The sequence below is a fragment of the Pseudomonas sp. NPDC086112 genome (assembly GCF_044746425.1).
In the GTDB taxonomy this organism is placed as follows: Bacteria; Pseudomonadota; Gammaproteobacteria; order Pseudomonadales; family Pseudomonadaceae; genus Aquipseudomonas.
Genome location: NZ_JBIVCD010000003.1, coordinates 1 through 57,671, shown reverse-complemented (window position 1 = coordinate 57,671; position 57,671 = coordinate 1). Strand labels below are relative to the sequence as shown.

49 protein-coding genes and 2 pseudogenes (1 of these 51 running past the window's edge) are annotated in these 57,671 nt (G+C 58.7%); 28 read left to right on the top strand and 23 right to left on the bottom strand.

From position 1 onward, the window contains the following. Positions 1 to 261, bottom strand: the beginning of a protein-coding gene (locus ACIPLA_RS03410) for a LuxR C-terminal-related transcriptional regulator (protein WP_401171464.1). 513 nt of this gene lie to the left of the window's left edge; the window shows 261 of its 774 coding nt (coding positions 1-261); its start codon is at positions 259 to 261; the stop codon falls past the left edge of the window. Positions 262 to 372: 111 nt separating this feature from the next. Between ACIPLA_RS03410 and ACIPLA_RS03405 the strand changes: the two genes are divergently transcribed. From ACIPLA_RS03405 to ACIPLA_RS03355, 11 genes are all read left to right on the top strand, one after another. Beyond that, positions 373 to 1,476, top strand: coding sequence for a polyamine ABC transporter substrate-binding protein (locus ACIPLA_RS03405; RefSeq protein ID WP_218394599.1), 1,104 nt, complete (start codon positions 373 to 375; stop codon positions 1,474 to 1,476). 166 nt (positions 1,477 to 1,642) lie between these two features. Continuing rightward, positions 1,643 to 2,764: a P1 family peptidase gene (locus tag ACIPLA_RS03400; protein WP_401171461.1), complete on the top strand. Its 1,122-nt coding sequence runs from the start codon at positions 1,643 to 1,645 to the stop codon at positions 2,762 to 2,764. Between the two features lie 479 nt (positions 2,765 to 3,243). Then, positions 3,244 to 5,001 carry an L-lactate permease gene (locus ACIPLA_RS03395; RefSeq protein WP_218394597.1) on the top strand — a complete coding sequence of 586 codons (1,758 nt, stop codon included), beginning with the start codon at positions 3,244 to 3,246 and terminating at the stop codon, positions 4,999 to 5,001. Positions 5,002 to 5,226: 225 nt separating this feature from the next. Beyond that, on the top strand, positions 5,227 to 6,600 hold the full coding sequence (locus ACIPLA_RS03390; protein ID WP_401171458.1) for a glutamine synthetase family protein: 1,374 nt from the start codon (positions 5,227 to 5,229) through the stop codon (positions 6,598 to 6,600). 9 nt (positions 6,601 to 6,609) lie between these two features. Continuing rightward, positions 6,610 to 8,001 (top strand): aldehyde dehydrogenase family protein, encoded by a 1,392-nt coding sequence (locus tag ACIPLA_RS03385; protein ID WP_401171455.1) that lies wholly within the window; start codon positions 6,610 to 6,612, stop codon positions 7,999 to 8,001. Between the two features lie 3 nt (positions 8,002 to 8,004). Then, entirely contained in the window at positions 8,005 to 9,165 is a 1,161-nt protein-coding gene (locus ACIPLA_RS03380; RefSeq protein WP_192342752.1) for an iron-containing alcohol dehydrogenase, read from the top strand. A gap of 157 nt (positions 9,166 to 9,322) precedes the next feature. Further along, on the top strand, positions 9,323 to 10,888 hold the full coding sequence (locus ACIPLA_RS03375; protein ID WP_218394593.1) for an amino acid permease: 1,566 nt from the start codon (positions 9,323 to 9,325) through the stop codon (positions 10,886 to 10,888). Positions 10,889 to 11,243: 355 nt separating this feature from the next. Next, positions 11,244 to 11,432 carry a DUF1843 domain-containing protein gene (locus ACIPLA_RS03370; RefSeq protein ID WP_218394592.1) on the top strand — a complete coding sequence of 63 codons (189 nt, stop codon included), beginning with the start codon at positions 11,244 to 11,246 and terminating at the stop codon, positions 11,430 to 11,432. Positions 11,433 to 11,473: 41 nt separating this feature from the next. Continuing rightward, positions 11,474 to 12,118 carry a DUF1842 domain-containing protein gene (locus ACIPLA_RS03365; RefSeq protein WP_218394591.1) on the top strand — a complete coding sequence of 215 codons (645 nt, stop codon included), beginning with the start codon at positions 11,474 to 11,476 and terminating at the stop codon, positions 12,116 to 12,118. Between the two features lie 54 nt (positions 12,119 to 12,172). Beyond that, positions 12,173 to 12,754 carry a DUF1842 domain-containing protein gene (locus tag ACIPLA_RS03360; protein ID WP_192342749.1) on the top strand — a complete coding sequence of 194 codons (582 nt, stop codon included), beginning with the start codon at positions 12,173 to 12,175 and terminating at the stop codon, positions 12,752 to 12,754. Positions 12,755 to 13,013: 259 nt separating this feature from the next. After that, positions 13,014 to 14,477 (top strand): GDL motif peptide-associated radical SAM/SPASM maturase, encoded by a 1,464-nt coding sequence (locus ACIPLA_RS03355; protein ID WP_218394590.1) that lies wholly within the window; start codon positions 13,014 to 13,016, stop codon positions 14,475 to 14,477. Between the two features lie 134 nt (positions 14,478 to 14,611). On the opposite strand, the gene ACIPLA_RS03350 is transcribed toward ACIPLA_RS03355, so the two are convergent. The 3 genes from ACIPLA_RS03350 to ACIPLA_RS03340 all read right to left on the bottom strand — a co-directional run bounded on the left by ACIPLA_RS03350 (position 14,612) and on the right by ACIPLA_RS03340 (position 18,051). Continuing rightward, positions 14,612 to 15,541 carry a LysR family transcriptional regulator gene (locus ACIPLA_RS03350; RefSeq protein WP_218394589.1) on the bottom strand — a complete coding sequence of 310 codons (930 nt, stop codon included), beginning with the start codon at positions 15,539 to 15,541 and terminating at the stop codon, positions 14,612 to 14,614. 29 nt (positions 15,542 to 15,570) lie between these two features. After that, on the bottom strand, positions 15,571 to 16,545 hold the full coding sequence (locus tag ACIPLA_RS03345) for a quinone oxidoreductase (RefSeq protein WP_218394588.1): 975 nt from the start codon (positions 16,543 to 16,545) through the stop codon (positions 15,571 to 15,573). 84 nt (positions 16,546 to 16,629) lie between these two features. Further along, positions 16,630 to 18,051 (bottom strand): MFS transporter, encoded by a 1,422-nt coding sequence (locus ACIPLA_RS03340; RefSeq protein WP_401171448.1) that lies wholly within the window; start codon positions 18,049 to 18,051, stop codon positions 16,630 to 16,632. Between the two features lie 128 nt (positions 18,052 to 18,179). Between ACIPLA_RS03340 and ACIPLA_RS03335 the strand changes: the two genes are divergently transcribed. Further along, positions 18,180 to 19,115, top strand: a complete 936-nt coding sequence (locus tag ACIPLA_RS03335; protein ID WP_401171445.1) for a LysR family transcriptional regulator — start codon at positions 18,180 to 18,182, stop codon at positions 19,113 to 19,115. A 166-nt stretch (positions 19,116 to 19,281) separates the two neighbouring features. On the opposite strand, the gene ACIPLA_RS03330 is transcribed toward ACIPLA_RS03335, so the two are convergent. The 3 genes from ACIPLA_RS03330 to ACIPLA_RS03320 all read right to left on the bottom strand — a co-directional run bounded on the left by ACIPLA_RS03330 (position 19,282) and on the right by ACIPLA_RS03320 (position 20,533). Continuing rightward, positions 19,282 to 19,464, bottom strand: coding sequence for a DUF1289 domain-containing protein (locus tag ACIPLA_RS03330; protein WP_123494088.1), 183 nt, complete (start codon positions 19,462 to 19,464; stop codon positions 19,282 to 19,284). A 3-nt stretch (positions 19,465 to 19,467) separates the two neighbouring features. After that, positions 19,468 to 19,839 carry a hypothetical protein gene (locus ACIPLA_RS03325; protein WP_401171442.1) on the bottom strand — a complete coding sequence of 124 codons (372 nt, stop codon included), beginning with the start codon at positions 19,837 to 19,839 and terminating at the stop codon, positions 19,468 to 19,470. Between the two features lie 202 nt (positions 19,840 to 20,041). Further along, on the bottom strand, positions 20,042 to 20,533 hold the full coding sequence (locus ACIPLA_RS03320) for a GNAT family N-acetyltransferase (RefSeq protein ID WP_401171439.1): 492 nt from the start codon (positions 20,531 to 20,533) through the stop codon (positions 20,042 to 20,044). Positions 20,534 to 20,915: 382 nt separating this feature from the next. On the opposite strand from ACIPLA_RS03320, the gene katG reads away from it, so the two are divergent. Beyond that, complete coding sequence (gene katG, locus ACIPLA_RS03315) at positions 20,916 to 23,204, top strand: catalase/peroxidase HPI (RefSeq protein WP_218394582.1); 2,289 nt, start codon at positions 20,916 to 20,918, stop codon at positions 23,202 to 23,204. Positions 23,205 to 23,310: 106 nt separating this feature from the next. Here the strand turns inward: katG and ACIPLA_RS03310 are convergent, their stop codons facing one another. Next, complete coding sequence (locus tag ACIPLA_RS03310; RefSeq protein WP_401171436.1) at positions 23,311 to 26,346, bottom strand: FAD-binding and (Fe-S)-binding domain-containing protein; 3,036 nt, start codon at positions 26,344 to 26,346, stop codon at positions 23,311 to 23,313. Between the two features lie 158 nt (positions 26,347 to 26,504). Between ACIPLA_RS03310 and ACIPLA_RS03305 the strand changes: the two genes are divergently transcribed. Next, complete coding sequence (locus ACIPLA_RS03305; RefSeq protein WP_401171433.1) at positions 26,505 to 27,389, top strand: LysR substrate-binding domain-containing protein; 885 nt, start codon at positions 26,505 to 26,507, stop codon at positions 27,387 to 27,389. A 258-nt stretch (positions 27,390 to 27,647) separates the two neighbouring features. Here the strand turns inward: ACIPLA_RS03305 and ACIPLA_RS03300 are convergent, their stop codons facing one another. Then, positions 27,648 to 28,502, bottom strand: a complete 855-nt coding sequence (locus ACIPLA_RS03300; protein WP_401171430.1) for a sterol desaturase family protein — start codon at positions 28,500 to 28,502, stop codon at positions 27,648 to 27,650. Positions 28,503 to 28,569: 67 nt separating this feature from the next. Between ACIPLA_RS03300 and ACIPLA_RS03295 the strand changes: the two genes are divergently transcribed. Beyond that, positions 28,570 to 29,532 carry an AraC family transcriptional regulator ligand-binding domain-containing protein gene (locus ACIPLA_RS03295; protein ID WP_401171427.1) on the top strand — a complete coding sequence of 321 codons (963 nt, stop codon included), beginning with the start codon at positions 28,570 to 28,572 and terminating at the stop codon, positions 29,530 to 29,532. Positions 29,533 to 29,595: 63 nt separating this feature from the next. Here ACIPLA_RS03295 and ACIPLA_RS03290 read toward each other — a convergent pair whose 3' ends face one another. Then, complete coding sequence (locus ACIPLA_RS03290; protein ID WP_192342735.1) at positions 29,596 to 30,003, bottom strand: tautomerase family protein; 408 nt, start codon at positions 30,001 to 30,003, stop codon at positions 29,596 to 29,598. Positions 30,004 to 30,111: 108 nt separating this feature from the next. Between ACIPLA_RS03290 and ACIPLA_RS03285 the strand changes: the two genes are divergently transcribed. After that, complete coding sequence (locus tag ACIPLA_RS03285) at positions 30,112 to 31,005, top strand: LysR substrate-binding domain-containing protein (RefSeq protein WP_192342734.1); 894 nt, start codon at positions 30,112 to 30,114, stop codon at positions 31,003 to 31,005. Positions 31,006 to 31,011: 6 nt separating this feature from the next. On the opposite strand, the gene ACIPLA_RS03280 is transcribed toward ACIPLA_RS03285, so the two are convergent. The 3 genes from ACIPLA_RS03280 to ACIPLA_RS03270 form a co-directional block, all read right to left on the bottom strand. Next, positions 31,012 to 31,905, bottom strand: a complete 894-nt coding sequence (locus ACIPLA_RS03280; protein WP_401171423.1) for a tyrosinase family protein — start codon at positions 31,903 to 31,905, stop codon at positions 31,012 to 31,014. After that, entirely contained in the window at positions 31,892 to 32,347 is a 456-nt protein-coding gene (locus tag ACIPLA_RS03275; protein WP_218394575.1) for a hypothetical protein, read from the bottom strand. The genes ACIPLA_RS03280 and ACIPLA_RS03275 overlap by 14 nt, the downstream gene beginning before the upstream one ends. 210 nt (positions 32,348 to 32,557) lie before the next feature. Further along, positions 32,558 to 33,460: a LysR family transcriptional regulator gene (locus tag ACIPLA_RS03270; RefSeq protein ID WP_218394574.1), complete on the bottom strand. Its 903-nt coding sequence runs from the start codon at positions 33,458 to 33,460 to the stop codon at positions 32,558 to 32,560. 92 nt (positions 33,461 to 33,552) lie between these two features. On the opposite strand from ACIPLA_RS03270, the gene ACIPLA_RS03265 reads away from it, so the two are divergent. After that, positions 33,553 to 34,560, top strand: coding sequence for an aldo/keto reductase (locus ACIPLA_RS03265; RefSeq protein WP_218394573.1), 1,008 nt, complete (start codon positions 33,553 to 33,555; stop codon positions 34,558 to 34,560). Positions 34,561 to 34,616: 56 nt separating this feature from the next. On the opposite strand, the gene ACIPLA_RS03260 is transcribed toward ACIPLA_RS03265, so the two are convergent. The 4 genes from ACIPLA_RS03260 to ACIPLA_RS03245 form a co-directional block, all read right to left on the bottom strand. Then, positions 34,617 to 36,212 (bottom strand): DHA2 family efflux MFS transporter permease subunit, encoded by a 1,596-nt coding sequence (locus tag ACIPLA_RS03260; protein WP_401171420.1) that lies wholly within the window; start codon positions 36,210 to 36,212, stop codon positions 34,617 to 34,619. Continuing rightward, positions 36,209 to 37,306, bottom strand: coding sequence for an HlyD family secretion protein (locus ACIPLA_RS03255; RefSeq protein WP_401171417.1), 1,098 nt, complete (start codon positions 37,304 to 37,306; stop codon positions 36,209 to 36,211). Before ACIPLA_RS03255 ends, ACIPLA_RS03260 begins: the two co-directional genes overlap by 4 nt. A 97-nt stretch (positions 37,307 to 37,403) precedes the next feature. Further along, positions 37,404 to 37,817, bottom strand: coding sequence for a cupin domain-containing protein (locus tag ACIPLA_RS03250; RefSeq protein ID WP_401171415.1), 414 nt, complete (start codon positions 37,815 to 37,817; stop codon positions 37,404 to 37,406). 82 nt (positions 37,818 to 37,899) lie between these two features. After that, positions 37,900 to 38,661, bottom strand: coding sequence for an SDR family oxidoreductase (locus ACIPLA_RS03245; protein ID WP_401171412.1), 762 nt, complete (start codon positions 38,659 to 38,661; stop codon positions 37,900 to 37,902). 258 nt (positions 38,662 to 38,919) lie between these two features. Between ACIPLA_RS03245 and ACIPLA_RS03240 the strand changes: the two genes are divergently transcribed. Then, complete coding sequence (locus ACIPLA_RS03240) at positions 38,920 to 40,509, top strand: winged helix-turn-helix domain-containing tetratricopeptide repeat protein (RefSeq protein WP_401171745.1); 1,590 nt, start codon at positions 38,920 to 38,922, stop codon at positions 40,507 to 40,509. A gap of 436 nt (positions 40,510 to 40,945) precedes the next feature. Next, positions 40,946 to 42,373 carry an arginine-ornithine antiporter gene (gene arcD / locus ACIPLA_RS03235; protein ID WP_192343196.1) on the top strand — a complete coding sequence of 476 codons (1,428 nt, stop codon included), beginning with the start codon at positions 40,946 to 40,948 and terminating at the stop codon, positions 42,371 to 42,373. A 106-nt stretch (positions 42,374 to 42,479) separates the two neighbouring features. Here the strand turns inward: arcD and ACIPLA_RS03230 are convergent, their stop codons facing one another. Next, positions 42,480 to 43,178 carry an ion channel gene (locus tag ACIPLA_RS03230; protein ID WP_401171409.1) on the bottom strand — a complete coding sequence of 233 codons (699 nt, stop codon included), beginning with the start codon at positions 43,176 to 43,178 and terminating at the stop codon, positions 42,480 to 42,482. A 1,945-nt stretch (positions 43,179 to 45,123) separates the two neighbouring features. After that, positions 45,124 to 45,699: a TetR/AcrR family transcriptional regulator gene (locus ACIPLA_RS03225; protein WP_038984235.1), complete on the bottom strand. Its 576-nt coding sequence runs from the start codon at positions 45,697 to 45,699 to the stop codon at positions 45,124 to 45,126. A 146-nt stretch (positions 45,700 to 45,845) separates the two neighbouring features. On the opposite strand from ACIPLA_RS03225, the gene ACIPLA_RS03220 reads away from it, so the two are divergent. The 5 genes from ACIPLA_RS03220 (at position 45,846) to ACIPLA_RS03200 (ending at position 51,251) form a co-directional block, all read left to right on the top strand. Further along, a complete protein-coding gene (locus ACIPLA_RS03220; RefSeq protein ID WP_401171406.1) occupies positions 45,846 to 46,967 on the top strand; it encodes an alkene reductase in 1,122 nt (373 codons plus the stop codon). A gap of 51 nt (positions 46,968 to 47,018) precedes the next feature. Beyond that, positions 47,019 to 47,807 (top strand): SDR family oxidoreductase, encoded by a 789-nt coding sequence (locus ACIPLA_RS03215; RefSeq protein ID WP_123494049.1) that lies wholly within the window; start codon positions 47,019 to 47,021, stop codon positions 47,805 to 47,807. 48 nt (positions 47,808 to 47,855) lie between these two features. Further along, on the top strand, positions 47,856 to 48,725 hold the full coding sequence (locus ACIPLA_RS03210) for an alpha/beta fold hydrolase (RefSeq protein WP_401171403.1): 870 nt from the start codon (positions 47,856 to 47,858) through the stop codon (positions 48,723 to 48,725). A 77-nt stretch (positions 48,726 to 48,802) separates the two neighbouring features. Next, the gene (locus ACIPLA_RS03205) at positions 48,803 to 49,801 is read left to right on the top strand and encodes an NADP-dependent oxidoreductase (RefSeq protein WP_401171400.1); all 999 of its coding nucleotides are present in this window, start codon (positions 48,803 to 48,805) and stop codon (positions 49,799 to 49,801) included. A gap of 418 nt (positions 49,802 to 50,219) precedes the next feature. Further along, positions 50,220 to 51,251 carry an IS110 family transposase gene (locus ACIPLA_RS03200; RefSeq protein ID WP_401171397.1) on the top strand — a complete coding sequence of 344 codons (1,032 nt, stop codon included), beginning with the start codon at positions 50,220 to 50,222 and terminating at the stop codon, positions 51,249 to 51,251. A gap of 437 nt (positions 51,252 to 51,688) precedes the next feature. On the opposite strand, the gene ACIPLA_RS03195 is transcribed toward ACIPLA_RS03200, so the two are convergent. Together ACIPLA_RS03195 and ACIPLA_RS03190 are read right to left on the bottom strand one after the other, a co-directional pair. Further along, positions 51,689 to 52,375 carry a glutathione S-transferase family protein gene (locus tag ACIPLA_RS03195; RefSeq protein ID WP_371317100.1) on the bottom strand — a complete coding sequence of 229 codons (687 nt, stop codon included), beginning with the start codon at positions 52,373 to 52,375 and terminating at the stop codon, positions 51,689 to 51,691. Between the two features lie 69 nt (positions 52,376 to 52,444). After that, complete coding sequence (locus ACIPLA_RS03190) at positions 52,445 to 53,191, bottom strand: SDR family oxidoreductase (protein ID WP_401171394.1); 747 nt, start codon at positions 53,189 to 53,191, stop codon at positions 52,445 to 52,447. Between the two features lie 133 nt (positions 53,192 to 53,324). Here ACIPLA_RS03190 and ACIPLA_RS03185 point away from each other — a divergent pair, with 133 nt between their 5' ends. After that, entirely contained in the window at positions 53,325 to 54,212 is an 888-nt protein-coding gene (locus tag ACIPLA_RS03185; protein WP_218394559.1) for a LysR family transcriptional regulator, read from the top strand. Positions 54,213 to 54,710: 498 nt separating this feature from the next. Here the strand turns inward: ACIPLA_RS03185 and ACIPLA_RS03180 are convergent. Further along, positions 54,711 to 55,214: pseudogene (locus ACIPLA_RS03180) on the bottom strand (SDR family NAD(P)-dependent oxidoreductase); the annotation flags it as partial. Here ACIPLA_RS03180 and ACIPLA_RS03175 point away from each other — a divergent pair. From ACIPLA_RS03175 to ACIPLA_RS03165, 3 genes and pseudogenes are all read left to right on the top strand, one after another. Continuing rightward, positions 55,213 to 55,721 (top strand): annotated as a pseudogene (locus tag ACIPLA_RS03175) (helix-turn-helix domain-containing protein); the annotation flags it as partial. The pseudogenes ACIPLA_RS03180 and ACIPLA_RS03175 sit on opposite strands and share 2 nt — an antisense overlap. Before the next feature lie 285 nt (positions 55,722 to 56,006). Continuing rightward, entirely contained in the window at positions 56,007 to 56,525 is a 519-nt protein-coding gene (locus tag ACIPLA_RS03170; protein ID WP_218394558.1) for an isochorismatase family protein, read from the top strand. 152 nt (positions 56,526 to 56,677) lie between these two features. Beyond that, the gene (locus ACIPLA_RS03165) at positions 56,678 to 57,247 is read left to right on the top strand and encodes a DJ-1/PfpI family protein (RefSeq protein ID WP_123494039.1); all 570 of its coding nucleotides are present in this window, start codon (positions 56,678 to 56,680) and stop codon (positions 57,245 to 57,247) included. 169 nt (positions 57,248 to 57,416) lie between these two features. On the opposite strand, the gene ACIPLA_RS03160 is transcribed toward ACIPLA_RS03165, so the two are convergent. After that, positions 57,417 to 57,671: malate:quinone oxidoreductase (locus ACIPLA_RS03160; RefSeq protein WP_401171389.1), on the bottom strand; the 255-nt coding region annotated here is incomplete at its 5' end.

The window sequence follows — 57,671 nt, the reverse complement described above, 5'->3', positions numbered from 1 at the left end:
CTGGTAGAACGGATCGAGCAGGTACATGCCGGCGCTGTAGTCCGCCAGTTCTTCATGCTCGTCGGCGCCACCCTTGGAGTCGAAATCAATCAGCAGCCGGGGCACCCGCCCCGATCGCATTACCGCGACCAACGCGTTATCCAGTGGCACCAATAGCCGTAGCGTGTCCACCAGCGCACGCCAGAACCCGTCCTGAGCCAACGCCGCAAAGACCCGCGCCAACCCCTGGTGCACCGGCAATTCTTTGAGCAACGCGTCCACGCCCTACCCCTTTCGAGTAACCCATGATGGGAATGGGTGAGTCCCCCGCCTGCCGATACGCTGCAAGCACCTGATCATCACCGGCCTGCAGCAGGCCAGGAGTGCCGCATCATGAGTTGTCATCGCTCGCATATCAACCTGGGACTGGGCGCCTGTTTGTGCGCTTCGCTCTCGGCGGTCGCCGCTGACGCCCCCACCGTGAACGTCTACAACTGGTACGACTACATCGGCCCCAACACCTTGCAGGATTTCAAGCGCGACACCGGGATCCAGCCGGTTTACGACACCTTCGACAGCGCCGAAGTCCTGGAAGGCAAACTGCTGACCAGCCGCAGCGGCTACGACGTGGTGGTGGCCAGCAACTTCAGCCTGCCGACGCTGATCAAGGCCGGGGCGCTTGCACCACTGCCTCGCGCGCAAATGCCTGATTACAAAAACATGGATACCGCGCTGCTGGCGAAACTGGCCAACAACGATCCGGGTAACCAGTACGCTGTGCCGTATCTATGGGGCACCAACGGCATCGGCTACAACGTCGACAAAGTCCGCGCCGCCTTGGGTAACAAGGCGCCGGTGGACTCCTGGGAGCTGGTGTTCAACGAAGCGAACCTGGCCAAGCTCGGCGAGTGCGGCGTGGCGATGCTCGACTCGCCTTCGGAGATGCTGCCGGTCGCGCTGCATTACCTGGGCCTGCCGCCCAACAGCACCAACCCCGAGGACTACAAGAAAGTCCAGGCGCTACTGCTCAAGCTGCGCCCGCACATTGCCTACTTCAATTCTTCAAAATTCATCAGCGACCTGGCCAACGGCAACATCTGCGTGGCGGTGGGTTGGTCCGGCGCGATGCTGGAAGCCAAGACCAACGCCGAACAAGCAGGCAATGGTGTGAAGATCGCCTACAGCTTGCCGAAGGAAGGGGCGCCGGTGTGGTTCGACACCTTGGTGCTGCTCAAGGACGCGCCGCATCCGCAGCAAGGCCTGGCGTTCATCGACTACTTGATGCGCCCCGAAGTCATCGCCCCGGTCACGGACCACCTGTCCTACCCCAACGGCAATCGCAGCGCGACCCGCCTGGTGGCCGAGGCGACTCGCAACAACCCTGCCATTTACCCGCCGACCGAGGCCTTGGCCAAGCTGTTTACCCTTGAACCTCTGCCCAAGGCGACCGAGCGCGTACGCACGCGCGTCTGGAGCGCCGTGAAAAACGGTCAGTGATCCTACGCAATCCCTGTGGGAGCGGGCTTGCTCGCGAAAGCGGTGTGTCAGACGACATCAATATTGACTGTGCCGCCGCCTTCGCGAGCAAGCCCGCTCCCACAGGTTCCTTACCTTCGGGTCAATAAGCCCCCTTTTTTCAGACCAATCGAACATGAGAACCACCATGAAACCACGTGCCCGCGACCTGAACATTCAGTTCGGCCAACTGCAACCCGGCCCCCTCAACGCCATCACCGATGTGCCCGGCGTACGGGTCGGCCACAGCAATGTGCGAGGACGAACTGCCAGCGGCCGCAACATCCATACCGGTGTCACGCTGATCGAGCCGCGTGACGGTTCCGCCAATCAACAGCCATGCTTCGCCGGCGTCCATGTGCTCAACGGTAATGGCGACGCCACGGGGCTTGAGTGGATTCGCGAGGCCGGTCTGCTGACCAGCCCGATTGCCTTCACCAACACCCATAGCCTGGGCATCGTGCGCGATGCGCTGATCGTTTTGGATCGTCAGGAGCAATCCGACGATGGGCGCCTTTACTGGAACATGCCCGTGGTGCTGGAAACGTTCGACGGCTTGCTCAACGACATCAATGGTTTTCATGTACGTCCGGAACATGTGGCCGAAGCTCTGCACGCAGCCGTCGGCGGCCCGGTCATCGAAGGCGCAGTGGGCGGTGGCAGCGGGATGATCTGTCATGAATTCAAGGGCGGGATCGGCACCGCCTCGCGACGGCTGAATGGTGCTCAAGGAGGCTGGACCGTCGGCGCAATCGTCCAGGCCAACCACGGCATTCGTCACGAATTACGCGTCGACGGTTACCCCGTGGGGCGTTATATGGAGCAGGTCGACTCGCCCTTCCTCAAAGCCTCCCTGCCCCATCCGGGCATGGGCTCCATCGTCGTCTGCCTGGCCACCGACGCGCCTCTTTTACCACACCAATGCACGCGCCTCGCGCAACGTGCCAGCCTCGGACTGGCCCGCACCGGTGGCGGCAATGAAGACCACAGCGGCGACATTTTCGTGGCCTTCGCCACCGGCAATCAGCACGTGCCGCCAGCCGCTTATGAAGGCAAAGGCGCCCCCACCTGCGACCACCTGAGGATGGTCAACAACGACCACATCAGTGAGCTGTTCCTGGCCGCCACCGAAGCCGTGGAAGAAGCCATCATCAACGCCCTGTTGGCCTCGAACACCACCGAAGGCAACGGCCATACGGTGCCGGGCCTGGATGCCAACACCTTGCTCAAAGCGCTGCGCCAGGCCGGTTGGCCGGGAGGATTAGACTAATGGTACTTGAGTGCCAGCCCCCGGCTTCTTACGATGTTGATACGTAGCGGTTGGAGGTTTAAAGCCGTTGCGTAGGTGGTGAGTGAACTGAACCCCAATAAGCTCACCACTTGTTTCATGCGCATCTTGAGCCTCTGGGCTCTACTTCCTCCCCATCAAAGAGCTTTGAGGCTCTTTTTTTGTCTGTAAAAACTCCAGCGACCCTAAAGCCCGGCATCTGACCGCAACGCGAGTCAGGACTTTGTAGGAGCCAGGCTTGCCGGCGAAGGCGTCCATAAGAGTGCCTTCGCCGGCAAGTCGGATCGCCCACCGCTGGCTCCTACGAAAAGCGGTTTACTCGCTTACTGACGCCGACTGCAAAACAGCCCCTTCAGACTGAGACCACCCCCGCCAGGACAGCAGCGTAATGCCACCTATACTCCAAACCACCTTCCCCCACGGGGGGCTGCGCTACCAACAATAAAAAGCAGAGGTGGAACATGGTCTGGCAGCAAATCTACGACCCTTTCGATAACCCCATGCTATCAACCATCATGGCGGCGGTGCCGGTGGTGGTGATGCTGGCCTCCCTGGCGTTTTTCCACATCAAGGCGCATCTGGCGGCGTTGTTGGCCCTGGGCTCGGCCTTGTTGATTGCGATTTTTGCCTTCGGCATGCCGGCGAACATGGCGGGCTCGGCCGCGCTTTACGGCGCCGCCAACGGTCTGCTGCCGATTGGCTGGATCGTGCTCAACATCATCTTCCTGCACCGGCTGACGACCGAGAACGGCTCGTTCAAAGTGCTGCAAGACTCCCTGGCGCGCATCACTGACGATCGACGTCTGCAACTGCTGCTGATTGCCTTCTGCTTCGGCGCTTTCTTCGAAGGAGCCGCCGGTTTCGGCACCCCCGTGGCGGTGACCGGGGCCATTCTGATCGGGCTGGGCTTTTCGCCCCTGGCCGCGTCTGGCCTGGCGTTGATTGCGAATACCGCCCCCGTGGCATTCGGCGCCTTGGGCACGCCCATCATCACCCTGGCCAAAGTGACCGGGCTGGATGAAATGGAGCTGTCGATGATGGTCGGCCGGCAACTGCCATTTTTCTCGGTGATGGTGCCGTTCTGGCTGATCTGGGCCTTCGCCGGCTGGCGCAAGATGCTGGAAATCTGGCCGGCGATCCTGGTCGCCGGGGTCAGCTTCGCCATACCGCAGTTTCTCGTGTCCAACTACCACGGGCCGATGCTGGTGGATGTAATCGCCGCGCTGATTTCCATGGCCTGCCTGACCGGTTTCTTGAAGGTCTGGAAGCCGGCCACTGTGCATACCTCCGCCGCGTTGTCAGGCCGGGCCGACGACTCCAGAGTAGAGCCTGACCCGGATGAGAAACCCAGCGCAACCTTTGCCAGCGACGCCAAACCTGCCGTGATGCGGGCGTGGATGCCATGGATCATCCTCACGGTCTTCGTGTTTGCCTGGGGCACCCAGAGCTTCAAAAACCTGTTCGATACCCGCCCGGTCATGGATCCCCAAACCCACTCGGCCAAGCTCGATCCCCAAGGCAAGCCGATGCGCGAGGCCAACCCGATCTTTGCCCCGACCTTGACCTTCGCCACTATTCACCAACAGATCGAAAAGGTGCCGCCCGTGGTACCCACACCTAAAAAAGAGGACGCGGTTTACAAGTTCACCTGGCTCACCAGTACCGGCAGCGGCATCTTGCTGGCGGCGATCCTCGGCGGGCTGCTGATGGGTTATTCCATCCCGCAGCTGCTGCACCAATACGTGCGAACGCTGTGGGTGGTGCGTTACTCGCTCATCACGATTGTGGCCATGCTTGCCCTGGGCTTCCTGACCCGCTACTCGGGCCTGGACGCCACCATGGGCCTGGCCTTCGCCGCCACGGGCATTTTCTACCCCATGTTCGGCACGTTGCTCGGCTGGCTCGGCGTTGCCCTGACCGGTTCGGACACGGCCTCCAACGTGCTGTTCGGCGGCTTGCAACGGGTGACCGCCGAGCAGTTGGGCCTGAGCCCGGTCTTGATGGCGGCGGCCAACAGTTCCGGCGGGGTCATGGGCAAGATGGTCGACGCCCAGTCGATCGTGGTCGCGTCCACCGCCACCCGCTGGTACGGCCATGAAGGGGAAATCCTGCGCTACGTGTTTTTCCACTCCGTGGTGCTGGCGATTCTGGTCGGCGGGCTGGTGACGTTGCAGGCCTATGTGGCGCCGTTCAGTCATATGGTGGTGGGCGGGAATTAACCGAGGCGAGCGCTGTTAACCATGGCCCGGCATCGCAAACCGGGCCATGGCTCACGCCCGAACCGCCGTTCACATCAGGCCGAAACTTGCGCATGGCAACAGTAGGCTAAGCTTTCATCAGCTCATTGCACACGATGCTCGATTCTGCAGGTTTTGGTTTTTTCTGGAGAGCGTCAGCAACAGCTACTTCAGACAGGCCCAAACTTTTCACGCAGGACTGACGTGATGACCGAGCCCCTCCTCAGCTTTGATGCACTCAAGCGCGCCGCTGCCTCCGGCGAAATCGATACCGTGTTGGTCTGCATGGTCGACATGCAAGGACGACTGGTCGGCAAACGATTCCAGGTCGAGTTTTTTATCGACAGCGGCCATGAAGAAACCCACTGCTGCAATTACTTGCTCGCTGACGACATCGACATGGAACCGGTGCCGGGTTACGCCGCGGCCAGCTGGAGCAAAGGCTATGGCGATTTTGTCCTGAAACCCGATATGGCCACCTTGCGTCGCGTGCCTTGGCTGGAATGCACGGCGCTGGTGCTCTGCGACGTGCTCGATCATCACCACCGGCGCGACCTGCCGCACAGCCCGCGGGCGATTCTGAAAAAGCAGGTCGAGCGCCTGCGCGAACGTGGCTATACCGGCATGTTCGCCTCGGAGCTGGAGTTCTATCTGTTCGACGAGAGCTATGAGGCGATCCACGAGCGCAACTACCACAAGCCGAAGACCGCCGGCCATTACATCGAGGATTACAACATCCTGCAGACCACCCGCGAGGAGCCGGTATTGCGGGCGATTCGCAAGCATCTGCAGGCCTCCGGCATTCCGGTGGAAAACTCCAAGGGTGAATGGGGGCCGGGGCAGGAAGAGATCAACATCCGTTATGCCGATGCCCTGACCATGGCCGACCACCATGTGATCATCAAACACGCCTGCAAGGAGATTGCGCAACTGCAGGGCAAGGCGATCACGTTCATGGCCAAGTGGCGCTATGACGCCGCCGGTTCCAGCAGCCATGTGCACAATTCGCTATGGGACAAGAATGCCAAGAAGCCGCTGTTCTTTGATCCCAAGGCCGAGTTTGGCATGTCGAAGCTGATGCGCTCCTGGGTGGCCGGACAGCTCAAATACGCCAACGACATCACCTGTTTTCTTGCGCCCTATATCAATTCGTACAAGCGCTTCCAGGCCGGCACCTTCGCGCCGACGCGGGCCGTATGGAGCCGGGATAATCGCACCGCAGGCTTTCGTTTGTGCGCGGAAGGCAGCAAGGCCATCCGTATCGAATGCCGCATCGGTGGCGCCGACCTCAATCCTTATCTGGCCTTCGCCGCCTTGATCGCCGCGGGGCTGGCCGGTATCGACGAGAAACTCAGCCTCACGCCGCCCTTCGAGGGCGATGCCTACGTCGACGAGCACTTGCCTGAAGTGTCGAAAACCCTGCGCGAAGCCTGCGCCGCGCTCAAGGCCTCGAGCATGTTGCGCGAGGCGTTCGGTGATGAAGTGATCGACCACTACGTGCACACCGCCGAGTGGGAACAGAAAGAGTACGACCGGCGCATCACCGACTGGGAACTGCAGCGCGGCTTCGAGCGCTATTGAGCACACACCATGACTGAGATCGTTCAACTCATCTCCCCGGTCGATGGCCGGGTCTACGCCGAACGCCGCCGTGCCGATGCGGCGCAGCTCGACCAGGCTCTGACGGCGGCCGCAGCCGCCCAGGCGCAATGGCAGCGCCGACCACTGAGCGAACGCGCCGCGTTTTGCAGCGCCGCCGTGGACGCGATGCTGGCGATGAAGGCCGAGATCGTGCCGGAACTGGCCTGGCAGATGGGCCGCCCGATACGCTTCGGCGCCGGCGAGCTGCGCGGTTTCGAAGAACGTGCGCGACACATGATCGCCATTGCGCCTGAAGCGTTGGCAGCGATTGAACCTGCGCCTGTCGCCGGTTTTCGGCGCTGTATCAAACGTGAACCGTTGGGTACGGTGCTGGTCGTCGCACCGTGGAATTACCCCTATCTGACGGCAGTCAATACGATCATCCCGGCGCTGATGGCGGGCAACAGCGTGGTCCTCAAACACGCTTCGCAAACGTTGCTGGTGGGCGAGCGTTTCGCCGAGGCCTTTCGCCGCGCCCATCTACCCGAAGGCCTGTTCCACAACGTGCTGCTCGATCATCAGCAGACTGCCGCGGTCATCGCTTCAGGACGCGTGCAGCAGGTGAACTTCACCGGCTCGGTTGACGCCGGCAAAGTCATGGAAAGCGCCGCCACTGGATGCTTCCTCAGCGTGGGCCTGGAGCTTGGCGGCAAAGACCCCGCCTACGTCCGGGCAGACGCCAACCTTGAGCATGCGGTGGAAAACCTGGTGGACGGCAGTTTCTTCAACTCCGGACAGAGTTGCTGCGCCGTCGAACGTATCTATGTCGATGAAAAAATTTACCCGGCCTTTGTCGAGCGCTTCGTCGCCTTGACCCGTCAATACGTACTCGGCAATCCGCTGGACGAAGCCACCACCCTCGGCCCCCTGATCACACCGAGCGCCGCTGAATTCGTTCGCGGGCAGATCGCCGATGCGCTGGCACAAGGGGCCAGGGCGTTGATCGATCCAAAGGGCTTTCCCGCCGACGTGCCGGGCAGCGCCTACCTCGCGCCGCAGGTACTGGTGGACGTCACCCATCAAATGTCGGTGATGCGCGAGGAAAGTTTTGGCCCGGTGGTCGGCATCATGCCGGTGGCCAGCGACGACGAAGCCATCGCCTTGATGAACGACAGCGAGTTCGGGCTCAGCGCTTCTATCTGGACCCAGGATCTCGCCGCCGCCGAACGCATCGGCGACGAGATCGCCACCGGCACCGTGTTCATGAACCGCTGCGATTATCTGGACCCTGCCCTGGCCTGGACCGGGGTGAAAAACAGCGGGCGCGGCGTCACGCTGTCGCGCCTTGGCTATGAACACCTGACCCGCGCGAAATCCTTCCATCTGCGCCACGAGATCTGAGCCATGAGCCTGACCGCGAACTGGAACTACCCCACGAGCATCCGCTTCGGCGTTGGCCGCATCGCCGAACTGGCCGAGGTCTGCCGCAGCCAAGGGATCCAGCGACCGTTGCTGGTCACCGACAGCGGCCTGGCGCGTGCCCCGATCACCACCGCGGCGCTGGAATCCTTGCGCGCTGCCGGCCTTGGTGTAGCGCTGTTTAGCGACCTCAAGCCGAATCCGATCGAAGCCAATCTGGCAGGTGGACTCGACGCCTGGCGCGCCGGCAAACACGACGGCGTGGTCGCCTTCGGCGGTGGCAGTGGCCTGGACATGGGCAAGCTCATCGCGTTCATGAGCGGCCAGACCCGACCGGTTTGGGATTTCGAAGACATCGGCGACTACTGGACACGCGCCGACGAAAGCAGCATCGCCCCGGTCATTGCGGTGCCGACCACCGCCGGCACCGGTTCCGAGGTGGGCCGTGCGGCGGTGATCATCGACGAGCGTACGCACACCAAACGCATCATTTTTCACCCGAAAATGATGCCGCGGGTGGTCATCAGCGACCCGGCCCTCACCGTCGGCATGCCGGCAAAAGTCACCGCCGGCACCGGCATGGATGCGTTTGCCCATTGCCTGGAATCGTACTGCGCTCCCGGCTTTCATCCGATGGCCGAAGGCATTGCGGTGGAAGGCATGCGCCTGGTGGCCAATGCCCTGGTACGCGCCGTACACACCCCCTCCGACCTCGACGCGCGCGCGCAAATGCTGGCAGCTGCGGCGATGGGCGCCACCGCTTTCCAGAAAGGCCTGGGTGGCATGCACGCACTCGCCCATCCAGTGGGCGCCCTGTACGACACCCACCACGGCATGACCAATGCCACGTTCATGCCCTATGTGCTGAAGTTCAACCGCCCAGCCATCGAGGAACGCATCACCCGCCTGGCGGCTTATTTGCGTCTGCCCTCCCCGGGATTCGACAGCTTTCTGGCCTTCGTCCTCAAGCTGCGCAAAGACATCGGCGTGCCGCATACGCTGTTTGAACTGGGGGTGGATGACAAGCAGGCCGATCTGATCGCGGACATGGCGATTGTCGACCCCTGCGCCGGCGGCAACCCGCTGCCGTTGACACGAACTGGCGCGGCAGAAATTTTCGACGCGGCGTTCCACGGCCGCCTCTAGAGCAATCGTCTGTCCATGGCCAACGTGTGAGCACGCAACCTGGATGGATTTCAACCGTTAGAGGCAGGAGCAGTACAACAGGGGGTTGAAGACAAACCCATTCGGCAACGCACCACGCGGATGGATGTGGATCAAAACCTGAACAAGAGCACACGTTATGAGTCCAGTAAGCCAACCTGGCGCCACCGCGCCACAAGACGACGACATCAAGGTGTTGCACAGCATGGGCTATGCCCAGCAGCTTTCGCGACGCATGGGCGTTTTCTCCAACTTTGCCATTTCCTTTTCGATCATTTGCATCCTCTCGGGTGGCATCAACTCGCTGGCACAGGGCACCTCGGGTGCAGGCGGTGCAGCCATCGGTATCGGCTGGCCACTGGGCTGCCTGATCTCCGGGGTTTTCGCCATGGCCATGGCACAGATTTCCTCGGCCTTCCCCACCGCTGGCGGCCTTTATCACTGGGGCTCGATTCTCGGTAACCGCTTTACCGGCTGGCTGACGGCCTGGTTCAACCTGTTGGGGCTGATCACGGTGCTCGGCGCGATCAACGTCGGTACCTATTACTTCTTTTTCGGTGCCTTCGGACCGGCCCTGGGAATGGAAGACACCATCACCACACGGATTACTTTCCTGGCGATCCTGACCGGCCTCCAGGCCTTGTGTAACCACTTCGGCATCGGCCTGACGGCAAAGCTCACCGACTTCTCGGGCTACCTGATCTTCGCCACGGCGCTCGCGCTGACCATCGTCTGCCTGATCGCCGCACCCAGCTATGAGTTCGCCCGACTGGTGACCTTCGGCAACTACTCCGGCGAGGCTGGCGGCAACGTCTGGCCACAGGTGTCGAACAGCTGGATTTTCATGCTCGGCCTGCTCTTGCCGATCTACACCATCACCGGCTACGACGCCTCGGCGCATACCTCCGAAGAAACCCATCAGGCATCCGTGTCGGTACCGGTCGGGATGGTCAGCTCGGTGGCCTGGTCGCTGCTGTTCGGCTGGGTGATGCTCTGCTCGTTTGTACTGATGCTGCCGAGCATGGACGAAGCGGCGAAGCAGGGTTGGAATGTGTTCTTCTGGGCGATGGACACTCAGGTGAACCCGGCGATCAAGATGGCGCTTTACCTGGCCATTTTCATCTCGCAGGTTCTCTGCGGGCTGGCGACCGTGACCTCGGTTTCGCGCATGATCTTCGCGTTTTCCCGTGACGGCGGCCTGCCCTTCTCCAAAGCATTGGCCTCGGTCTCACCGACCCATCGCAGCCCCGTGCCAGCGATCTGGACCGGTGCCACGCTCGCGGTGTTGTTCGTGTGGGGATCGTCCCTGGTATCGATCGGCGAAACGCCGGTTTACACGATCGTGGTCTCCTGCACGGTGATCTTCCTGTTCTTCTCTTTCATCATTCCCATCGTGCTGGGCCTGTTTACCTACGGGACTGCGAAGTGGCCGACCATGGGGCCGTGGAACATGGGGCGCGGGTTTTACTCATTGTTCGCCATCCTCTCGATCCTTTCGATGGTGCTGATCTTTGTCATCGGCATTCAGCCACCGAACGAATGGGCGCTGTACATCACGCTCGGTTTTCTGATTCTGACGGCGATTGTCTGGTTCGCCTTTGAAGCCCGGCGCTTCCAGGGCCCACCCGTAGGCGACATGATCATCAAGCGTCAGGCAGAAATTGCAGCGGTTGAAGAAGCGTTGAACAAACAGGCTGGGAGCTGACATGTAGGAGCCAGGCTTGCCGGCGAAGGCGTCCTCAAGAGCGACTTCGCCGGCAAGTCTGGCTCCTACGAAAAGCGTATCAACCAACAGGAAGCACAAGGTGCGTTACTTGTCTTGATTAATCAAATACGAATAATGGCGATAAGGAACTTAACGTTTATGAAGAAATCACTGAACAGGTCTTTCTTCATTACCATTCTTAATATTGAACCTACCGCCGCATAACCCATCGCGATTAATAAAATAATATAAAAAATTACTCTTCAGTTGCCCATTGCATATTTATCCGCGCCTGCTTAACTGCAAAAACTGCTGATGACAGCAGTGCCCGCAAAACACCACGGAAGGAATCGTTATGAGTAGTTCAACTCGTCATAGCATGCCCCCCTATGGGGTGGCCATCCAAAGCGCGATCAAGGCAGGTGACCTGCCGCAAATGAAGACGCTATTGAAACAACGCGATGCATCCACACCAGAAAACAAAGAGCTAAATACCGCTTACGAGCAGTTGGCCAAGGAAGTCGCACGCTTGGAAAAGCACTAACAGCTATTTCCGCTCCCCTTATTGCAATGGAGGCAATAACCATGTCTGGTTCTAATCAGCAACTTGTCGGTTTGTTCCCGCTCGGCTACCGAATTGGTACTTCGATGCCGGGTGCACAAAGTCTGGCACTCAATCTCCTGGTCTTTACCCCTGATGAGACTGTAATCGGCACCGCTGCAATCACTCAGGCGACCAACCCGCCGCTGGATGTGCATTCCGATGTCTGGGGCGAATACACCTACCTGACGGTCATGTCACCCGGCGTCAGCAAAATCCTGATCACCGCCCAAGGCAATCACGGCGGCTCGGGCTCCAATTCCATCGTGAATTTCAAGTTGCGACTGGTGGTGGGCACCGACTGGAAAGAAGGGGTCGCCAACTACTCGTACTTGAATGGTCAGCAGTGGGTCGAGGTCAACAATGCTCCCGCCCACCTCATTGAGGCGGTGCCGTCCCACGTTTCCCCGCTGCCGTTGGAACCCGGCCCGGTGATTCCGCCGGAATCATCGTATCCGCCAATCATGCCGCTGTACGCCGCACCGATTCAAAGTGCAATGGCCAGTGGTGACCTGGCCCAGATGAAGAACCTGTCGCGCCTGGCCCAGAAGCAACTGGATCAGCAACCCCAACTGCAGACGGCGCTTGAAACGGCCAAGGAAGAAATCAGCCGGCAGGAACGCCGCTGACTCGAACACGAAATATGCCCGACTTGTCTTGAACACAAATAAGGGAGTAGCACCATGTCAATCGGACTTTTTCATACCCGCCTCAACATCAGCAGTCACCTGCTGGGCGCACCGGTTTTAACCCTCGATTTGCTAGTGGATACCGCAAAGAAAAAAGTCAGCGGGATTGCCAGTATTTTCCAAAGCACCTACCCACCCCTCAACTTCCGAGCCCGTGTATGGGGTGAGTACTCCGAGGCCAAACTGGTGCCGACGGCGGAGAACCACATCATCCTCACCCTGGCCGGCAGCCCGAGCGGCCCTCTCAGCCAGATCGCCCAGACCTTCGGTTTGAAGGGCATTTTAGGCGGCGATTGGGCGAGCGGTTATGCCGACTACAAGTACGAGAATCAGGGCCAATGGCATTACGTGAAACACGCAGCGGTCAGCCAGGCTCCCGTTATTGTGCGTCCAGAGCATCCGCACCATGCGGTGCCGCTCTACGCCGTCGCGGTACAGCAAGCGCAAGCCAGCGGTGACCTGGCGCAACTGAAGGCCGTGGTCAGCCAGGGTGAACAGCAACTGGCCCACAGCGGTGCGCTGCGTAACGCACTGGATCAGTTGAACGTTGAAATCGCCCGACTGGAGGCTCGCTAACCCGCACCCGGTAATGCCGTCAGGCAAGCATCCATGTGGGAGCGGGCTTGCTCGCGAAGGCGGCAGCACAGTCAATATTGATGTTGCCTGACACACCGCTTTCGCGAGCAAGCCCACTCCCACAGGGTTCCGCGCTTAACTGACTGGTCCGGTTCACTTCAACAACAAAAGGTAAATCCGGTCGCGCCACTGCCCCAAGGAAGGCGCGAACACTTCGATGGATTCGTGCCGCGCACACGTTGGTGCGCAAGGATTTCCCATGTCAGACACTCGCCCTGCCCGCTACCTCAGTGAAACCGACCTCAAACGCTACGTGCCGGTGCATGTGGTCTGGGAAATCACCCTGGCCTGCGATCTCAAATGCCTGCATTGCGGCTCACGCGCCGGCCACAGACGCCCCGATGAATTGAACACCCGGGAATGCCTGGACGTCATCGATTCCCTGGCCGCCCTCGGCACCCGTGAGATCACCCTGATCGGTGGTGAAGCCTATTTGCGCAAGGACTGGACGCAGCTGATCCAGGCCATCCACGATCACGGCATGTATTGCGCCATACAAACCGGTGGACGCAACCTGACACCGGCGAAAATGCAGGCAGCGGTGGATGCCGGGCTTAATGGCGTCGGTGTTTCACTGGATGGATTGGCCCCGCTGCATGACGCGGTACGCAATGTTCCGGGCTCCTTCGACAAAGCGGTTGATACCCTGCGGCGGGCCAAACAGTCCGGGCTTGCGGTGAGCGTCAACACCCAAATCGGCGCAGCCACGTTGCCCGACTTGCCCGAATTGATGGACCTGATTATCGGCCTCGGTGCCACTCACTGGCAGATCCAGCTGACGGTCGCGATGGGCAATGCCGTCGATCACCCGGAGCTGTTATTGCAGCCTTATCAACTGCTGGAAGTGATGCCGTTGCTGGCGCGTCTGTATCGCGAAGGTGTCGACCGCGGGCTGCTGATGAACGTGGGCAACAACATTGGTTACTACGGGCCTTATGAACACATGTGGCGTGGTTTCGGCGACGAGCGCGTGCACTGGAGTGGCTGCGCCGCCGGCCAGACCGTGCTGGCGCTGGAGGCCGACGGCACCGTCAAGGGTTGCCCGTCATTGGCAACCGTGGGGTTTTCGGGCGGCAACGTTCGCAACATGAGCCTGCACGATATTTGGCACTACAGCGAAGGCATGCACTTTGGCCGATTGCGCGGCGTCGAAGATCTGTGGGGCTATTGCCGAAGCTGTTACTACAACGATGTCTGCCGTGGCGGCTGCACCTGGACGTCGCACTCCCTGCTCGGCAAACCCGGCAACAACCCCTACTGCCATTACCGCGCGCTGGACCTGCAAAAACGCGGGCTGCGCGAGCGCATCGTCAAACTCGAGGACGCGGCGAAGACCTCCTTCGCCGTCGGACGTTTTGACCTGATCACCGAACGCATCGACACCGGCGAGACGGTCAGCAGCGTCAGCGACAGCGGCCAGGTGATCAAACTGGCCTGGGCAAACCAGGGCCAGAAATCGCCGGACGAAGGACGTATTCCACCGCAACTGGCGCTGTGTCGGGGTTGTTTGCAGTACATCCATGCGCACGAAGTGACCTGCCCTCACTGCAACGCCGATGTCGCCGCCGCAGAAGCCGTGCACCAGACAGACCGTGCCCGGCAACAAGCGATTATCAACACCCTGACTGGCCTGCTGGGGATGCCGCAAAATACCTTGATGTAAGGGAGTAATGGCCCGTCAGTCAAAATGCGATACCTGTGGGAGCGGGCTTGCTCGCGAAGACGGCGGCACAGTCAACATTGATGTCGTCTGACACACCGCTTTCGCGAGCAAGCCCGCTCCCACATGGACTGCGCTTAACTGACGGGCATTTGCCAAGGCGGCCCTTGCGCAAATCTTGCCTCCAGCCATTCCTTGAAGGCCATGAGCGTTGCCGGCGTAAAAGCTGCTGACGCTCGCACCAGATAAATCCCGCCCTGAGCATCCAGATCCCACTCCGGCAGAACGCGAACCATCTGGTCGTTGGCGATTTCCCGGCTCATCAGCCACTCGCCAGCGCCCAAAATACCGACGCCAGCCTTGGCCGCGGCGAGCAACGCTTCGCCGTCGTTCGAGGTCAAGGTGCCCCTGGTGATGACCCTCTCCTGCCGATCACCCTTCGACAAACGCCATTCAGGAAACGCCGCGAGGCCGGTGAAGCCCAGGCAGTTGTGCTCGGTCAGTTCTTTCGGGCTGGCCGGTAAACCATGCTGTTCTATGTAACTCGGTGAAGCGCAGAGAATGCGGCGATGATCGCTGAGCTTCTTCGCGACGAGGCGGTTGTCGTTCAGTTCACCGATACGAATCGCCGCATCGAATCCTTCACCAATGATGTCGACCACGCGATCGCTGTAATCCACCTCGACGGAGACCAGCGGATGAGCCGCCAGAAATTCCGGCAGCATCGACGCCAGCCACAGGCGCCCCATCGCCGCAGGAAAAGCCAGGCGCAAGACACCACGAACCTGCGCCGCGCCCAGTGACGCTTCCTGTTCAGCCTCGATGATCAACCCCGTGGCGCAGCGCAGACGTTCGACGAGACGGTTGCCGGCATCGGTCAACCGCACCTGTCGCGTCGTGCGCTCCATCAGCCGCACGCCCAGGCGCTTTTCCATGGCCGCCAGGCGCTTTGAAATCACCGTCGGATGGCGTTGCAGCAGACGTCCGGCAGCCACGAACGAATGTGCCGAGGCGACCGCAAGAAGCGCTGCAATTTCATCAATGTGGCGGCTATCCAGTGGGTTCACAAAACACTCTTTTGTTCAGGTAAAAACAATCACGGCTTGAGGACGATCGCTCCGCGAGATTGGCCGCCTTCCAAATCGGCATGGGCCTTGGCCACATCGGCCAATGCATAGCGGCCCCAGATGCCGGGCTTGATTATGCCCGCCTCGACCGCCGCCAGTACATCATCGGCCCGTTGCCGGTATTCGGCGATATCCGTGGTGTGCGCGGCGAGTGAAGGACGGGTCAGGAACAGCGAGCCCTTGGCATTGAGTGTGGCCACTTCGACCGCCGTCGGCGCTCCGGAGGATGCCCCAAAAGACACCATCAACCCACGCGGTCGCAAGCAGTCGAGCGACGCTTCGAACGACACCCGCCCGATGGGATCGTAGACCACATCGGCTTTCTTGCCGTGGGTGATCTGCGCCACATCCGCGGCGAGTGTCTGGGCATTGAACACCAGCACCGCATCGCAACCCAGCGCCTTGGCTGTCTCGACACTCTCGGCCCGGGACACAATGCCGATGACAAAAGCCCCCAGGTGTTTGGCCCACGTCGCCATGATCTGCCCGAGGCCGCCCGCTACGCCATACAGAACCAGAATGGTGCCGGGGCCGACCGGATACGTCGTCTTCAGCAGGTATTGCGCGGTAATGCCTTTGAACAACACCGCGGCCGCCTCTTCAGCCGTCAATGCGTCGGGAATCGGCACCAGCCGCTCGGCCGGAAACAATCGCGCACTGGCGTAAGCGCCAACAGGCCCCGTTGCGTACGCCACCCGATCACCCACCTTGACGTTGTTCACTCCCGCGCCGATGGCGGCAACCCGGCCCGCCCCTTCAAGGCCCAGACCCGACGGCAATGGTAGCGGTACGGCGCCCTTACGCTGACTCACATCGAGGAAGTTGACGCCAATCGCCTCCTGCTCCAGCCAGACTTCACCCGGCCCCGGCTCACGCGCCGTCACTTGCTCAATGGTCATCACCTCAGGTGCGCCGGTGTGTGCGATACGAACGACAGAAACCATTGCCTGACTCCTTCACTTCAGCGCAGCCCATCTGCGCCATGCAGGGGAAGTATCGGCATTCGATTTCATGCGAACAATACAGCCTCACTGCAGTTCATTACTGCATGCAGTGCAGCAGTGTGAAACTCGCAGCGCCAGCGCGACAACAAGGGCCAGGACGATCAACAGCATGGCGACGGCAAACGTTACCTGCATACCGTTGGCGATGGCGGCGGGAGATGCCGTGGTGATGTCTGCCATCGCCGAGGCAAAGGCAAACACCGCGCCCATGACCGAGGCGCCGGTGATCAGTCCGAGATTGCGCGACAGGCTGAGCAGGCCGGAAATTACGCCGCGCTGATCCGGTCGGACGTCGGTCATGATCGCGGTGTTGTTGGCCGCCTGAAATAACGCGTAGCTGGCCGTGATTACCGCGATGGGCGCGAGGTAACCGAGGAGGCCGAAATCCGCCGGCATCATCGATAAAGCACCCGTGCCGAGTGCCATTGCGACAAGCCCGGCGACGGTCATGCGCCGAGTGCCAAAACGGTCCACCAGGCGACCGGCCGGCACCCCGGTGAGCGCAGCCACCAACGGGCCGACCGACAAGGCCAGACCGACAAGCGCCGTACCGAGGCCAAGCGCACCCGAGAGATAGAACGGCCCGACCACCAGCGTCGCCATCATCACCGTCGAAACGAGCGTGCTCATGGCCAGGCTCGCGCTCAATCCCGGCCTCCGGAACAGCGCCAGTTTAATCAGGGGTGATGCAACCGTGGTCTCAACGAAGATGAACAGCCCAACGCCGAAAACAGCCGTCAGCAGCAGCACGATGTTGAGCGGCCCAAAATCACCGTGCCCGATCGTCATGGCCAGCGCATACGCCCCGAGCGTCAACGCCAGCAGCAACGTGCCTGCCTTATCGAAACCCGTCCGCCCTGCTTTCTCCCGCAGTGCATCCGTCGGCAAATAGCGATATGCGAGCCAGATATTCAGAACACCCAGCGGCACGTTGATCAGAAAAATCGACTGCCAACCTGCGCCTGCGATCAACATCCCACCGAGCGACGGCCCCAACGTGGTACCGATCGCCGACATCGTGCCAAGCAGCCCCATGGCACTGCCGGTCTGCGCTTTCGGCACCGTCTCGCCGACAAACGCCACGGTGAGCGCCAACATGATCGCCGCCCCCAGCCCTTGCACTGCCCGGGCGCCGACTAGCCACCCAAGCGACGGCGCGACACCACACGCCAGTGATGCCAGGGTGAAAATGCCGATGCCCGCCAGCAGCAAACGTCGACGGCCGACGAGGTCACCGAGTCGTCCGACGCTGACAATCAGCGTGGTGATCGCCAGCAGATACGCCAGAACGATCCACTGCACTTGTTGAAAAGAAGCATCGAACGCTTGGGCCAACGTCGGCAAACCCGCATTGGCGATACTGGTGTCGAGTGAGGGCATCAACATCGATAGCGAAAGGCTCGCGAGCGCCCAGCGGACGGAGCCTGATTGGGTGATGAGTTTCATTGTCTGGCCACATCTGAAAGGTAGATCAGCAGCGTATGCCCATGCGTGACATGGCGGAAGGCGCACCATTTGCACTTGATAGTTGCGTTTGACGCCATATCACCCACACGCCGTGCTAACGTGGAGGCATGACGACTCCCGACCTGAATTTGCTGATTACCCTGGATGTGCTGCTCGCCGAAGGCAGCGTCGCACGCGCCGCCCAACGACTGCGCCTGAGCGCGTCGGCCATGAGCCGGGCGCTGGCGCGATTGCGCGAAACGACGGGCGACCCGCTGCTGGTACGGGCCGGACGCGGGTTGGTGCCAACGCCACGAGCACTCGAACTGCGCGAACAGGTCAGTCGATTGGTGCAAGATGCCGAAGCCGTTTTGCGCCCCGCCGAACAGCTCGACCTCAAGCAACTGGGGCGTACATTCACGCTGCGCACCAGCGACGGCTTCGTCGAAAATTTCGGCCCGGCGCTGATTGCCCGCGTCAGTGCACAAGCACCCGGCGTGCGCCTGCACTTTGTGCAGAAGCTGAACAAGGACAGCGCCGCCCTTCGCGACGGTTCCGTCGACCTGGAAACCGGTGTGGTCGGCGGCACGACAAGCCCGGAAGTGCGCACCCGTGCGTTGTTCGAAGATCATTTCATCGGCGTCGTGCGCACGGGGCATCCGCTGAGCCAAGGCGAAGTCACCGCCTCCCGTTATGCCGCTGGCAAGCACATCCTGGTCTCGCGACGCGGGCTCGATAAAGGGCCGATGGATGAAGCCCTGGAAGTGCTGGGACTGGAGCGCGAGATCACCACCATCGTCGGCGGCTTTTCGGCCGCGCTGGCGCTGGCTCGCGCCTCGGACCTGATTGCCACCGTGCCTGCACAACACACACGAAACCTGCACGCAGGCCTGCACAGTTTTGATCTTCCGTTCGACCTGCCGCCGATCACCATTTCAATGCTCTGGCACCCACGCATGGATGCCGACTCAGCGCATCGGTGGCTGCGTGAATGTGTTCGGGAGGTTTGTGCGCAGCCCCATGAGCTGGTGAAGTCAATGTCAGCCACAACGCACGCTTTGTAGCTGCGCTACTGTGGCGAGGGAGCTTGCTCCCGTTCGGCTGCGAAGCAGTCGTAAATTGGTTTTGGGACAGCTGCGCTGTCCAGCGGGAGCAAGCTCCCTCGCCACAGTAGTGCAGCCTTCGCCAGATGCTATAGATCGCATTACGGCTTGCTGACGGGCATTACCCTCAAACACTCTTTTTCTGCAGCCCCTTCAACCGCAAACTCGCCCGCTGCGCCGCCGCCATTTTTTCCGGACGCTTCATGCGCTTCCATTTTCTGATGTCGTCCTTGGTGCGGCCACAACTGACACACAGCTCACCACTGAGCTGGCAAATGGAAATACACGGATTTTCGATATCCTTGGCCACGCTTCAACCCCGCGTCGAGCGCTTGGGCGCCAGGCGTTGCTGCCAGTTGCCGGCATTGGCGCGCTGACATTGCTCTTCAGAATCAAACTGCACATGGGCCGCTACCGGGCTGATGAGTACATCCGCTTCACTTAACGCCACGGCCGTCAGTTCGACCATGCGCTCGCCCTGCCCGCTCGCCAGCGCCTGATCCTTGTTGGCCTGCGTATCGAAGACCCAGATCACCCGCAGACTGGAAGGAAAGACCGCGTAATCGACTTCGTGGGTCAGCCAGCAGAACCCGACTATTTCCGCTTTGGCGGTTTCACACGCCTCGGTCAGGGTGGCGACCAGGCGACGTTCGATTTGGGCCTGATCGCGTTTGCTTAAAGACATCGGGGAAGGATCCTTGGTGGGCGTCGATGGAAAGAGCCCATCATACCTTCGGTCGCTCGTCTCCTCTCTGCATCATTACCCGCCCACGACCCCGCTTGCATGGAAGGAACGTTTTCATGTGCATGACACAAATCCCCTGTGGGAGCGGGCTTGCTCGCGAAGAGGCCCGATTAAACAGCACAAATCCCGACCCGAAAAATATTCAGAGCCGCCCGTGGCTCCCGGTCTTTCTCATTTGTATAAGCGCTACACGGCGCCCATCCGGCGATACTCGCTCCTCAACCCCAAACGGAACAAACCCAAGCTGCGGATACAGAAGCAGCCCCGCCGTATTCTCGTTGAAGCACGAAATCTGTACCTCGCTTGCCCGATGACGCTCAAAGGCCAGCGCCACCATCGTCTCCACCAAAAACTTCGCCACACCTTTCCCCCGCGCCCTGGGCGACACGATCACATTGCCGATCGCGCAAACGCCATCGCGCTCAAACGCATAAAAGTTCGCAAAGCCAACAACAGAACCGTCCCCCTCAACCACCGTCGAGTCTGAACGTAGAGCAATCGATGCACGCAGTTGATCTTCCGTCAGCGGGTAGTGCGCCTTCGGGAACATGTAAAACAGTTCTTGGGCGTTTTGCGGAAAGTCGCAAACAGTCAACACATCTTCAGCATCGACGGGGCGGTGGGTGAGTAGCATGGGTTGGGTCCATCCAAAGGTCGGTGCGACAGATTACGTTTTGCCGATGCTGGATAAAAGAGACTCGTATCAGCGGTTCCATCTCGACGGCTCAGGTAAAAGATTCTGCCTATCAAGCGTGAATACTCCACCTATTAGCTGACTGCTTTATAGGCGTCTAACCTTAATGCAGCGCTGGCGTGAGCCGGCCGGTTGAGACTTGATAAAAGATACGAATGAATCAGAAGCGTACTAGGCTTGCCGTGGGCCACCGTATGGCAACTCGATTTGCCGCTATCCAGATTCCCCTGTGACCACGATGAACGGTTGATCGAACGGCTGCAGCCTATGTCATTGATTTCGCTCGTCGCTATTGCGCGCCCACCCCGGGCCGGATAGCCGGATGAATACGACCAAAGGTAGTGCACACATGGCAAATGAATCGAAATGCCCGTTCAATCACGCCGCCGCGGGCGGTGGCACGACGAACCGCGATTGGTGGCCGAACCAACTGAACCTGAAGATCCTGCACCAGAATTCGCGGCTGTCCGACCCCACGGACGAGGGCTACAACTACGCCGAAGCGTTCAAAAACCTGGACTTTCAGGCGCTCAAGCAAGACCTGCATGCCCTGATGACCGATTCACAAGACTGGTGGCCTGCGGACTTCGGTCACTATGGGCCGCTGTTTATTCGCATGGCCTGGCACAGCGCCGGCACCTATCGCGTTGGTGACGGTCGTGGCGGTGCCGGCTCCGGTCAGCAGCGCTTTGCACCGCTCAACAGCTGGCCGGACAACGTCAGCCTCGACAAGGCGCGCCGGCTGCTCTGGCCGATCAAACAAAAATACGGTCGCAACATCTCCTGGGCCGATCTGATCGTGCTCACCGGCAACGTCGCGCTGGAGTCCATGGGCTTCAAAACCTTCGGCTTTTCCGGTGGTCGACCAGACGTCTGGGAACCGGATGAGGCTGTCTACTGGGGCTCCGAAAACAAGTGGCTGGGCGGTGACACCCGCTACGAAAAAGACAAGAAGGAACCCATGCAAGAACCCGGCGAAGGCCCACTCGTTGCTGAGCCGGGGGAAAATGAGGACAGTCGTACCGACGGAGGACGCAATCTGGAAAACCCGCTCGCCGCGGTGCAAATGGGCCTGATTTACGTCAACCCGGAAGGCCCGGAAGGCAACCCCGATCCGGTCGCTGCTGCGGTGGACATCCGCGAGACCTTCGGGCGCATGGCGATGAATGACGAAGAAACCGTGGCACTGATCGCCGGTGGCCACGCCTTCGGCAAGACCCACGGCGCCGGCCCTGCCGACAACGTCGGTGCCGAGCCCGAAGCCGCAGGCCTCGAACAGCAAGGCCTGGGCTGGAAGAGCACCTTCGGCAGCGGTAAGGGCGGCGACACCATCACCAGCGGGCTGGAAGTGACCTGGACCACCACGCCCACCAAGTGGAGCAACAACTACCTGGAAAACCTGTTCGGTTTCGAGTGGGAACTGACCAAGAGCCCGGCGGGCGCCAACCAGTGGACGGCGAAAGGCGGCGCTGGCGCGGGCATTATTCCGGATGCTCACGACCCGTCGAAGCGGCGTAACCCGACCATGCTGACCACGGACCTGTCCCTGCGATTCGACCCGATCTATGAGCCGATTTCACGGCGGTTCCTGGCGAACCCGGACCAGTTGGCCGACGCGTTCGCCCGCGCCTGGTTCAAGCTCCTCCACCGCGACATGGGCCCTCTCTCCCGCTACCTTGGCCCGGAAATGCCCAACGAAGAACTCCTGTGGCAAGACCCGATTCCGGAGGTCGACCATGCCTTGGTCAACGACAGCGACGTCGCTGCACTCAAAGGCAAGCTCCAGTCCTGCGGCCTATCTGTCTCGCAACTCGTATCGACTGCCTGGGCGGCAGCTTCCACCTTCCGCGGCTCCGACAAACGCGGCGGCGCCAACGGTGGACGCCTGCGCCTGGCTCCGCAGAAATTCTGGCAAGCCAACCAACCTGAGCAACTGGCGAACGTGCTGGCGAAACTCGAGAGCATCCAGAACGAGTTCAACAGCGGCGGCAAGAAAATCTCGCTGGCAGACCTGATCGTGCTGGCCGGCTGCGCCGGTGTCGAACAAGCGGCGAAAAATGCCGGCCACACCGTCACGGTGCCTTTCACGCCGGGCCGGATGGACGCCTCGCAAGAGCAAACGGATGTCGAATCCTTCGGGTTCCTCGAACCCGCCGCCGATGGCTTCCGTAACTACCTCAAAACCCGCTACAGCGTACCGGCCGAGGCCTTGCTGATCGACAAAGCGCAACTGTTGACACTCACCGCGCCAGAAATGACCGTGCTCATCGGTGGCCTGCGGGTGTTAAACACCAACGTCGGACAAACTCAGCACGGGGTGTTCACGAAGCAGCCAGAAGCGTTGACCAACGACTTCTTCAGAAACCTGCTGGACATGAGCGTGGAATGGAAACCGGTGTCGCAGGCCAATGAAGAGTTTGAAGGGCGCGACCGGAAAACCGGCGACCTTAAATGGACGGGTACGCGTGTCGATCTGGTGTTTGGCTCGAATGCGCAGTTGAGGGCCTTGGCTGAGGTCTATGCCTGCGACGATGCGAAGGAGAAGTTTGTGAAAGACTTCGTTGCAGCCTGGGACAAGGTGATGAATCTGGACCGGTTTGATGTGAGATGATCTGAGCAATATTGCTGAAAACCTGCAACGCCTCCCTGTGTGGAGGCGTTGTGCTTTTTGCTGATCTATCGGCCAGAAGCTGCCCCCCAAGCAGCCATTGCGGGATTTAGTGCGCCAGAATTTTCGATAGCACATGCTCCAACACCACTTCAAGTGGGTGGCGCAGCTGCCTGTTGGCGCGACGCTTTACCTGACTGCGACAGGAGTAACCCGTTGCCAGTGCTTCTCCCGCCTTGTCCAGCTTGCCGGCCCATGACTGCTCGAAAATGGTCCGCGAGGTGTCCTGGTTGCGGGCTTCATGGCCATAGGTTCCGGACATGCCACAACAGCCCGTCGCCTCCGTCACCAACTTGAGGCCAAGCCGGGCAAACACTGCTTCCCATTGCGAAGTACTGGCCGGCACATTGGTCTTCTCGGTGCAGTGCGCCAGCAAACGGAATGTCTGAGTAGCCGGATGCGGGTTTTCAGGCAACACATCGAAGAGCCACTCCTGGGGTAGCAAGACCTTTGGGCAATCATTGAGCCCCGGCACTTTCTGGTATTCCTGGCGGTAGACCAGCGTCATCGCCGGATCCAGCCCCACCAGCGGTACCTCGCAGTCGGCTAGCGCCTTGAGTTGACTGGCGTTGCGGATCGCCGCTTTGGCGAATGCGCCGAGGAAGCCTTGTACATGCAACGGCTTGCCGTTGGCACTATAGGGCGCCAGAAACACGCGATAGCCCAACTGATGCGCCAACTGGATAAAGCTCGCCAGCAACGGTGTTTCGAAGTAACGGGTGAAAGCGTCCTGCACCAACACCACGCTGCGCTGACGTTGCGCGACGGTGAGCTCGCGCAGGGCTGGCACGCTGGCGACCACCACCTTGCAGCGGGTCAATGTGGCCTGCAAGTCGTAACGGTTGATCAGCGGGCTGTCGAGCATGCCAACGTGTCGCGCAAGCAAGCGGCTCATCCATGTTGAGCCCATTACCGCGTTGTACAGGCCCGGCGCATAGGCCATATAAGGAATGGTGAACTCCAGCGAGCCGATCAGGTAATCGCGAAGCGGACGTTGATAGCGACCGTGATAGAGCTCCAGAAAACGCGATCGGAAATCCGGGACATTGACCTTGACCGGGCATTGTCCGGCGCAGGATTTACAGGCCAGACAGCCCGCCATCGCGTCGTAGACTTCGTGGGAGAAATCCGCCTCGCCGCGCGAGCGTGCCAGGTTATTGCGCATCCTCGTTGGCAAGCCGCTCAACCACGACAACTTGCCCCGCGCCGCTTCCAATACATCGATATTGGCCGCGCCTTGCAAACGCAACCATTCGCGAATCAATGACGCCCTGCCCTTTGGCGAATGCTGGCGTTCACGGGTGGCTTTCCACGATGGGCACATCGCATCGTCGGGGTCGTAGTTGTAACAAGCGCCGTTACCGTTGCAGTGCACAGCGGTGCCGAAACTTTGCCAGACACGCTCGTCGATTTGCCGATCCAGCTCACCGCGCAGCGTCACTTCGTTAACCTTGAGCAAGCCTTGGGCGGCATCCGGCGGAGTGCAGATCTTGCCGGGGTTGAGCTGATTGTGCGGATCGAACGCGCCCTTGAGCAATTGCAGCGCCGGGTACAGCTCGCCAAAAAACTCAGGGACATATTCCGAACGCAATCCCTTGCCGTGCTCGCCCCACAGCAAACCACCATAGCGCCGGGTCAGCTCGGCCACGGCATCGGAAATCGGCTTGACCAGCGCGGACTGGGCCGGGTCTTTCATGTCCAGCGCCGGGCGCACATGCAACACACCCGCGTCGACATGCCCGAACATGCCATAGGCCAGGCCATGGCTGTCGAGCAAGGCGCGGAACTCCGCGATGTAGTCGGCCAGTTTCTCCGGCGGCACGGCGGTGTCTTCCACAAAAGGCTGCGGGCGAATCTCGCCTTCGACGTTGCCCAGTAGCCCGACCGAGCGTTTACGCATGGCGTATACGCGGGTCACTGCTTCGGCACCTTCGGCCAACGTGTGGCCCAACCGCTCGATCGTGGTGTCGGCCTGCAGATGCGCCACAAACGACGCCACGCGAGCCTTCACTTGCGTCAGGTCCTCCCCGCTGAACTCCACCAGATTGATACCCAGCGTCGCGCGCTCGGCGTCCGTCGGGAAATACTCGGCGACGCTGTGCCAGACAATGTCTTTCATCGCCAGCATCAACACTTTGGAGTCCACGGTTTCGATGGACAGCGGCTTGTGCGCCAACAGCGCATTGGCGTCGCGCAGCGCATCCATGAAGCTGGCGTAGCGTACGTTCACCAACACCGAGTACTTGGGAATCGGCAGCACGTTGAGCTTGGCTTCGACGATGTAGCCCAACGAGCCTTCCGCACCGCACAGCACGCTGTTGAGGTTGAAGCGTCCGTGCTCATCACGCAGGTGCGCCAGGTCGTAACCCGTCAGGCAGCGATTGAGTTTGGGAAACACCGACTCGATCAGGTCGGCCTGGGTTTCCTGAATGTGCCGCGCGGTGCGGTACACCTCGCCGATGCGGCCGGGCTGCGTACACACCGCCTCCAGCTCCGCGTCGGACAGAGGCTGGCTGTGCAGGCGCTCACCACCGAGCAGTACGCTGTGCAGTTCCAGAACATGATCGCGGGTCTTGCCATAGGTGCAGCTGCCCTGGCCGCTGGCGTCCGTGTTGATCATGCCGCCCACGGTGGCGCGGTTGGAGGTCGACAGCTCCGGGGCGAAGAAAAGCCCATGAGGCTTGAGCGCGGCATTCAGCTGGTCCTTGACCACGCCCGCCTGCACCCGCACCCAACGCTGGGCGACGTTGATTTCGAGGACAGTGTTCATATGCCGCGACAAGTCGACCACGATGCCTTCGGTCAATGACTGGCCATTGGTCCCGGTGCCACCGCCTCGCGGGGTCAGCTTGATCTGGCGAAAGCGTGGTTCGGCCATCAATGTCGCGATGCGCACGATGTCGTCCGCGTCCAGGGGGAACACCGCCGCTTGCGGCAGACGCTGGTAAATCGAGTTGTCGGTCGCCAGCACGGTCCGAGTGGCATAGTCGGCGCTGAGCTGACCGCGCAAGCCACTGGCGCGCAGGGCTTGCAGAAATTCCGGGTACTGTGCCGCGGGTTCAACGGTCGTCAACTGGGCGATCATCGCAGGATGGTCTCTTGTAGGTCTAATCACGGAAAAATCAAAACACTTGTCGCCTGAGCATTAATGGGGCAGCCTCAGGTCGTCGGCTATGCCAATGATCCTGCAGGCTCGGGCACCGGACAAACGGATAATCCTGCCGCTATTGATGACTTTTACGAATGAATTACCGTCACCTCACCCCCTCGATGTCGTTGCTGCTGGCCTTTGAAGCCGCCGCCCGACATGAAAGCTACACCCACGCTGCGCTGGAACTCTCCCTGACCCAAAGCGCAGTCAGTCGCCAAGTCCAGGCGCTGGAGCAGCAACTGGGCCTGACGCTGTTTCGCCGTGAAGGCCGCCAGGTGAAGTTGACCGATGTCGGTCGTCTTTATCAGCGGGAAATGAGCGAAGCGCTCGGACGCATCCGTAGCGCCACGTTGCAGGCCATGGCTTATCAATCCGGCAGCGGCACATTGCGCCTGGCCACATTGCCGACCTTCGGCTCGAAGTGGTTATTGCCGCGCCTTCATGACTTTTATAAAAGCCATCCTGGCATGCTGGTGCACATCAACTCCCGGATCGACGCCATCGACTTTGAAACCAGCGGCATTGATGCTGCGATTGTCGTCGGCAATGCTGATTTACCGGGCCTGATCAGCCATCGGCTGCACACGGAAGAACTGATGGTGATCATTTCTCCGCAAGCGGCCAAGGCCCATGACGCCTGGCCTGCGGAGCGCATTGGCGGGCAGACGCTGCTCAATGTCGCGAGTAATTCCAACGTCTGGGGCGAGTGGTTCAGCCACCACGGCTTACCCCATCGAATGATGCGCCTGGGGCCGAGTTTCGAACTCACCTCACACTTGATCCAGGCCGTCAGAGCCGGCATCGGAATAGGTCTGGTGCCTCGTATTCTGGTGGCCGATGAATTGGCCAATTCAGAGCTGATCGGCCTGGACCTGCCCTTCGCCAGTCAGCGCAGTTACTACCTGACCTACCCGCCGCGCAACGAAATGCTGCCGTCACTCATCGCGTTCCGTACCTGGTTGCTGGAACAGATATGAACGCCCGGGATCTCAAGGCGAGAGCCGCCCTCTCACCTACACCGGAGAGATCGTGGCAAGCGCACCAATCAAAATGGTCAACACCAGAAATCCACCCAGGAAAAATGCCATCTTGCCCATTGGGCCTCCTACGTTATGAGTTTGCGGTGCAGCGGCTACCGCCGCTGCTGACCGTGCTGTCATTGTGAGCCGCAGGCTGATCTCATTACAGATGCAGATGGCGAAGGAAAAACCGTATCAGCCCCGACCTTGACTGACTCATCGCGCCACTTTCCGGTTAGCGTTTACCTTGGGAGCGGTACGGCGGGAACGCACGATGGGCCAGAACAATTCTTCTTTCCAGCTTATCGGTGACACGTGTTCGATGCCGTAGGCTGGCGGACGTCGACGGGTAATTTTTGCGGTTCCGAACAGCACGTCCCAAAAAAACAACAGGTTGCCAAAATTGCCTTTGTAATGGGTAACGCCGTCCTCGGCCGTCAAACCGTGATGCGCAGAGTGATTGGAGGGTGTGGAGAAGGTTCGTTCCAAAACCCAGACAACCGGGCGTAATGCGCGGATGCGATATAGTTTGTCGTCCCACGCAACGCTGCTGTGTGCAGCGAAGATCACGGTCATTTTCAGAATCAGATAACCATAATAAACCGGTGCAAGTCCAAGGTAGATCAACACCCCGGATAACCAGATGCCGGGCATCAGAAGATAGTAGAAACTGTTGTTGCGATAGACGATGCGCACACTCATATAGGGTGCGGAATGATGCGCACGGTGCAATGCATAAAGTGCGGGAACCCGGTGAGTCAGGCGATGCCACCAGTATTGGGTCATGTCATCGAACAGTAAAAACAAGACAAATCCTGCAATCCACGGGATTCCAGCCAATGCGTCCTTCATCTCCGGTACAACCTGACTTGATATTTTGCCGCTTAGCCACATGACTAAAGGGAACGTGATCGCCACCAGGATGCCGGAGCCGACGACTTCAATGAGTACGTCACGTTTGCCGCCTGACGACTGACGAAACGAGGAACAGGCCAGTTCCAGCAAAATGAAGGCAAGGAAAATCCCGGCCACTGTTACAGCAGGGTTATTGGCGAGCATTGTTATATTCATGGCACTCTCGATTCAGGCCCTTGCGGGCAATGCCATGTGATTAGAAACCCAGGAGTCAGCCCTCCCAATGCGCGAAATGGACAGAATTGAGCTAGAACCGGCCAATCGCCCGCCCCAGCGCTTTCATCGAGGCAGGCTGGGCCAAGTGCTGGAGCGCTTCCTTGACAGCCAGGTTTCCCGAAAAAGCACGGATTACAGCCTGATCGAACTGGATCAGCTTTGGCGCGAGGCGGCGCGCATTGATCCGGCGATCGGGTTAAAACTGTTCGAGCTGTTCACGCCTCAGGACTGGCACGTCCTGGCTTATCTTTGCCTGTATAGCCCCGACGTTTTGTCGTCCATGCACCTTTGGGCCCGGTACGCACCGCTTGCATCGGACACCGACAATGTGAAGTTGGTAAATGACGAAAACGGCGTCGGAATCGAGTTGTGCGTCGATGCACCAGGCGAGTTGGCGCGGTATGTCATCGAACACTATGGCGTGATGTCCATCGCGCAATTGCGACGTGGAACGGGGCAGGATGTGCAGCCGATTCTGGCAAAATTCATGCATTCGCGTCCGTCGTACTACAAGCAATACACCCAGTGGTTTGGAGACCGTATCGAGTTTGACTGCCCGGTTAACCGCTTCTATTTCCATGCGCAAAGCTTGAGTCTACCGATGCAGACCCGTCATCACGGGATGTTGGAGTTATTGACTCAGGAGCTGGATCGACGGATTGCCGCGCATCGCAATTTCAGCGGTTGGTCAGCCAAAGTTGCCGAAGGTGCGCGACGCTCTCTGGCCAGAGGTGAAACGCCAAATCTGGACAATCTGGCAAAGACGCTGCACCAGACGCCCAGGACATTACGCAGACGCCTGGAAGAACAAGGCACGACCTTCAGGCAATTACTCGATCAGGTTCGTGCAGAACTGGACCTGCATCTTGAGTTGCAAGGCGAGTCGTTAACAGAGATTGCAGCTCAATTGGGCTACAGCGATTTGACGGCCTACCTCCATGCCCGAAGTCGATGGCGTGACAGGAAATAAGGTGGCGGCCAGATTATTTCGAGCCTGTCTTTTGCTTTATCTATCCTGCCCTCAAGTCAACTCCTACGCCGACCGCATGCACCCCTGAGGTACGCCATCATTACCCCGCCCGCCACCAAACGACCATTCATCTGCCGCGGTAGTGGTAATCACCACCATGACGTCTTCAGAGTCGATGCCCGGTGCTCGACTCAGTCTCTCGACCAGGTTGCGATAGAAACGCTGTTTCGTCTCGATGTCCCGAGGGCGGCCGGCAGTAATCGCGATCAGCACAAAGTCATGGCTGCGCGGACCGCCCAGGTAGCCGGGATCAAATATCAGTTCGCCCACTTCATGCTGGTGAATGACCTGGAACCGGTCGGCCATGGGCACTTCGAAGCTTTCTACCAATGCGTCGTGCAGCCCCTGTGAGAGGGCTTGTAAATACTCGGCCGACTTTCCCCGGTGCAATGAAATACGTGCAAATGGCATAACGGTCTACTCCTGAAAAACCCACTGACAGGAGAAAACTATCAAGTCGCGATAATTCCGAATATCCGATTTAATAGCGGCCATAGTCCTGAATTAGTGGATGATTCGATGCGCCGTCCAACCTTCGATCTTGATGTGCTGCGTACTTTCGTAACCGGTGTGGAATTCAACAGTTTTGCCAAAGCGGCGGATCGGCTCAATCGCTCGACGTCTGCCGTGAGCGCACAACTCAAGAAGCTTGAGGAACAGATAGGCACGCCAGTGCTGTCCAAATCCGGTCGAGGGCTGGTGTTGACGCCGGTGGGTGAATCCCTGCTCAGCCATGCCCGCCGACTGCTTGAACTGAACGACAGCATTTTCCAGACGCTGCACGAAAGCCAGACCGCCGCAACGGTACGCCTGGGGCTTCAGGAAGACTTTGGCGAACACTTTCTCAGCGACATCCTGCGACGCTACGTCAAGATGTACCCGAGGGTGAGCCTCGAAGTCAGGATCGCGCGTAATACCGAACTGCTTGCATTGATCGACGGCGGTGGCCTGGACCTGGCCCTGTCTTGGGACACAGGGCACATGTCCCCCTATGCCACACGCCTGGGTGAAACACAGATGTACTGGATCGGATCTCGTGATACGCAACCGCTCAACTGCTCTGTAGATTCTCCCCTGCCATTGATCATGTTCGACGCCCCTTGCGTGTTGCGTAGCGCGGCAACCCAGGCATTGGATGAGGCGCGGATTCCCTGGCGAATCGCGCTGACCAGCCCCAGCGTGGGTGGAATCTGGGCGGCCGTTGCTGCCGGTTTGGGCCTCACGTTGCGAACCCGCATTGGACTGCCAGGACATCTCGCCGTCATTGCCGGCCTACCCACGCTGCCGACCCTCGGCTATGTGCTTTATCGTGGAGCAGAACACCTGGCGCCTGCCACCCGACAACTGGCTGCGTTGATACAAACCAGTCTGGAAGAGCAGGCGTTCAGTATCACTGCAGGCGCCTCCGTTTGATGCTGTCTAAAGCAAATCGCCCAAGGTGTCGTACTTGTAATACTGGCTGTAATTCAGGACATCTCGAGGCGTCACCTTTTCCGGGAAAGGGCTGTACATCGGGTCATCAATCCGATGGAATTTGAGCGTATCCGGGGCATTTCCCGCAGGTACATATGCGGCGGCGGGATGCTTCGCTTGCCATGCCGCCCAGAGCCGGTCGACATTGCAATGATGCAGAAAGAACACTGGATCGTTCGGCGAGGACGACAATCCCATGTCTCCACCGACCCACACATGAACGTTGTTATGAATGCGTTCTTCGCCCGCCCATCCCTCGATACTGTTGCGCGCACCACCGGTGGACTGCGCCGCGTTGTAGGGCGCTTTGTCATACACCGGGTTTTCATGGATGACCTTGCGCACATTGGCTCGGCAGGGCAGTGACCCACCTCTTCCCAGATAACGCACCAGGGGGCGATTTACCCCGTCGAGGTCCATGGTGCGGCCATTACCTGTCAATCGCACCCGCCACTGCCCATTCACGAACTGCCCAAGGTACTCATCCGACCAGATGAGTGAAGTCCTCGGGTCCTGGAGTTCCGCGTCAGTGTTCCAATCCCAGTACGGGACTCGAAAGTGCGGGTCGTTTATCGCCTTGCGAAGCAAGGTTTCCAGGCGCACGAGAAAGTAGCGGTGCCACGGCAAGAATGATGGCCCGCCATGCGCAGCGTTCCTGGCCATCTGTCCCGCAGGCGTTGAAATCATCATGGCCCGGTGATGCCAGGCCACGAACGAATCATAAATCGAGAGATTGGCCTGCCCGGGCCACGGATTCTGCGCGGGATCCTTGAGTCGCTTTACCCCTTCGACGTATTTCTTAAGCGCCGGGAGATCATTGACAGCATTAGACCTGATCATGATGTGCTCCGTGGGCATGGTGGTCCGGGTGCTCTCCCCCATCGCCATCGCCCTTGGCGAAGGATTCCGGATAGGCATCGATCACCGCGGTCATCAAGTCGAGAGCCGATCCGTAAGTGACGAATGGGGTGGCGTGCGTATGGACTTGGCCCGCATCGTCCACAAACAGATGCGCCTGGACCGGAGCCCCATCAACCTCCACCTGGTAGGTGGTCACGATCCGGACAACATGCCCTTTGTGGTTAATCTCGCGAACCGTCCTGGTTTCATGTCCGGCATGCGGGTCCACGTACTCAGGAAACTGCTCCTTGATCCACGCTGGGTGCGTTTTGCCAGGATCGGTGATGGATATCTCTGCGAGAGCATTTATGTCAGGCGGGCTCAATAGCGCATTGGGTTTCGTACCCGTTGGTTCGGGGCTGGAGACATTTTTCCGTGTCATGATTCCTCCTGGAGTATGCCCCGGACGGTTGCCCGGATTGGCTGGAGAAAGTGTAGTTGGTCGCGGGCAGGCATGCCGCTGAACCCATCCGCCAGGCGGACTTACTGGGTGGCTGCGTCTGGCCGATTGCTGTTCGACCCGAAGGGCTGCTTTCGACTGTGGATTCAACCCGGAGCAGTCATCGAGACTGCCGGTCGCGATGGTTCTGAATCAGGTTCGCAAGTCACCCGCTCTGATGAATTCTATGAGCGCGTTCAATGCCGGTGGCACATAGCGCCGGCTGGGGTAATAAAGAAAGAATCGGCTTGGCGGTGCTTTCCATTCCTGGAGTATTTCTCTGAGATGTCCGTTGCTGATTTCGTCGCGCGCCAGCTCCTCGTAGACATAGGCAATACCAGCGCCATCTTTCGCCGCCTGGATCATCAGCGCATCGTCTTCCAGAATGAGCGGGCCTGTGACGGACAACCGTATCGGTTGACCGTCTGCTTGATACTCCCAGGCGTAAAATTTGCCACTGGGAAAACGCCTGGCAATGCACGAATGCTCGAGCAAGTCGCGGGGGGCGTGCGCGATCCCCTTTGCGGCCAGATAGGCATCCGAAGCAACGGTCACGAACGATTGAGGGGCGCCGACAGGGACTGCGATCATGTCGCCGGCCAGGCTTTCACCAAAGCGGACTCCAGCGTCAAATCCGCCGTTCACGATATCAGTCAATCCATCGTCGGTGATCAGGTCCAACTGAATACGTGGATACCTGGCCACGAAGGGCGCGAGCACTTTCGCAAACACGATACGAGCCGCCGGGCGCGCCACGTTGAGGCGGAGTTTGCCTGCGGGAACTTCCTGCATCGAGGTCAATTGCGCCAACACATCGGCAACCTGGTGCAGGGTCGGGACCAGCGTCGCCAATAGCTGTTGGCCGGCCTCGGTCGGGGTCACGCTACGAGTGGTTCGGTTCAACAGCCTGATGCCCAGGCGTGCCTCCAACGCTCGCATCGCGTGACTCAACGCGGAAGCCGAAACGCCACGCTCGTCGGCGGCCTTGCGAAAGCTGCGATGGCGAGCGACGGCGGCAAAGGCATCGAGCTCAGAGAGATCGGGGTGATTACTCATGAATTTCGTTCAGCAGTTCAAATACGATTACCCATCTTATCGCCATCAGATCTCTCCCAGATACTTCTCACATCATTTGTGGAGAGGTCGCAATGCAAAAGAATCGTCTTGGATCATCGGATTTTCTGATTTCGCCTATTGGCCTGGGGACGTGGGCAATCGCTGGTACAGGTTGGGAATACAGTTGGGGAGCGCAGGATGACAAGGACAGCCTGGGCGCACTTGAATATGCCGTCGAACGCGGCGTGAACTGGATTGATACCGCTGCGGTTTATGGCTTGGGCCATGCGGAGCAATTGGTGGGGCAATTGCTGCGTCGGGTGCCGGTCTCGCGGCGTCCTTTGGTGTTCACCAAAGGCAGCCTGGTCTGGGACCCGGTCACGAAGCAGATTTCGCACTCCCTGGTCCCCCAATCCTTGCTCGCCGAGATCGACGCAAGCTTGCGCAGGCTCCAAGTCGAGACTATCGATCTGTATCAGATCCACTGGCCTGCCTTTCCTGCCGACGCAAGCAGTGAAGGTATTGAAATGGCGCTTTCGGCTTTGGTAGCCGCGCGCGATCAAGGAAAAATTCGCGCTATCGGCGTATCGAATTTCGATGTCGCTCAACTCAAGCGGGCGCAGGCGGTGACAGAGATCGTTTCCCTCCAGCCGCCGTACTCCGCCTTGATGCGGGACATCGAGAAAGACGTCCTGCCATTCTGTGAGCAAGCCGGGTTGGGTGTCCTTGCCTATTCCACACTTCAATCGGGGCTACTGTCCGGCAGCATGACGCGCGAACGCATCTCACAACTGCCCGAAGACGATTGGCGCAAGGCCCGAAGTGCTGATTTCCAGGAGCCCCGTTTGAGTGCGAACCTGACATTGGTTGACGTCATGGCACGCATTGGAGAAAGGCACGGGGTGAGTGCTGCAGCGGTCGCTATCGCCTGGGTACTTCGCCAACCGGTAGTGACGGGCGCCATTGTCGGAGCCCGCCGTCCAGCACAAGTAGACGGGCTGATTGCAGCCTCGGCGTTGCGCCTTAGCGCCGCGGAAATCGACGAAATTCGACCGTTCCTGCCGTCGGGCATGGGAACAAATGTTCCTGGCGCCGCCTGACACCCGGGGTGGTCCGAGTGCTCTCCTCCCTCGCCATCGCTGGCAGGTGGGCTGTCTCACGCAACTGCTCGTGAAGCGCGCACTTTCTCGTATCGTGCGAATCCGATCTTGATGCCGACCAGAATGGGGGCGGCGATTACAAAAAGCAGGGCCACGGCGACGAACGCTGTGTCGAAGGCAATCACCGTGGACTGACTTGTCACTAACCGGCCCAGAAGGCTCGTCGCTGCCCGGCCAGCGGCCACTGCATCCATTCCTTTCGCGCTCAGCATGGCTGTCGTGGTCGTCATCCGCTCGATGACCGCGGCCCCGCCTGGGGTGACGTTGGCACCAAGGACCACGGCATTGGTGACGACGTTATGGTCGATCAGTGTCTGGAGCCCTGCGACCCCGATAAGGCCACCCAACTGGCGCCCCGTATTGAAAAGGCCTATTCCGCCAGCGAGGTTTCGGCTGTTGAGGTGGCTGAAAGCGATCAGCGTGATCGATAGAAACAGGAAGCCAAGCCCCAACCCGCGTAACAGGATGGCTGCCATCATGTCGTCCGCGCCGCTTTCGCTGGTCGAACCGGACAGCATCCACATCGCCACCATAATCATCAGGATTCCAAAGGGCACGGTGGCGAACGGCGCAACGCGGTGGGCCTGCATGAGATAAGCAGATATGAGAAGCGCGCCGACAAAAAACGCGCCACTGGGCAACAGCAGCTGACCGGCATCGGTAGGCGTGAATCCGAGGACCGACAGGGCGAACGCCGGAATCAGGTACGCGCTGCCGAACAAGGCGGCGCCGGCGACAAAACTGACGATAAAAGCGAAGGAAAAATCGCTCGTTTTGAACAGGGTGAAGTCGAGCAGGCCCTGCCCTTTGGCCAACACTTGTTGGCCGAGAAATGCCAGCAGAGCCGCTGCGCCAATTACGGTTAGCCACAGGATGCGAGGCTCCTCGAACCAGTCCCATCGGCTGCCCTGGCTGAGAACATAGGTGAAACACAACAGGGTGGTAGAGATCAGCGAGAAGCCGATCCAGTCAAACGGACGCTGCCGGATCTTGGCGGGCATTGGGCCGTCTGCGATCAGCACAAGCCCGCTAGCCACCAAGGCAATCGGGACCACGCTGAAGAAGATCCATGTCCAGGATTGGCTATCGATCAACCACCCTTGAAGCGCCGGGGCAAGCGTCGCGGGCGCGACAACGGAGCCCATGGCAAACAGGGCCTGGAGGATGGGCTGACGGGACCGCGGATAAGCGCGAAATATGATCGCCTGGCCCGCGACCAGCAGGGTGCCGCCGGCGAAGCCCTGAATCACCCGAAGTGCAACCAGCAGATCCAGCCGAGCGGTGATGGCGGCAACGCCACACGCCAGGCCCATGACCAGGGTTGAGCCGATGATCACATGACGCGCAGCGAAACGGTTCATCAGCCAAGGGGCGGTCATGAACCCGATCAGCTTGAGCGCGATGTAGCCGATATCCAACCAGGCAAATTCATCAGGCGTTGCATAAGTGTCGCCGATGATGTCGCTGCGTCCGAGCGACAAAACGGTGCTGGCGATCGCTTCCGTCAGCGTGGCGAGCACGATGCCCGCCATGAGCAGGACACCGGTCGTAGCACTGGTGTTGCTCCGCGTGGCGCAGGCAACCGTGTTCATGAGCCGCCCCCTTGCGCAACCTCGACACGCGCGGACAGGCCAGGGACGATGCGGCCCGGCAACGGGTTGTGGGCAAGCCGGATTTTTACCGGAACCCGCTGCACGACACGCACAAAGTTTCCTGTTGCGTTGTCTGTGGGGAGCAAGCTGAACGCGGACCCGCTACCCGGTGCAAAGCTGTCGACCACGCCTTCCAGTGCCCCGTCGGGATAGCCGTCCACCGTGATGCGCACGCGCTGACCGGGGCGGATATGTTCGAGCTGGGTTTCCTTGAAGTTCGCCACGACCCACACATCATTGACCGGCACTATATCGAGCAACGAAACACCCGGCGTAACGAATCGGCCGACCCGGACCTGACGGTTACCGATAACGCCATCAACAGGTGCGTGGACCACGGTGCTGTCGAGATCGATCTGGGCCAGATCGCGCGCGGCCTGTGCCTGCGCCACGGCAGCAACGGCAGTTTCTCGCTGGGCCACAAGGACGGCGATGCGTTGCTGTTGAGCTTCTACCGTTGCCGACGCTGCCGAGACCGTCGCCTCGGCTCTGGATTGTGCCGTGCCGGTTTCATCGACGAGGGCCTGGCTGACCGCGTTGCTGACGATAAGTTTGCGGCTGCGATCATGGGTCTTGGTTGCCAGATTCATCTCGGCGGAGGCCGAGCGTCGCTGGGCTTCGGCCTGTCGAATCAGGGCACGCTGAAGCTGGGTTTCGGCATCGACATGGGTCAGGCGAGCCTCGGCAGCGCTGACATTGGCAACGGCCTGCGCAAGCCGTGCGCGATAGTCCCGATCGTCAATCCGGAACAGGACGTCACCCGCCCGGACGGTCTGGTTGTCCTCGACCTCGACTGCCGTGACATAGCCGGCAACCTTGGCCGCGAGCGAGGTGAGGTCGCCGCGCACATAAGCGTTATCGGTGGAGGTCGAACCGCCCGAAAACGCCATGGCCCATCCGCCGGCCACAACCACCACGGCGCCGATGCACAGCAGGATGCCGATCATCTTTTTCTTGCTTTGCCGCGCCACCACGACAGGGATCTCGACGCTTGCGCCGGTGGCAATGGCGGCCTTGTCCTGAAGCGAGTTCATGCTCTCATTTCCTGTTCAATGCCAAGGACCTGCAACAACCGCAGGACGGCAGTGACCTGCCGCCCGGCTGTCGAGCGTCGATGAGCGCGTTGTCGGCTCACTTTCTGATGGGTGTGATGAGCACCTTTTCGTTGCTGTCGAGGACGAACACGGCCAGCAGGCGTGCAGGTTTCGTGTCGCTGGCGTTCGCGCTGACTTCGTGCACGGAGCCTGGCTCCTCTACGAAGTTTTCGCCGACGTTGTAGATCTTTTCCGGCTCGCCTTTGACTTTGATGCGAAACGAGCCCTCCAGGACCGTTGCATAGATGAAAGCCGTTTTCGGATGGGTGTGGGACGGCGACGCGGCGCCCGGCCCGTACTCGACCAGCACGCCCTTCATGCTCTTGCCAGGGAGGTTCGGAATGGGGCGGTCGAATACGACCGTCACCTTGCCGGCGGGCGGCTCGGCGGCGGACGCTGCGCTGATCGACAGTGCCGCGAAGGCAGCGGCCAATAGATATCGGGTAACCATGGCGATACTCCTTGGTGAGTCGGTGGTGTGAGCGCGCGGCCCGATACCGGGTCGCCGCTTTCCTGATGTGTCTTGGGTAGCCTCAGCGCGCCGCTTGGGCCGTCGACTGACCGAGCCAGTCCTCGAAGCGCATCGCGCCCAGGCGCGGGTTCTTGCCGGGCGTCAGCGATTGATCGTCGAGCACCGAACCGAAGTAGCGCGCATGCACATCCGGCACGACCTTGCGCGTGTCCTGAGTGGCCCGCAGGAAGCGCCTGACCAGTTCGTCGAGCGGCATGGCCTCGGGACCGGCGACTTCGACCGTGCCATTGACCGGCGTTGCCAGCGTGACCTCGGTGAGCGCCGCCACCACGTCGTCGGACGCCATCGGCTGGATCAGCGCCGGCGACAGGCAAATCTCCTCGCCGACGGTGGCCGCCTGCGCAATGCCGCCGACAAACTCGAAGAACTGTGTGGCACGCAGGATGGTGTAAGGAATACCGGACGCCTTGATCAGGTTTTCCTGCGCAACCTTGGCCCGGAAATAGCCATTCTCGGGAAGCCGTTCACTGCCGACGATCGACAGGGCCACGTGATGGCGAACGCCAGCGGCCGCCTCGGCAGCCAGCAGGTTACGGCTCGACGTTTCGAAGAACTCGAGAACGGCCTGGTCTTCCCACGAAGGCGCGTTCGCCACGTCGACGACAATATCGGCGCCATCCATCGCCTGGGCCAGGCCCTCGCGGGTGATGCTGTTCACGCCCGTGCTGGGGGCGGCTGCGAGCACGTCATGGCCGCGCTCGCGGAGGTTCTGCACAAGTTTCGATCCGATGAGGCCGGTGCCTCCAATGACGACGATCTTCATGGTTTCTCTCCGCTTCTCGACGGCAACCATTGCTGTCGATGTAGATCGAGAGTGCCAGCGCGCGTCAGGGACGTCCTTGTACCGGCCTTGAGTTTGCCTTCAAGGAAGCTTGATTTTTCGTCCAGAAAAACAGTTATTCGACGGGTCTCCCTTGCCGCAGACGGTGCAGCGGGTCAGGCGCTGCCGTATTATCGATACCTCTTACCAACCGCCAGCTCAGACACGGAGTCGGGGGCGCTCGATCAGGGGATCCTCACCTTGCAATTCGTGTTTGAAGACTACGTGCTCGATCAGCTGCGCCGGGAACTGACCTTGCGCGGGCAAGTCGTGGCTGTCGGGCCGCAGGTCTTCGATCTATTGCTGCAGCTCGTCAGCAACCGCGATCGCGTCATGAGCAAGGACGACCTGCTCAAGGCCGTGTGGAGCGGTCGGATCGTCTCTGAGTCAACCATCACCAGCCACATCAATGCGGTGCGCAAGGCCATCGGCGATACCGGCGAAGAGCAGCGACTGGTGCGCACGGTCGCCCGCAAGGGATACCGCTTCGTCGGCGAGATCAAGGTGGATGAGGTCGGGGAAACGCCACAGCCTGACATCGAAGACCCCACGCCCGTGGACCTGAAACAAACGCCTGCGCCCACCCTCGTCCTGCCGGACAAACCCTCCATTACTGTCCTGCCCTTCCACAACCTGAGCGGCGATCCGGAGCAGGAATATTTCGCCGACGGCATGGTGGAGGACATCATCACCGCCCTGTCGCGTATCCGCTGGCTGTTCGTCATCGCACACAATTCAAGCTTCACCTACAAGGGTCGGGCCGTGGACGTCCAGGGCGTCGGCCAGACGCTCGGCGTGCGCTACGTGCTGGAAGGTAGCGTGCGCAAGTCCGGGAACAAGGTACGCATCACCGGGCAACTCATCGACGCAACAAATGGGACGCATATCTGGGCGGAGCGCTTCGAAGGCATGCTCCACGACATTTTCGAGCTGCAGGATCAAATCGCCGAAAGCGTCGTCGGCGCCATAGCACCGCAGTTGGAACGGGCGGAAATCGAGCGCGCCAAGCGCAAACCGACGGAAAGCCTGGACGCCTACGACTATTACCTGCGCGGAATGCCGAAACTGCACAACGGCACCCGCGAAGCCATCGAGCAAGCGCTGCCGTTGTTCTACAAGGCCATCGAGCTCGATCCGGAATTTGCCTCGGCCTATGGCATGGCAGCCTGGTGCCACTTCTGGCGCAAGTTGAATGGCTGGATGACCGATCGGACTCAAGAGATCGCCGAGGGCGCACGACTTGCGCGTTTGGCGGTGGAGCTTGGCCGGGACGATGCGGTGGCGCTGACGCGAGGCGGACATGCACTTGGCCATCTCGCCGGCGATATCGATGGCGGCATTGCCCTGCTCGACAGGGCACGCCTGCTCAACCCCAACCTCGCCCCCGCCTGGTACCTGGGCGGAATCCTGCGCGCGCTGCGCGGTGAAACAGACGCCGCCATTGCGGATTTAACCCATGCCGTTCGCTTGAGTCCGCTGGATCCGGAAATGTTCAGGATGCAGGTTGGAATGGCACTCGCACACTTCTTCGCCGGGCGCTTCGATCCCGCTTCTGCCTGGGCGGAAAAGGCGCTGGGTAACCTGCCCTGCCTCCTGGTGTCGGTTGCCCTGATGGCGGCCAGTCATGCGCTCAGCGGACGCAAGGACAAAGCGAAGCAGGCGATGCAGCGTTTGCACGAGCTGGATCCGTCCTTGCGCGTCTCTAACCTGAAGGACTGGCTGCCAATCCAGCGTCCTGAGGATTTTGCACGGTTTGCTGATGGGTTGCGGCTGGCTGGGTTGCCTGAGTGACTGCGGCCCGATCTGTAGCTGGCTTCGCCAACTGCTCCAAGGAATGCGCAGGTTCGCAGATTGCAATATACGAATGGAAGCTACACTGAAGTTGCTTGAATCTTGCATCCCCTCTTTCGGGAGAGCCAGGTGGATCTAACGATCGAGCCAGGTTCAAAGCAGCAGAAGCCAGTTTTGGCTGGTACGAAACTGCGACTTAAATGCGTTTTAGTTGTTTGTGCCCAGCTGCGGGGGGCAGTGACATCAACCCCATTGCCGCAGCGAAAAAGCAGTCTGTTCGGTGGCATGCGTCACTCGAAGGGGTCATGCAGTGCATTAGCGACCATCTCTTGTTAGCCCGTCACCTCTTGAACGATTCCGTTTCGGTAAGGAGATTCAGATGGTCGACTCCGTCAGCAACATCGACAAAGATGCCCTGCCTCACAAAGATACCCAGATCTCTGCCTCCAGCGATAAGTTGAAGTTCGGAGCCTTGATCGCTCTGGTCGTCGGCTCCATGGTGGGCGGCGGGATTTTTTCGCTACCGCAGAACATCGCTAAAAGTGCCAGTGCTGGCGCCACGCTGATTGGCTGGCTGATCACTGGCGTCGGCATGCTGATGCTGGCATTCGTCTTCCAGACACTGGCCAACCGCAAGCCCAAGCTCGATGGCGGGGTTTACGCCTATGCCAAGGCCGGTTTTGGCGACTACATGGGTTTCTCTTCGGCTTGGGGTTACTGGATCAGTGCCTGGATCGGCAACGTCAGCTACATGGTGTTGCTGTTCAGTACCCTCGGGTTCTTCTTCCCTATGTTCGGAGAAGGCAACACGCTACCGGCAATCATTTGCGCCTCCGTGCTGCTCTGGCTCCTGCATTTTCTGGTTCTGCGCGGAATCAAGGAAGCCGCCTTCATCAACGTGATCACAACCATCGCCAAGATGGTCCCGCTGGCGCTGTTCATTGTCATTGCCGGCGTGGCCTTCAAGATGGATGTTTTTACCAGCGACTTCTGGGGCGCTGGCAACAGTGACCTGGGCACGGTGATGAATCAGGTTCGCAACATGATGCTGGTCACCGTCTGGGTGTTTATTGGCATTGAAGGGGCCAGCATCTTTTCCGCCCGTGCTGAAAAGCGCAGCGACGTCGGCAAGGCGACTGTGGTTGGCTTCGTCGGGGTGCTGCTTTTACTGGTTCTGGTTAACGTGTTTTCTCAGGGGATCATGGCCCAGGCACAACTGGCCGGCCTGAAAAACCCTTCCATGGCGGGCGTACTGGAACATGTGGTGGGTCACTGGGGGGCAGTACTGATCAGCGCAGGGCTGATCGTCTCGCTGGTCGGTGCGCTGTTGTCCTGGACACTCCTCTGCGCGGAAATCCTCTTTGCCAGTGCCCGCGACCACACCATGCCGGAGTTCTTGCGCAAGGAGAACGCTAATCAGGTCCCCGCCAATGCGCTATGGCTATCCAACGGGCTTATCCAGCTGTTCCTGATTATCACGTTGTTCAACAGTTCCACCTATTTAAGCCTGTTGTACCTGGCAACCTCGATGATCCTGGTGCCGTACTTCTGGTCCGCCGCCTACGCTTTACTATTGGCCTGGCGTAACGAAACCTATGAGGAGGCTCAAGGCGAGCGGACCAAGGACCTGATAGTCGGGGTGATCGCTGTGCTCTATGCCGTATGGCTGGTGTACGCAGCCGGGGCGCAGTACCTGCTGCTGTCTGCACTGCTTTATGCTCCCGGCGCAATCCTGTTCGCCAAGGCCAAGCGCGAACTGGGCCAACCGGTGTTCACCTCCATTGAAAAGGTCATTTTCGTTGCCGTGATGATAGGTGCGCTGATCGCGGGTTACGGCCTCTACAGCGGCTTCCTCAGCCTCTGAAACAAGGGTTTGCATGGCGGATGGAATGCTCCGTCCGCCATGCAGCTTCAATGAAAACCGAGGCGGACTTCTTCAATGGCATAGGCCATCAGCAGTCGGTCGTCCGTCACTTAGCCTGATTCGATGGATAAAGACCGGCAAAACGAGCGATTACAACACCAACGTAAAAGACGCCTGAAAACTCTTCGACCATTACCAGTGAGCGGGCGTGATTGGTCAACGGGAGAATATCTCCGTAACCGGTGGTTGTGAGCGTCGTGAGGCTGAAATAGATTAATTTGAAGAACGTACCAGGCTGTGCGAAGTCGAGTTGGCCAGGCCCGAATGAACCAGCGCTGGATATCTCCACCAGGGCATAAACGAAGGACCAAACGAAAGCCAGCATGATGTAACCCGCCAGCGCACCATGCAGCTTGCCGGCTGTAATTGGCCCGCGCTTGAGAATGTAGAGAAGCACTCCGCTAAACGAGACGGCAAGAGACGCCGTATACGCTATCCCGGCAAGGCTAAGAATCGCGATACTCTCAGTCCATAACGCCGTCCATTGAAGGCCAACCCCAAGCAACGCCAGGCCCAGTTTGAGAATGAACCCCCACCGAGTCTGCCTGGTGGCGAAAGCCCCCACGAGCAGCACGATCGAAAAAAGAATGCCGAGCAAAGTACGAGCAAATATACCTTCCTCAAGAAAGGGAAACAGAAGGATCAACCCTAGCAAGAGCAGCAATAGATAGGTGTAGGGACCTCTCCCCATAATCAACCGAGCTAAATCCTCGTCGGGTTCGGCTTTATTTTGAGGATTTGTCATATCGGTTTCCCAGAGGCTGAAGTAACGCTCGATATCTGACCGTGCACCGTTGAAATCTGGCTTGGTTTTAGAGTAGTCGGCGGTGAAATCCTTGAGTGGCGGATATGGGTCGAATTCTGCCTGTCAGGAAGGGCAGCAGTCGGTCAGAAGCGGCCATTTTCGGTCAGTTGTGACAGGCTAAACTCGTCAGCGTGCTTCGCTGCGACTCCAGATTTTTGTCCTGAGTGGGAACCGAGCGTATCGGATTTACCTCCCTTCTTTCTCAATGCCACATCTGTGCATCTCATGTCGCAGATAACTGAGTACGTGCGACAGTTTCACGCCCGAATTAGTCGTCGCATAACTCAGAAGTTACGCGATGGCATTTTCAAATCTGCACCAGTATCAAAGCGCAAGGCCCATCGTAAAAAGTTAACTCACTCATCTTAAACGCTGCGCCCCCCCCTAAATCCATAAGTTCGTTAGTCATCATCAGCCATATGACCATGGTGTATTGCCGCTTACCTCACGTAAACTCCCGAGACGGTTCCCCATTAATATGTATGGTTTGAGTGAGGCAGTAGCCACGATTTCTGACTGCGCGAAAGAGATACCTACCTCCAGCGCTTTTCTTGAACTTTACTTGCAGTCTACTCAAACTCATCTCCAGGCCACGATAGAGGCCAGGCTCTCTCCCAATACTACTAATTAGCTCTGCCCTACTGATTACGCGCTCCTCCTTGAGGAGCATGTTCTTTACAATGATGCTCTCAATATTTGTCAAGTGTATTTGATTAGCACCGTCAAACAGGATTCGATTATTTATATCGAGCTTCCAGCATTGAGGGCATTGAAGTGATACATTTGCAAAGTTTGTCATGATTTTTGATTGTACAATTTATTAATATAACAAAAAAACAAATCGCAAAAACTATTACTTATTTTTGTCTTCAGCAATGTGATTTAGGAACGCATTTTTAATCGTAAGCTTTATTAGGGTAACTGCGCAGTCAGGCTGTTGACTTATAGCAATATATTTGTAAGTTAGATATTAAGCACTTATAGTATTGTTAGTTTGTTAAAATTCTTAACTATCCATATTCCAAGTTGATGAATAATTTTCAAATATACCAAGCACACTAATAGATAGCCAGCTTATGATCTGTAACAGTCTACTGCTGTTTTGGTAACAATGTGCCGTCCAACCGACAGCGCACTAGACGGGGAGGACGCAGAAAACGGAGATTTTTGCCATCTGCTCGCGCTGCCCCCAAGACTGCCGCAGCATGCAAAGCGGGGCCCCTAGGGAGGAAAAGAACTGCGTTATCGACCGCTCGCTCATTGTCCTTTCTCCATTCGTAGGAAATGCGCAGATTTCTCCAAAGACGTTTCGCGTCCGTGAGCGCCAACAGCCAAATAGCTGGGCTTGCTGCGCAAGCTTGAGGAGGAGTTTATAGACGTGGCGTGCGCCAGCCTTTCATTTGACGACAGCGTTTTTTCATTTCATGACAGCCCATAACCTTCGATCTGACATTGCACATAGCGTTGTTTGAGTCAGTTTTTGCGTGGTGGTCATGCCACTCTCCAGACCTACCAATATGTCGTCAGTGGTTTGCAAATTCGCGGATGGGGTTTGAGAGTACAAAATCCTGAGGGTCAGCTTTGGGTCGATTCTGTTGCCCTTCGCGACCGGCAAGAAACCACACAGCGGTCATTGGTTGCCTGGAGGACAGTAGTTAGTCGGCGTTAGTGTTTGGACAGGGTCGCCTTAAGCGCTTCGGTGACAAGAGCAATCAGAATTGGCTGGGAACTCGCCTGCATATCTCTACCAATTTCGGATTGCTGTTCTTTCACTTTTCCCGCGTATTTTGCAATCGGCCAAAACGGTCATTCGTGCGTGTCGTCCAACGACGAAGCGAGTCAGCGCGCTTTGTGCAACATCCATTTATCCCCTCTACGACTGAAGCTACGATTGAATAGATAATGATGCGGTCATTTGCGCGTGACACACCGCCAGAATTTCATCGGCCAGCGCCGAGTCGTCAGGACAGGCGCGCGATAACATGATCGCGCCGACCGCGCGCGCCAGCAGGTCGATCATTTTCACCCTCGCCTCACCCGGCGCCGCATCCGGCCCGGTCGGGTATTTTTCGCCGAGCGTTTGCAACGTGCGCTCGATGCCTTCAGCGAATGCCGACTTCAAATCGCCTGACTGACGCGCCGCGTCACCGCACAACGCCGCCATGGTGCAACCCGTGGCGCGCCCGTCGCGATGATCCCTGGACACATACACATCGATGAAATCCTTCACGCTCAATGCTTCGGCGCTGGCCAGTGACTGCGCAAGACTGTTGGCCGAGGCCTCAGCCATCAAGTCGGCCTTCGAACCGAAATGTTTGTAGAAACCGCCATGGGTGAAACCGGCAGCGGCCATCAGGTCGGCCACGCCGACACCGTCAAAACCGCGCTCGCGAAACACGACTGAGGCCGTTTCGACGATGTGCTCCCGATTTGCCTGGGCCTGGGCCTTGGACACTCGCATGTTGGATACCTCGCTACCGCTGGAAATTCATCACCTGATGATACATAGATGTTGACCATAATCAAAACCATTGACAGTTTAGATTTCGATCATCATCCTAAATGCCAGCCATATGAAATTCACCAACGGGCACGGAACACACACCCATGAGCGACCTGAATCTGTTTACCCCTTACACGCTTGGCGCCCTGACGCTGTCGAACCGCGTGGTTCTCGCGCCACTGACGCGCAATCGCGCAGGCAAAGGCTTTGTACCGAGTGAATTTGCTGCTGCCTATTACAGCCAGCGGGCCAGCGCGGGCTTGCTGATTTCCGAAGCCTCGCAGATCTCGCAGCAGGGACAGGGCTATCAGGACACCCCGGGCATTTACACGCAGTCGCAGATAGAGGGATGGCGCAAGGTGACCGATGCCGTGCACGCCAAGGGCGGGAGAATTTTCCTGCAGCTGTGGCATGTGGGCCGTGTTTCCCACGTGGATCTGCAACAGCAAGGCGCGGCGCCGGTAGCCCCTTCCGCGCTTCGTCCCGCGACCAAGGTGTTCGTCAACAATCGCTTCGAGGACGTTTCCGAGCCGCGAGCGCTGGAGACTGACGAACTGCCGGGCATCGTCAACGATTTCCGCCAAGCGGCGGCAAACGCCATTGCGGCAGGCTTCGACGGCGTGGAAATCCACGGTGCAAACGGCTATTTGCTGGATCAGTTCATCAAGGACGGCGCCAACCTGCGTACTGATGCCTACGGCGGCTCGATCGCAAACCGTGCGCGTCTGCTGCTGGAAGTGACGGCTGCCGTGGCCGCCGAGATTGGTGCTGATCGCACGGGCATTCGCCTTTCGCCTGTCTCTCCGGCCAATGGTGTATCGAGCAGTGATCCACAGGCTCAGTTCGATTACATCGTCGACCAACTCAATGCTCTGGACATCGTTTATCTGCACGTCGTCGAAGGCGCGACCGGTGGGCCACGCGACGTGGCGCCCTTTGATTTCGACGCCTTGCGCCAGCGCTTCAGGAACACCTACATCGCCAACAACGGCTATGACCTGGACCTGGCCACGGCACGCCTTACGCATGACAAGGCCGACCTGATCGCCTTTGGCCGCCCTTTTATCGGCAACCCTGATCTGGTGGAGCGGCTCAAGAACGGTGCGCCACTGTCCGCCTTCGACCCCTCCACGCTCTACGGCGGTGGTGCGGCGGGATACATCGACTACCCGACGCTTGCCGAATCAAGCGCTGCCGCGAACCAGGCACAAGCTGATCGGGCCTGATTTGATCGTGCATCCATCCCCATTCATGTTCCCGAAAAAAGAGCTGACATCATGACTACTCACCCTACCGTTCTCATCACAGGCGCTTCCACCGGCATCGGCGCGGTTTACGCCGAGCGTTTCGCCCAACGCGGGCATGATCTGGTGTTGGTCGCCCGCGACCACTCGCGCCTGGAAACGCTCGCCGCAAAGTTGCGTGGCGAACACAACGTCGCCATTGAAGTGCTTCAGGCCGACCTGACTCAACTCAGCGACCTGCACACCGTCGAAGCGCGCCTGCGGGATGACGGGCGCATCGGTATCCTCGTCAACAATGCCGGCGCCGCACAGTCCGGCAACTTCATCGAGCAAAGCACTGACAGCGTTGCGCAACTGGTGGCCCTCAACACCACCGCGCTGGTGCGGCTCGCCAGCGCCATCGCGCCACGCCTGGCCAAAGCAGGTGAAGGCGCGATCATCAACATCGGTTCGGTGGTGGGTCTGGCGCCTGAGTTCGGTATGTCGGTCTATGGGGCGACCAAGGCGTTTGTGCTGTTCCTGTCCCAAGGCCTGAGCCTGGAACTTTCGCCTCAGGGTGTTTATGTGCAAGCCGTGCTGCCCGCCGCCACCCGCACAGAGATTTGGGATCGCGCCGGTATCGACATCAACACCTTGAGCGAAATCATGGAAGTGGGTGATCTGGTCGACGCCGCACTGGTTGGCTTCGACCGTCGCGAACCGGTGACCATTCCTCCGCTGCATGAAGGCGAGCGCTGGGATGCCCTGCAAACCGCGCGTCAGGGTCTTTTGTCGCAGATCAGGCAGTCCGCCGTGGCGCAACGCTATTTGACTCAAGCCTGAGCCATGTCGAGCAGGTCGGCCTCGCCCCCGCAATCGGACGGAATAAACATGACCCTTATGGCTACAAGCAATCACCCGGGTTCGCAGTCGTCATTTATCAACGCGGCGAACCAGTCGGTTCTGGTTGGCGGGATACCTTTCGCCTATCGTGATCTGGGACCCAGGACGCAGGTCCCGCTGGTCATGTTCAACCATTGGGGGGCAGTGTTGGATAACTTTGACCCCAGGATCATCGACGGTCTGGCAAAAAACCGGCGTGTCATCACCACCGATTACCGCGGTATCGGTGGCTCGGGTGGCGCCGCGCCATTGACTGTCGGTGAGATGGCTGACGATGGCATCGGCTTTATTCGTGCGTTGGGTTTGGACAAGGTTGACCTGCTCGGCTTTTCACTCGGCGGCTTCGTCGCTCAAGACATCGCCATGAAAGCACCCGAACGAGTGCGCAGATTGATCCTCACCGGAACCGGACCGGCTGGCGGCACAGGCATCGACAACGTCGGCTCGGTGACCTGGCCGTTAATGATCAAGGGGCTGCTGACGCTACGAGATCCCAAGTTCTACCTGTTCTTTACCACCACGGCCAACGGACAACGCGCCGCGTCCGAGTATTTGCAACGATTGAAAGAGCGCCGGCAAGACCGGGACAAAGGCCCGACACCCCGCGCGTTTTTACGGCAGTTGAAAGCCATAACTGCGTGGGGCAAGCAGGCGCCGCAAGAACTCGGTCGCCTGCGTATGCCGACGCTGATAGCCAACGGGGACAACGACATCATGGTGCCCACTGTCAACTCGCTTGAGCTGGCAAAGCGAATCCCCAACACGCAACTGATCATTTACCAGGACGCCGGGCACGGCAGCATTTTCCAGCACCATACCGATTTCGTGGCCAACGCTTTGGCATTCCTCAACGCCTGACAGCCTGCACGTCTAATCGCATCAACGTTGTCGGGGCCGTGCCCCATTCTCATTCCACCGACAAGAGCAGCTGCAACATGAAGGCATTTTTTATCGACCGCTACGGCAAGCAGAACGGAACGATTGGCGAAGTGCCCGACCCCGCGGTCGGTGTGCATGACGTTCTGATCCAGGTGCATGCAACGAGCGTGAACCCGTTGGACTCGAAGATCAGAACCGGGGAATTCAAACTGATCCTGCCCTATACATTTCCATTGGTATTGGGCAATGACCTGGCAGGTGTGGTCGTTCGTACGGGCTCGGCGGTGAAGCGATTCAAGCCAGGAGACGAAGTCTATGCACGCCCTCCCGAGGCACGGATCGGGACGTTTGCCGAATTGATCGCCGTGAACGAAAACGCCCTCGCGCTGAAACCCTCGAATCTCGATATGGCCGAAGCGGCGTCCATCCCCTTGGCCGCCTTGACGGCCTGGCAGGCGCTGGTTGAGACCGCCCAGGTGAAAAAAGGCCAGAAGGTGTTGATTCATGCCGGATCCGGCGGTGTCGGCACGTTTGCCATCCAGCTCGCCAAACACCTCGGCGCCTTCGTTGCGACCACCACCAGCACGGCGAATGTCGAATGGGTGAAAGCACTCGGGGCGGATGTGGTCATCGATTACAAACAGCAGGATTTTGCAAACGAGTTGCGCGATTTCGACGTGGTGTTGAACAGCCTCGGTGCCGATGTACTGGAGAAATCGGTCAAGGTTCTCAAGCCCGGCGGACAGCTCATTTCCCTTTCGGGGCCGCCGACCGCGCAATTTGCCCAAGAGCAAGGCTTGTCCTGGGTGCTGGGGCAAGTCATGCGCCTGCTGAGCAGCGGTATTCGCAGAAAAGCCCGCAAGCACGGGGTGAGCTATGCATTTTTGTTTATGCGTGCCGACGGGGTACAACTGCAAAAAATCACCTCGCTTATCGAGGCTGGCGTCATCAAACCGGTCATCGATCGTTCCTTCCCTTTTGAATCGACTGCAGAGGCGTTGCGGTTCGTCGAGCAGGGCAGATCAAAAGGCAAAGTCACCATAACAATCAAATAAGCGCACTAAAAAAAATGTCAGTAGATAACGTGCATGCCGCCGAGTATCAGACTCCAGCGCCTGAACCAGAGGAGCAACCCCCGCACAACAGGCCCACACAGGAGCAGTTGCAACCGGAAGTCGCGCCGGTAGAAAAGCCGATGATCATTTGGCGTAGCTTGATGCTTGAGCAGTAACGAGAAATGGTTGAAGCCACTCCTCAATCGAAACAATGCTTACATCGCCACAAGCTCATAGCGAGTGGCAAGTTTGCATCAAAAGCGGATGTAGGCCGAACGTCCGCTAAGTGGCCGACTGCAGCCCTTCGCTACGGGCAGAAATCGGCCAAAAGCAATGGGATGGACTCCTCCTCACTTCGGCATCTTGAGTGCCAGACTGAAAGTGCGAACCACAGTCAACGGTGAGAAGGAGTCCACACATGAAGCTTATGCGAATTGGGGTCGACCTGGCCAAGAACGTGTTTCAGATCCACGGCGTGGATTGTCATGAGCTACCCGTCTGGCGGCAGCGCCTACCGCGTGATCGCTGGCTGCAAACGGTGTTGGAAAAGATCGAACCTGGCTGTGAGATCGGGATGGAGAGTTGTGGCGGTGCGCATCACTGGGCTCGGCAGCTACAAGCCCACGGATTTCGGGTAAAGCTGGTCGCGCCGCAGTTCGTCAAACCGTACGTCAAGAGCAACAAGAACGACGCGAACGATGCCGAGGCGATCTGCGAAGCGATGAGCCGTCCCAGCATGCGCTTCGTCGCCATCAAGACCATCGAACAACAGGATATCCAGGCGACGCATCGCATCCGGGCCGGCTTAATCGAACAGCGGACGGCCAAAGCCAATCAGATCCGTGGGCTGGTCGCCGAGTACGGTCTCGTTGCACCGAAGGAATTGCTGATGCTGCGTCGTGCAATACCGTGCTGGCTAGAGGATGCGGATAACGGTTTGACGGCACGCTTTCGTCGTCTGCTGGATGGTTTGTGGGACGACCTTCGTGCGCTGGATGGGCGTGTATGCAAGCTCGACGGCGAGATCACTGCGATCGCGACAAACGAGCCGTCCGCCGTTCGCCTTCAACAGCTGCGCGGTGTTGGTCCAATGATCGCCACAGCGCTCGTCGTCGCTCTCGGTGATGCCCGTCAGTTTGCCAATGGCCGACAGTTTGCCGCCTCGCTGGGACTGACACCGAGGCAACACAGTTCTGGTGGTAAGGATCGACTGCTCGGTATCAGCAAGCGCGGTGATACGTATCTACGAACATTGATGGTGCATGGCGCACGCTCGGCGCTACGCACAGCCAAATCCAAAGAGGATCGGCTCAGCCAGTGGGCCGTTCGTTTAGCCGAGCGATCGCATCCCAATGTGGCCGCTATTGCGCTGGCCAACAAAACTGCACGCATGGCTTGGGCGATGCTGCGTCACGGTACTGATTACCAACCGAATCAGGCAGCGGCCTGATCTATTTACCCGGCGTGTTCTACGAGAGAAACAACTCTTAACCACGATTGCGAAGCAACCTGAACGATGGCAAACCGGTCGAACCGGCGTCGGCAAAACCCTCGAATGTCCAAGTGCGAAAAGCACGAAAAAGCGATCGGGAGCCGGCGCGCGAATAGCCCATCATGGCCCTGCATCGAAACGATGCCGTATTAAGAGGCCGAATATACGTGTGCAGTCGGCACGGACGCCAAAGCAACGGGGCTTGCAATGAGGAGGAGTCCATATACGGACATGGAGCGCCAACGAAAGCTCAGTATCGCTATCCGTTGTATAGGCACTTTCCTGAAGAATAGGAAAGCGGGCCTCCTGCAAATTCGCAAAGGAAAGGAGACCCAGCTCCACGATCGCACCAGGCTAAGTCCCGCCATACGAGACACTGGACTGATATTTATGACTCATCTGACTAAAATGGCCTTCACCTCCAGCAGATGTTTGCGTAACCGGTCTGCATAATCCTCGGCGACAGCAGCCTGAACGCTAGCGCGATTGGCCAGTGCATGACGCCACTCGGCAATGCGACCAAGTCCATCAAACAATGAATGACTTGGTTCGAATCCCAGTATGTCGAAGTAGCGAAAAACTGGGGCTACAGCAATATCCACCATACTGAACGTCTCGCCAGCGAAGTACGGCCCCTCCATCTTTTCACCGCCAAGTCTCTCCAGCTTTCCCCTCAGCGCTGAAGACTTACCAAGCGCTGTCTGCTGATCCGTTGCGTTCAAATATCCCCATGCATCAGCAAGCATACCAGTGGCGAATTCGATCCAAGCACGGTGTTGAGCACGGGAAATTGCATCTTTCGGGTGCACAGCGGGCTCCGGATACACCTGTTCGATGTATTCACAGATAGCCACGCTCTCGAAAAGTACGGTCGCTTCCTCATCGCCTTTTTGCACCATTAGAAGCGGGACTTTGCCCGTTGGCGACATGACCAGAAACCAGTTGGGCCTGTCCTTCAAATCCACATCAACCCGTTGAAATGGAGCCTCTTTTTCGAGGAGTAAAATTGCTACTCGCTGAACAAACGGACAAAGCCCGTGGCTAACAAGCGTGAGCCGTGATTGCGACATTTGAATACCCACTGTTATTTCGACAACACCCGCTTCCGAGCGGGAAGCGGGCTGTATAGAAGTGAAGTTGTGACTAGCCCATTAAAGCGAGCGCCCACCATCAACAATAATTTCCGTTCCGACCGTCCAACGAGACTCGTCCGACGCCAGATACAGAACCGCCTTAGCTACTTCTTCAGGCGTACCGAAACGGCCAAAGGGTATAGTCGCGGCGATATCTTTGTTGAGCTGCTCGCGATAGGCATCGGGGATACCCAGCTTGTCGTACAGCGGAGTATCGATCGGGCCAGGGCTGATCGCGTTTACACGAACACCACGCGGGAGAAGCTCGCTAGAGAGCGTTTTCGACATGTTCAGAAACGCCGCCTTCGTTGCCGCATAAACGGATGAACCCGCGACGCCCAGGTGCGCACTTACCGAGGTGTTAAGAACCACCGATGCAGGATTAGAGAAGGCCGGCAGCAGTGCTTGCAGGAGGAAGTAAGGGCCTTTGACATTGATGTCGAAGGAGCGATCAAACATCTCCTCGTTCCAGTCTTCGATTGGCATCCAGACGGATACGCCAGCATTGAGGAAGGCAACGTCGAGCTGCCCGTAATGAGACTGAACAGCCTGCGCCAGCTCCTTCTGGGCTGCGACACTAGCTGAGTCGGCTCGCAGCACCAGGACTTCGCTACCTAAAATTGCTTGAGCATTTGCCATGGACTCAGGATTAACACCTGTGACGATCACGCGTGCGCCTTCGGCGAGAAATTGCTTGGCGGTCTCCAGACCGATGCCGCTTGTACCGCCAGTGATGAGGGTACGCTTGCCTTGTAAACGGGACATGTAAATTTCCTCTCTTTTGGGCGGCCAGCCGGACGACTGACCTTCTGAGAGCAACTATGTATTCATGCCAGCGCGCTGATAAGATGGGTAAATAGAATAGATCTCATGCAAAATCTGCATGAAAAGGGGCGTGATGGACCGGTTGTTACTGATGAGCTGTTTTGTACGCGCTGTCGAGACAGGTAGTTTTTCTGCTGCGGGACGTGATCTAGGACTAGGGCAACCGAACGTCAGTCGTTACGTCGCTGCTCTTGAAGACCATTTGCAAACCAGGCTGCTTCACCGATCCACACGAAAGCTGATGCTCACGCCCGAGGGTGAACGGTACTACGCAGATGCGCGGCGTATTCTGGACTCAGTGGAACAGTCAGAGTCCTCACTGAGAGGGAACGTAGCGCCGTCTGGGTTACTGCGCGTCGCTTGCCCGACCGCATTGGCTCACACCTTCATCGTACCGCACGTCGCGAGCTTTCTAGGGCGCTATCCCGAACTGTCGCTCGATCTTCAAATCAATGATCGCTACGTCAATTTAGTCGACGAGGGGGCAGAACTCGCGATTCGTATTGGGCACCTGGAGGACAGTGCAATGCGAGCCCGGCCACTAGCGAGGTTCGAGCGTGTGTGCGTTGCCAGCCGTGCGTACCTAGAGAAACGTGGCTCTCCCTCTTCGCCTGATGACCTGAAGGAACACGACTGCCTCATTTATACCCTCCTATCCACTGGAACCAACTGGCGGTTTAAGGATACTGATGTCCCGATCTCCGGACGACTGCGTGTCAACTCGCCTGAGGCGATACGTGAGTACGTCAATGCAGGATTGGGAATCGCGCAGGGGCCTCAATGGCTTTATGAGGAAGGGCTGAGAAGTGGCAATCTTCAATTGCTGCTTAACGAATACGTGGCGCCACCCGTCCCGATCCAAATCGTATACTTAGCGAATCGGCTGCTGCCCCAGCGAGCCATCGTTTTCATGGATTTTATGGCGGATGTTTTTGCTGCATTCCATGAGCGCCCTAAATAGCCTCCTAGCCCACGGCCAGGGTGCGAGCGGACAACCATCAGCATGGCGGCCCCTTGGGCGAAAATCGCTGCACACTCACCATTCTTGCTCGTCAACGGGGCTTCAAGTAGTCGCACCGGACTGCAGAGCTTGCCTCTCAAAGTGTCCTGATTTATTGCCAACGCCGATTCGATACATCTTTAAATCAAAGGTGCAACGCTCATCTCATGCGGTTAAGAAAACGGGGGCAGATTTATTTATTTGGATTACCGACCGCTTCTGGCCGATTGCGGGCCTTCGCGACAGGCAACAATCGGCCAGAAGCGATCATTGGATTTAGGGTGCTTGCGCCTCTAGTTGTAACGTTGCAGGATCCTGCGAGCGCACCGACATTAGCGGTTCACATGAACAGCAGATCAAGCCTGGAAATCGAGGGTGTTGATTTAGATTCCGAGACTTCGATTGCGCTGCTATCAGATATGGAGATTCTTCTGCTTTGAATTATGAATGCGGCTGTGACTACAGCAACTGCCCGCCCGAGATATCAAAAGTCGTCCCGTTAGCCCAGGCCATGTCATCGGACAGGATCGCGGCAACCGCACCGCCTATATCGTCCGGTAGACCGACACGACCCAGCGCGGTGCCCTGCGCCACATAGGCGTTCACATCCTGGTTATCGCGCACGACACCACCGCCAAAATCGGTTGCGATGGCACCAGGGGCAATCGCATTCACCCGAATTTGGCGCGGACCAAGTTCTACAGCCATGTAACGGGTGAGCACTTCAACTGCGGCCTTCAGCGCCGCATAAACGCTGTACCCCGGCAGAGTAAAGCGCACGAAGCCGGAGGAAACGTTCAGGATACGACCGCCGTCTTCCACGAGCGGTAACAGCTTCTGAGTCAGGAAAATCGGGCCGCGAAGGTGCGTGGCGACCAGTGAGGCAAACTGGTCTTCGGTCGCGTCAATAAAGTTCGCAAAGAGGCCATTGCCGGCATTGTTGACGAGGACGTCGAAGCGCTTAAACCCGATGACCGCTTCGCTTCGCGATACGTTGCAGCGCTTATTGTCATTGCTCGACACACCTGCCGATATCCCGGTTCTCGGCCCCATGGTCGAACGGGAATTGCTCTATCGTCTTCTACAGGGCCCCAAGGGCGGCTGCTGCGTCAGATTGCCCAACCCGATGGCGCACTGGGTCGCATCCGGCGAGCCGTTGCCTGGATCAGGGACAACTACAATACTAGACTTCGCATCGAGGCATTGTGCGATGCAAGCGGGATGAGCCGGGCAAGCCTGCATCACCATTTTCTGTCGATGACAGGCCTCAGTCCCATCCAGTATCAGAAACAGCTTAGGTTGCAGGAAGCTCGCCAGCTGTTGCTTGCTGGCGAGCATCGCGCGTCTGACGTAGCGTTCGCTGTCGGCTATGAAAGCGCATCCCAGTTTAGCCGCGAATACCTACGGCAATTCGGCGCTTCGCCTGCCCGCGACGTGCGCGAGATACGGCAGGCGATCACTCCAAATTAAATCGATTCTCAACGGCTGCCCTCGGCCAGAGTCGGCCCCCAACGATCAATATAAGAAGTAGCCGTTGTGCAGGTCATGTCCCCTTGCCAACCAGGCACCGTGCGGATACTGTCGGTTTTATGAATCAGTTACGCATTGCCTCGACCACCACTACCACGACCGCCCAAGGCGGGTCGTGAGAGGTGTCGTGAACCAATAACCCACGAACTTCAAAGGCCCGCCAGCGATGGATAGGGCCTTTTCTTTTGCCCTTGTGTCGTTGGTCCAAACGCAAGGAAAAGCACTATGCATGCACTGTTGATTCTCGATATGCAGGTTGGATTGTTTCATGGCCCGGATAAACCATGGGATGGCGAAGCGCTGCTGAATACTTTGAATAGCCTGTTGAGCAAAGCCCGCAGGGCAGGCGCGCCTATTTTTCTTGCTCGCCACGTAGGTCCGCCTGGCTCGCCTATCGAACCTGGAAGCCCGTTGACGCAACTGGTGCAGGAACTGTTACTGCAAGGCGACGAGGTGATCTTCGAAAAAAGCCGACCCAACGCTTTCTACATGACTGATCTGGCCGATCGGTTAAAAGCTTGTGGATCTCAGGGCGTGGTTATTGCCGGAATGAAGACCCAGTATTGTGTCGACAGTACCTGTCGCGCTGCACGCGATCTTGGATTCGATGCGGTGCTGATCGCCGATGGTCATACCTGCGCCGACACTCCTGCGTTGAAGGCCGAAAACATCGTCGCTCATCACAACGCAACCCTGGCCGGCCCATTCTGTCGTGTAGTGCATGCTGAGGACTGGCGTTTCTAACCGGCATTGATAGATCGGCTCAAGACTGGGTCGATCTCCACTTTGGGTCGATTGCAGCCCTTTGCGACCGGTTGAATTCACCACCCAAAGCAGCCCTTGATGTATGTTTGTTGTCGCCATATGTAATTGGCATTCATGGAGGATTCTGACTGATGGCACGTGTGGGATTGATACTGACACCCGGTTTTGCGGACTGGGAATATGCTTTGATTGCTGGAACTGCGTCCCCGTTTTACGGGATCGACGTCAGGTTTTTCGCTCCTGCTACGGGGCAGTTCCGCTCGCAGGGTGGATTGGCCGTAACGGTTGATAGCAGTTTGCAACAATGTCTGGACTGGAAACCGGACGTTGTTGTCGTCATTGGAGGAATGGTCTGGGAACGTGCAGAAGCACCGGATATTCGAGACTTTCTTCATGCTAGTCGTTCAAGTGGAGCGACAATTGCCGGTATCTGTGGGGGAACGCTGGCACTTGCGAGGGCCGGGCTTCTCGACACGGTTCCTCATACCTCGAACAGCGCTGACTTCTTACAACAGAATGCCGTAGGTTATGAGGGGCGCACGCTTTATCGAAGCAGTCCAGTGGCTGTGGTTGCAGACCGCATCATAACTGCTCCAGGCCCTGCACCCGTTAGCTTCACCTGCGCAGTGTTCGAAGGTGCCGGGCTATCTTCAGAGATCATTTCTCAGTTCAGGTCAATGTTGGCAGCGGAACATCGGTGACCGCTCGTCCTACAAAACAGCCGATCAGGTGATGTGTTCGAGTGGCCGCTTGCGGCCCGAACGCTGACACGTGAAACGAGATGAATCTGCCCTTTGCAGCAAACACTCCCCTCACAAAAAAACCCACTGACCGTCACCGATCCAGTGGGCTTTGCGATTACGCTTCTACTTACAAAGCCATATCCGTCGCAGCATTAGCCTTCGGCGCCTTGGCAGGAGCAGCCGGAGCAGCAGCCGGAGCCGCCACCTGACCAATCGCCGGCGGCGGAGTCAGCTCCAGCACCTTGGAGGTGTAAGCCCACTCTTGAGCCACTTTCTCAGGGCTGCTGTTCAGCTGAGTGCCATAGCTAGGCACGATCTGGTGCAGCTTTTCCTGCCAGGCTGGCGAGGCAACCTTGTCCTTGAACACTTTCTGCAGCACGGT

Excerpts from the sequence above, each read along its gene's own strand:
- ACIPLA_RS03405 (WP_218394599.1), top strand. The coding sequence starts at position 373 with ATGAGTTGTCATCGCTCGCATATCAACCTGGGACTGGGCGCCTGTTTG.
- ACIPLA_RS03400 (WP_401171461.1), top strand. The coding sequence starts at position 1,643 with ATGAAACCACGTGCCCGCGACCTGAACATTCAGTTCGGCCAACTGCAA.
- ACIPLA_RS03395 (WP_218394597.1), top strand. The coding sequence starts at position 3,244 with ATGGTCTGGCAGCAAATCTACGACCCTTTCGATAACCCCATGCTATCA.
- ACIPLA_RS03390 (WP_401171458.1), top strand. The coding sequence starts at position 5,227 with ATGACCGAGCCCCTCCTCAGCTTTGATGCACTCAAGCGCGCCGCTGCC.
- ACIPLA_RS03385 (WP_401171455.1), top strand. The coding sequence starts at position 6,610 with ATGACTGAGATCGTTCAACTCATCTCCCCGGTCGATGGCCGGGTCTAC.
- ACIPLA_RS03380 (WP_192342752.1), top strand. The coding sequence starts at position 8,005 with ATGAGCCTGACCGCGAACTGGAACTACCCCACGAGCATCCGCTTCGGC.
- ACIPLA_RS03375 (WP_218394593.1), top strand. The coding sequence starts at position 9,323 with ATGAGTCCAGTAAGCCAACCTGGCGCCACCGCGCCACAAGACGACGAC.
- ACIPLA_RS03370 (WP_218394592.1), top strand. The coding sequence starts at position 11,244 with ATGAGTAGTTCAACTCGTCATAGCATGCCCCCCTATGGGGTGGCCATC.
- ACIPLA_RS03365 (WP_218394591.1), top strand. The coding sequence starts at position 11,474 with ATGTCTGGTTCTAATCAGCAACTTGTCGGTTTGTTCCCGCTCGGCTAC.
- ACIPLA_RS03360 (WP_192342749.1), top strand. The coding sequence starts at position 12,173 with ATGTCAATCGGACTTTTTCATACCCGCCTCAACATCAGCAGTCACCTG.
- ACIPLA_RS03355 (WP_218394590.1), top strand. The coding sequence starts at position 13,014 with ATGTCAGACACTCGCCCTGCCCGCTACCTCAGTGAAACCGACCTCAAA.
- ACIPLA_RS03345 (WP_218394588.1), bottom strand. The coding sequence starts at position 16,545 with ATGGTTTCTGTCGTTCGTATCGCACACACCGGCGCACCTGAGGTGATG.
- ACIPLA_RS03340 (WP_401171448.1), bottom strand. The coding sequence starts at position 18,051 with ATGAAACTCATCACCCAATCAGGCTCCGTCCGCTGGGCGCTCGCGAGC.
- ACIPLA_RS03335 (WP_401171445.1), top strand. The coding sequence starts at position 18,180 with ATGACGACTCCCGACCTGAATTTGCTGATTACCCTGGATGTGCTGCTC.
- ACIPLA_RS03325 (WP_401171442.1), bottom strand. The coding sequence starts at position 19,839 with ATGTCTTTAAGCAAACGCGATCAGGCCCAAATCGAACGTCGCCTGGTC.
- ACIPLA_RS03320 (WP_401171439.1), bottom strand. The coding sequence starts at position 20,533 with ATGCTACTCACCCACCGCCCCGTCGATGCTGAAGATGTGTTGACTGTT.
- katG (WP_218394582.1), top strand. The coding sequence starts at position 20,916 with ATGAATACGACCAAAGGTAGTGCACACATGGCAAATGAATCGAAATGC.
- ACIPLA_RS03310 (WP_401171436.1), bottom strand. The coding sequence starts at position 26,346 with ATGATCGCCCAGTTGACGACCGTTGAACCCGCGGCACAGTACCCGGAA.
- ACIPLA_RS03305 (WP_401171433.1), top strand. The coding sequence starts at position 26,505 with ATGAATTACCGTCACCTCACCCCCTCGATGTCGTTGCTGCTGGCCTTT.
- ACIPLA_RS03300 (WP_401171430.1), bottom strand. The coding sequence starts at position 28,502 with ATGAATATAACAATGCTCGCCAATAACCCTGCTGTAACAGTGGCCGGG.
- ACIPLA_RS03295 (WP_401171427.1), top strand. The coding sequence starts at position 28,570 with ATGCGCGAAATGGACAGAATTGAGCTAGAACCGGCCAATCGCCCGCCC.
- ACIPLA_RS03290 (WP_192342735.1), bottom strand. The coding sequence starts at position 30,003 with ATGCCATTTGCACGTATTTCATTGCACCGGGGAAAGTCGGCCGAGTAT.
- ACIPLA_RS03285 (WP_192342734.1), top strand. The coding sequence starts at position 30,112 with ATGCGCCGTCCAACCTTCGATCTTGATGTGCTGCGTACTTTCGTAACC.
- ACIPLA_RS03280 (WP_401171423.1), bottom strand. The coding sequence starts at position 31,905 with ATGATCAGGTCTAATGCTGTCAATGATCTCCCGGCGCTTAAGAAATAC.
- ACIPLA_RS03275 (WP_218394575.1), bottom strand. The coding sequence starts at position 32,347 with ATGACACGGAAAAATGTCTCCAGCCCCGAACCAACGGGTACGAAACCC.
- ACIPLA_RS03270 (WP_218394574.1), bottom strand. The coding sequence starts at position 33,460 with ATGAGTAATCACCCCGATCTCTCTGAGCTCGATGCCTTTGCCGCCGTC.
- ACIPLA_RS03265 (WP_218394573.1), top strand. The coding sequence starts at position 33,553 with ATGCAAAAGAATCGTCTTGGATCATCGGATTTTCTGATTTCGCCTATT.
- ACIPLA_RS03260 (WP_401171420.1), bottom strand. The coding sequence starts at position 36,212 with ATGAACACGGTTGCCTGCGCCACGCGGAGCAACACCAGTGCTACGACC.
- ACIPLA_RS03255 (WP_401171417.1), bottom strand. The coding sequence starts at position 37,306 with ATGAACTCGCTTCAGGACAAGGCCGCCATTGCCACCGGCGCAAGCGTC.
- ACIPLA_RS03250 (WP_401171415.1), bottom strand. The coding sequence starts at position 37,817 with ATGGTTACCCGATATCTATTGGCCGCTGCCTTCGCGGCACTGTCGATC.
- ACIPLA_RS03245 (WP_401171412.1), bottom strand. The coding sequence starts at position 38,661 with ATGAAGATCGTCGTCATTGGAGGCACCGGCCTCATCGGATCGAAACTT.
- ACIPLA_RS03230 (WP_401171409.1), bottom strand. The coding sequence starts at position 43,178 with ATGACAAATCCTCAAAATAAAGCCGAACCCGACGAGGATTTAGCTCGG.
- ACIPLA_RS03225 (WP_038984235.1), bottom strand. The coding sequence starts at position 45,699 with ATGCGAGTGTCCAAGGCCCAGGCCCAGGCAAATCGGGAGCACATCGTC.
- ACIPLA_RS03220 (WP_401171406.1), top strand. The coding sequence starts at position 45,846 with ATGAGCGACCTGAATCTGTTTACCCCTTACACGCTTGGCGCCCTGACG.
- ACIPLA_RS03215 (WP_123494049.1), top strand. The coding sequence starts at position 47,019 with ATGACTACTCACCCTACCGTTCTCATCACAGGCGCTTCCACCGGCATC.
- ACIPLA_RS03210 (WP_401171403.1), top strand. The coding sequence starts at position 47,856 with ATGACCCTTATGGCTACAAGCAATCACCCGGGTTCGCAGTCGTCATTT.
- ACIPLA_RS03205 (WP_401171400.1), top strand. The coding sequence starts at position 48,803 with ATGAAGGCATTTTTTATCGACCGCTACGGCAAGCAGAACGGAACGATT.
- ACIPLA_RS03200 (WP_401171397.1), top strand. The coding sequence starts at position 50,220 with ATGAAGCTTATGCGAATTGGGGTCGACCTGGCCAAGAACGTGTTTCAG.
- ACIPLA_RS03190 (WP_401171394.1), bottom strand. The coding sequence starts at position 53,191 with ATGTCCCGTTTACAAGGCAAGCGTACCCTCATCACTGGCGGTACAAGC.
- ACIPLA_RS03185 (WP_218394559.1), top strand. The coding sequence starts at position 53,325 with ATGGACCGGTTGTTACTGATGAGCTGTTTTGTACGCGCTGTCGAGACA.
- ACIPLA_RS03170 (WP_218394558.1), top strand. The coding sequence starts at position 56,007 with ATGCATGCACTGTTGATTCTCGATATGCAGGTTGGATTGTTTCATGGC.
- ACIPLA_RS03165 (WP_123494039.1), top strand. The coding sequence starts at position 56,678 with ATGGCACGTGTGGGATTGATACTGACACCCGGTTTTGCGGACTGGGAA.